This is a genomic window from Bacillus badius NBRC 15713 (assembly GCF_001591605.1).
Lineage (GTDB): Bacteria > Bacillota > Bacilli > Bacillales > Domibacillaceae > Pseudobacillus > Pseudobacillus badius.
Genome location: NZ_BCVF01000003.1, coordinates 1 through 57671, shown reverse-complemented (window position 1 = coordinate 57671; position 57671 = coordinate 1). Strand labels below are relative to the sequence as shown.

The following is a 57671-nucleotide window of genomic DNA, read 5'->3' as shown; positions in this document are numbered from 1 at the left end:
TATGTATAGTCATATGACGATCATTTGGAGGAGACATCTATGATTATACATGTGATTCGAAAAGGAGAGACGCTCAATCAATTAGCCCGTAAGTATGGGGTGGAGGCTGCCCGGATTGAGAGGGTCAATGAGCTTCCTGACCGTGACCGCCTTGTGATTGGCCAGGCTTTGCTGATTCCCCTTCTAGCCCGGCGGCATACTGTGCGGGAAGGAGAAACCCTTCGGAAAATTGCCCAACAGTATGGAGTAACGGTCAGGGAGCTTGCCCGGATCAATGGGATCAGCAATCCTGAACGCATCACCCCGGGAATGGTTTTGTACATTCCAGCAAGGCGGCATGTAGTTGAAGAAGGAGAAACTCTGGCACAGATTGCTCAGCGGTACAGCACAAATCTAAGAGAACTAATGAGGATCAATAACGTTCAAGGTGCAGGTGATATTTATCCGGGGCTCGTATTATTGATCCCATTTGAGCGGCCCGTTATTGATGTGAATGCTTATACAATAGAAATGGGAGAAGAAGGAGCCCGTCAAGTTCGTGAAACAGGAGAGTATCTCACATACGTTTCGCCTTTTGCTTACATTATGAGAGCAGACGGCGGACTGGAATCGATCAATGACACAGCGACAATGGAGGCGGCCCGTGCTGAGCAGGTGGTGCCAATGATGGCCATTACAAATTTTACTGCCAGCAACCCTGGATCACGGCTTGCCAGTACGATTCTAGGAAGCAGGGAACTGCAGGACAAATTGTTAACCAATGCGATCGACATCATGAGAAGAAAAGGATACAGAGGAATAAATATTGATTTTGAAAATGTATTTCCGGCTGACCGCGAACGGTATAATCAATTTTTGCAGCGGGCGGTAGAGCGAATGCACGCAGCAGGCTTCTTTGTTTCGACCGCTGTAGCTCCTAAAGTGAGCGGTGATCAGAAAGGGGTATTATATGAAGCCCATGATTATGAGGCACATGGGCGGATTGTTGATTTTGTCATCCTGATGACTTACGAATGGGGCTACCGTTTTGGACCGCCGCAAGCTATTTCCCCGCTTAATCAAATTAGGCGGGTGCTAGACTATGCTGTTTCTGTTATTCCACGAAATAAATTATTTTTTGGCTTCCAGCTTTATGCGAGAGATTGGCTGCTTCCGCATCGGCAAGGACAGGAGGCTCAGACATTTGATATGCAAGAGGCCATTCGTCGGGCGATTCAGTATGGAGCGGCTATCCAGTATGATTCTGCCACCCAGTCTCCGTTTTTCCAGTACGTTGATGAACAAGGACGCATGCATGAGGTATGGTTTGAAGATGCCCGCAGCGCTCAGGCGAAGTTTGACGTTGTTAAGGAATATGGTCTTCGCGGGATCAGCTACTGGGTGCTCGGCTATCCTTTCCCGCAAAATTGGCAGCTTTTGCAAAGTAATTTTCAGATCAGGAAGGAAAGATAACTTTCATGCAGAAGCAGGTTCTTTTAAAAATGAACCGCTTCTGCAGGATTATTCTATTGTAATTTTTGAAAAAACACTTGCAAATAGTAATGATTACGTTTTATTATAGATTTTAAATCGTAATGATTTTGATTTAAGACGCTGTTTAAGAAAGATGGAAATAAGCAGTAAGCGGTATACAAGAGAGAAATATATTATATAAATCGTAATCATAACGGTTTATCAAAAGCAAGGAGAGGTTGGAATGAAGAGCAAAATTCCTGTAACTGTGTTAAGCGGTTATTTAGGTGCTGGCAAAACAACGTTGCTGAATCATATTTTAAAAAACAGAGAAGGAAAAAGAGTAGCGGTCATTGTGAATGATATGAGCGAGGTTAATATTGATGCTGCGCTCATTAAACAAGGGGGATTTGCACGGACAGAGGAAAAACTTGTAGAAATGCAAAATGGCTGTATTTGCTGCACACTTCGCGAGGATTTAATTAAAGAAGTGGAAAAGCTGGCCAAGGCAGGAGATATAGACTATATCGTGATTGAGTCAACAGGAATTAGCGAGCCCGTGCCGGTCGCTCAGACATTTACATACGTGGATGAATCCTTAGGAATTGATTTGTCGGCTTTTTGCCGGCTGGATACGATGGTTACGGTAGTCGATGCCAACCGTTTTTGGGCTGACTTTTCTTCAGGCGAAAGTTTGCTTGACCGAAAAGAGGCTGCAGATGAAATGGATACGAGAGAAGTGGTGGACTTGTTAATTGACCAAATTGAGTTTGCCAATGTAATCATATTGAACAAGACAGATCTTGTGAAAAGGGAAGAAGCTTTGGAACTCCAAGCGGTTCTGAAAAAGCTAAATCCTCAGGCAGATATCATTTCAACAGCCCATGGCGAGATTTCGCTTGATCAAGTGCTGGATACGAAGCTGTTTGATTTCGAAGAAGCAAGCCAAAGTGCGGGGTGGATCAAGGAATTGAATAATGAACACATCCCGGAAACAGAGGAATATAATCTGTCGTCTTTCGTATACCGGAGGCAGCTTCCGTTTCATCCGGAGCGCTTCATGGACTGGCTTGAGAACTGGCCCGAAGACGTAGTCAGAGCGAAGGGATTTATTTGGCTTGCTTCCCGCAACAATATAGCCTGCATTTTATCACAGGCAGGTCCCTCTATTGTACTTCAAGGAGCGGGTGAGTGGGTTGCAGCTTATCCTGCTGAGGAACAACAGCAAATACTCAGCGAAGAGCCTGAACTGCTGGAGAGATGGCATGAGGAGTATGGCGATCGGCTGACAGAGCTTGTATTTATCGGAATCGGCATGAGCAAAGAGGAGATCGAACAGTCCTTGGATGCCTGTTTATTAACAGAGGAGGAGCAGCAAGAAGAATGGTCCAGGCTCAAAGATCCGCTGCCGCCCTTTGCCGCCGTTCAATAAAAATAAAATCAAAGGAGAATGAAAAGTGAGAGTAACCATTACGTTAGCTTGTACAGAAACAGGAGATAGAAATTATATAACAACCAAAAACAAACGAAACAATCCAGAGCGTTTAGAATTAAAAAAATACTGCCCTCGTTTAAAAAAGCATACGCTGCACAGGGAAACAAAATAACACCAAGAATAAACAAGAAAGCCGGTTTCCAAAAGGAAACCGGCTTGAATTATGTAAGAAAAGGCCGCAGTTGCCGTACGTTTAATGAAGTTTTAAAACCACCACTCCATAAAGTGGGTGTTTGCAGAAACTTTCCTGTCGTCCTCATAGCAATGAGGCGTGACATTTCAGCTTCAATTTAAAACTCCCTATTTCAGCTTAAAGGTTAAAACTTTATTAAGGTTACGCACAACGCAGCTGATACTTACACTATACACGGCTTTTCAGGAAATTGCAACTGCGGCTCTAACCGTGGGTCAGACCGGCGTTTAACTCAGGAGGAGCCGGGAAAAGAAGAACTATACACTAAGGAAAGCGAGGAGAATAACATGAAAATAGTAAATGCAGAGCTTCAGTATGATGAAAGCAAGATGGACGGTGATTTTGCGGAACGGCTGCAAAAAATATTAAGTAAAGAGGGAATTGAAGTGATTTCGGTCGATAAAAATAAAAACACAGAGCCGGAGAGCCCTTATCAAAAAGTAAAGAACACACAAGCGGATGATGACATCAGCTCTGCAGGTGCAGGAGGAATGGTTTCTCCTAATTAATGGGCTGCTGATAAAGCATGCTGCAATGGAAACCGAACATCCAAATTTATAGTGTAAGACCATCCTAGTGACAGTTTTGATTTGTCGATCAAAGGAGGAGTGGAATGATCTCATTCCGCTCCCTTTTCTGTTTTTTTTAGGTGAATGTCGGGCTATCTGTGAGAATAACCGACCTCTCCAAGTTCATTATTCAGACCATTTCCTTAAGGTTCATGGCAGCGAAAGTAAGCATCGCCTGCGTTGTCTGTTTTTTAAACCCCCTTAACATTGTCTGTTTGATCTTCTTGGATGGGGGGTGTTTCGGAATCCTCTTCCTCACCTCAAGCGTTTTGTACAGCTGGCTTTTTTTTATAACCTCTGTTGATTGAAATGGAAGGCGCGAAGACTCCTGTGGAAAGCGAAGCGCCTGGAATGGAAATCAATAGCCCCTATCTGCAAGAAAAGTAAAAAGACTGAGGATAAACTTCCCTTGTCATTCCGTTTGTCTATAGGCTGAGACTGTCCCTGGTGACAGTCTTTTTGTTTGCTATTTTCTCTTTTTGGAGAAAATAGTAGGAAAAAACAGAGGAGAAATACCGCAGCACATTCATCCGGTTAGTTTCGCAAAGGAAAGCAAGCGGCTAATGAGGCACTGCAGGCATAGGAACAGACGTTTCTTTTTGTTTTTTTCACGGGCAAATCATGTTATGATACAATGAGGAGTAATGCGCAGTGTAGGGGAGCGAATTAATTTGTACGAGTATATTAAAGGCAGCGTAGCGTTCGTAGGACCGGAATATATTGTTATTGAAAATGGCGGCATCGGTTTTCAAATATTAACACCTAATCCGTTTGTCTTTGCAAAATACGAACAACAGACAGTTACCGTCTATGTCTACCAACATGTGCGGGAGGACGTACTGGCGCTGTATGGATTTATTTCTATAGAAGAGAAACGGTTGTTTGAAAAGTTAATTTCAGTATCAGGCATCGGACCCAAAGGGGCGCTGGCTGTGCTCGCAAGCGGCGAACCTCAGCAGGTCGTATCGGCCATTGAACAGGAAGACGAGAAGTTTTTGACGAAATTTCCCGGGGTCGGCAAGAAAACCGCCAGGCAAATGATCCTTGACTTAAAGGGGAAATTGGCAGATGTTGTGCCGGAGTTTTTCCCGAACTTGTTTCATCCGGACGGCATGGGGCAAAAGCCGGCCGCTTGTGCCGAGCTGGAAGAGGCGCTCCTTGCTTTGGAGGCTCTTGGATATTCAGCCAAGGAAATTAAAAGGATCAGCAAGAAGCTTCAAGCAGAGCAGTTAACGACCGATCAATATATCCGAAAAGGCTTGCAGCTGTTGCTGAATGGATAAATGAATGAGGGAGTGATCGTGCGATGGAAGAACGCATCGTTTCCGGAGCGGCTGAAGTGGGAGAGTTGTACGAGGAACAGTCACTGCGTCCTCAAACGCTGAAACAATATATTGGCCAAGAACAAGTGAAAAGCAATTTGGCCATCTTTATCGAGGCTGCCCGGCAGCGTCAGGAAACTCTTGATCATGTGTTATTATACGGGCCGCCCGGACTCGGCAAAACAACGCTTGCAGCTGTTATCGCCAATGAAATGGGCGTGCAAATGCGGACAACAGCGGGTCCGGCGATTGAGAGACCTGGGGATTTGGCTGCTGTTTTAACGTCACTTGAACCGGGAGATGTACTGTTTATTGATGAAATTCACCGGCTGCCTCGCGCGATAGAAGAAGTGCTGTATCCGGCAATGGAAGACTTTTGTCTGGATATCGTGATTGGCAAGGGGCCAAGCGCACGCTCTGTCCGCCTAGACTTGCCGCCGTTTACGTTAATTGGAGCGACAACGAGGGCTGGCTCGCTTTCTGCGCCGCTTCGTGATCGTTTCGGTGTGTTGAGCCGCTTGGAATATTACAGTGAGGAGCAGCTGCGCGAAGTGGTGCTAAGAACGGCTGACATTTTTCATACGGACATCGATCCGTCCGGTGCCGCAGAAATTGCCCGCCGGTCAAGAGGCACACCGCGAATCGCCAACCGCCTCTTAAAGCGGGTGCGTGACTATGCGCAAGTAAGAGGCAACGGAATGATTACGTACGAATTGGCAGCAGAAGCACTTGAGCTGCTGCAGGTTGATCGAAGAGGACTTGACCATATTGACCATAAGCTTCTCAAAGCGATTATCGAACGCTTTCGCGGAGGCCCGGTCGGTGTGGAAACGATTGCTGCCAGCATCGGTGAGGAAGCCGGCACGATTGAGGACGTGTATGAGCCGTATTTGCTGCAAATCGGCTTTTTGCAGCGGACGCCGCGCGGGCGAATCGTCAGTGAGCTCGTGTATCATCATTTTCAGATGGAGGTTCCGGTAAATGAGCGGAATCGGTAAGACCTTGATGCTGCTAGGAGTCATCCTATTTGTATTCGGCCTTGTTATGCAGTTCGTTAAAATCGGGCGCTTGCCCGGTGATCTGCTATTTAAAAAAGGAAACACAACATTTTATTTTCCTATTATGACGTCTATTATTGTCAGTGTTGTGCTGTCATTCATTTTTTATGTTATTGGAAAATGGAAATAAAAAGATAGGGATGAAGAAAGTGAAAGTAGAGGAATTTGATTTTAATCTGCCTGAAGAGCTAATTGCACAAACGCCGCTTGCTGAGCGGACAGAGAGCCGGCTGATGGTGCTTGATAAGAAAACAGGCGCAATTACACACGACGTATTTAAAAATATCACTTCGTTTTTGCAGCCTGGGGACTGCCTTGTATTAAATGACACGAAGGTGCTGCCTGCCCGCCTGTATGGAACAAAGGAAGATACCGGCGCGAAAATAGAAGTGCTGCTGCTCAGGCAGGAAGAGGGCGACCGCTGGGAAACACTCGTCAAGCCGGCAAAGCGGATAAAAGCCGGCAGCCAGGTTACATTTGGAGATGGCCGGCTTCAGGCTGTATGTGTAGAGGAAAAGGAACATGGAGGCCGGGTGCTCGAGTTTTCGTACGAAGGCATTTTTTATGAGGTGCTTGACGAGCTCGGCGAAATGCCTCTGCCGCCGTATATTAAAGAGCAGCTGGAGGAAAAGGACCGTTATCAGACCGTTTTTGCTAAGGAACGGGGATCAGCTGCTGCTCCTACAGCCGGACTGCATTTCACTGAAGAGCTGCTCGAGGAAATTAGAGGAATGGGCGTGCATACGGCCTTTTTAACGCTGCATGTAGGGTTAGGCACATTCCGTCCGGTGTCTGTCGATACGATTGAAGAACATGAAATGCATGCGGAGTTCTACCATGTATCGGAAGGAACCGCCCGTCTCATTCAGCAAGTCAAGGAAGCCGGCGGCCGCATTATCAGTGTCGGCACGACATCGACACGGACGCTCGAAACAGTCGCACGGGATCATGACGGCCGCATTGAGGCGGCAAGCGGCTGGACCGACATTTTTATTTATCCGGGCTTTCCGTTTCAAGCCATTGACGGCATGATTACCAACTTTCATTTGCCGAAGTCTACATTAATCATGCTCGTCAGCGCTCTTGCCGGCAAAGAGCATGTAATGAAGGCGTATCATGAAGCGGTGGACGAAAAATATCGCTTTTTCAGCTTCGGGGATGCTATGCTCATTAAATAATCATTCACGAGTGAAAGCCAAGGAGCTTCAATGATTGCAGCTTCTGGTTTTCATGGCGTGAAGAAGCGGATATCAGCGGCTGCTTATAGCCGTTTCCGTCTTTATATTAGAAAGGAGTGGCATTGATTTGCCAGCAATTAAATACGAGTTAATTAAAACATGCAAGCAGACGGGAGCCCGTCTCGGCCGTGTTCATACACCGCACGGAAGCTTTGAAACGCCTGTCTTCATGCCGGTAGGAACATTGGCGACTGTCAAGACGATGTCCCCGGAAGAACTAAAGGAAATGGGTGCCAACATTATTTTAAGTAATACATATCATCTTTGGCTGCGCCCCGGACACGAAATCGTTAAAGAAGCGGGCGGTCTTCATAAATTTATGAACTGGGACCGGTCTATTTTAACGGATTCTGGCGGCTTTCAGGTGTTTTCTTTAAGTGATTTCCGCAAGATTGAAGAAGAAGGCGTTCATTTTCGCAACCATTTAAATGGAGACAAGCTGTTTTTGTCTCCTGAGAAAGCAATGGAGATTCAGAATGCACTTGGTTCTGATATTATGATGGCATTTGACGAGTGTCCGCCGTATCCGGCAGAATATGATTATATGAAGCGTTCAGTTGAAAGAACTTCTCGATGGGCGGAAAGATGTTTGAATGCACACGTGCGTCCGGAGGATCAAGGGCTGTTTGGCATTGTGCAGGGTGGAGAATATGAAGAATTGCGCCGCCAAAGCGCCAATGATTTAGTCTCGCTTGACTTTCCAGGGTATGCCATCGGCGGCTTGTCAGTAGGTGAGCCGAAGGATGTGATGAACCGTGTCCTTGAATTTACAACGCCGCTATTGCCGTCGCATAAGCCGCGCTATTTGATGGGAGTCGGTTCGCCAGATTCTTTAATTGATGGGGCCATTCGCGGGGTTGATATGTTTGACTGTGTACTGCCGACGCGAATTGCCAGAAACGGAACATTGATGACAAGTGAAGGCCGGCTTGTTGTGAAAAATGCCAAATATGCGCGGGATTATGGTCCGCTTGATGAAAATTGCGATTGTTATACATGCCGCAACTATTCACGTGCCTATATCCGCCACCTCATTCGCTGCAATGAAACGTTTGGCATAAGGCTTACAACTTACCATAACTTATATTTTCTGATAAAATTAATGGAACAAGTAAGAGAAGCGATTAAAGAAGACCGCTTGGGTGATTTTAGAGAAGAGTTTTTCGAAGCTTACGGCTTTAATCGTCCTGACGCGAAGAACTTCTAAACATCCTTCTTAGAAAGGGGTGAAATTATGCAGTCAATTATCATGCTCGTGTTGATGTTTGTTTTGTTCTACTTTTTGCTTATCCGCCCGCAGCAAAAGCGTCAAAAGGCAGTAGCAGAAATGCAAAGCAGTTTGCAAAAGGGAGATAAGATTGTCACGATTGGCGGTTTGCACGGATTTATCGATGCAATCGAGGAAGGCACTGTCGTGATCAAATGCGGAGATGGCAGCCGTCTTACATACGATCGTTCAGCTATTCGCGAAGTATCTGAAAAAGCAGCCGTTCCACAATAAAGAAATAAAAAAGCAAATCAACCCAAAGGCTGATTTGCTTTTTTTTATTTTTCCGAAGAAACATTTACGCCAAGCACACCTCCCATCATGGCTGTGAGGATAAAGCAGAGGTGATAAATAGACTGCTCCCAGCTGAACATGGAGTTATGGCCAAGATACTGGTACAGAATCATAATGAGGCTGTACAAAAGTCCTGCTGCTCCGCCAGAGAGCCAGCCTTTTTGTCCGGAAAGTTTCCCGGAAATAACACCTCCAATAAAAAGAGCAAGGAATGAAGCGATCGTAATGGAGAGCTGCAAGGATGCTTCATTTAATGAACTGAACCGTAAAATAAGAGAAAAGACGAGGCTGCACACACCAGCAAAGACAAAAATGACGATGGTTCCATACATAATTCCATAGCTGAAAGTCTTCACGTTAAAGTCCTCCTTACTTTCCATTGTTTGGATTTCATGTTTTCTTCCCGCAGGCTCACACTAAAGATGACATTACTTCATCTAAAGGAGAGTTCCATGGTTTATTGGACAATCATTTTTCGGGCGATATTTTTATATATCGTTATTTTATTTGTATTCCGGCTGATGGGCCGCAGGGAAATAGGCGAACTCAGTATTTTGGATCTGGTTGTGTTTTTAATGATTGGCGAAATGGCGGTTATTGCGATCGAGCAGCCGAATGATCCGTTGATGCATACGCTTGTGCCGATTTTTATTCTCGTCATTATCCAAATCAGCCTGGCCTACATCTCGCTTAAAAGCGTGAGATTCCGTGAGTTTATCGACGGAAAGCCTGAAATTATTATCAAGCATGGGAAAATTGATGAAAAAGCGATGAAAAGGCATCGATATAATTATCACGACCTTCTTCTCCAATTGCGTGAAAAGGATATTCGGCACATTGATGATATTGAATTTGCCATATTAGAAACATCCGGATCTTTATCCGTCCTTCCAAAAGAAAAGACAGGAAAGGCCGGTTCCTTTACTTTGCCTATTGTGCTTGACGGCGATCTTCACCTTGAGCATTTGCAAATGATCGGCAAAACGGAACAATGGCTGAGCCGCGAATTAAAGAAAAGAGGCTATAAAAACATAAAAGATATTTCGTTTTGCAGTTTTCATGATGGCCGCCTGTTTATTGATGAAAAAGAGCGATGAACAGGCGGTTTGTTCTCTGCGCAAGGCAACATCCAAGGAACCTGTTTACTTAATAAACCTTTTAATTAGCGGCATCCGTGACAAGTCTTGTTTAGTAATAAGGCCGAGCAGAAGAGACAAGAGGAAATAGCAAAGGGCGGATGCAGCTGCGCCGGCAGCAAGATAAGTAAAGGAGCCGGCCTTGTCTAACCATAAACCGTTCAGAAAGCGGCTGATAAAAAAAGAAGTTATCATGACAAAGGAAAATTTAGCATACTGGTGAACATTTAATGTCAGGGTAATTTTCTTAAAGACGGTTGCTAAATGCAAAAGAGTAACGAGCAAAATACTGGCGGCCATGCCGAGTGCAGCCCCGTAAATGCCGAATTGCGGCTGAGAAGCGAAGATAAAGATAACGGCAAGCTTTACAGATACCCCGATCAGGCTGTTAATCATAGCGGCATTTGCTAAGTTTAAAGCTTGTAAAACAGCTTGCAGCGGTCCTTGATAGTAATAAAATAAGAAAAAAGGAGCCATCAACACGATAAAACGAGCGCCATTCGTTGAGTGATACATAAATTGCATAAGCGGTTCGGCATACAGAAATAAAAGCAGAACCGAAAGCCCGCCTGTTACAAGGCAAAAACGCAAGGCCTCCTGAACGCGATGTTCAAGGAGCCGGTACTGCTTTTTGGCATAAGCCTCACTGACAGCCGGAACAAGAGAGGTTGATAAAGCTAATGTGACAAATGACGGCAAAAACATTACCGGAAGGGCATAACCGGTTAGCACCCCGTACTGCTTGGTGGCGACCACGGCCGTCACCCCGGCAATAGCCAGGCTTTGGGTGACAACGATGGGCTCAAAGAACCATCCGAGCGAACCGATCAGCCGGCTGCCGGTTGTCGGAAGTGCGACTTCGAATAGTTCTTTAGCTGTTTCTTTCCCAGTGCGGATCGCCCGGAAAAAGCGGCGGCGAAGCAGAAACGTTTTATTAAACCGGAACATCAGCAGCAAATAAAGCAAAGAGATGAGTTCCCCGCAAGTAGCGGCTGCCATAGCTCCAGCTGCTGCGTACTCAATGCCGTGCGGCAGCATTTGCTTGGTAAATAAGGCGATTAAGCCAATGCGAACGACCTGCTCTAGCACCTGGGAATAGGCCGCCGGTTTCATGTTCTGCCGGCCTTGAAAATAACCGCGCAGTACGGATGAAACAGCAATAACCGGAATGGCCGGTGTAATCGCGATTAGCGGATAATAGGTGCGCGGATCGGTAAACAGCGTTTTTGACAGGTAAGGAGCCATCATCAGCAGTGCCGGTGTAAATAGCAAGGACAATGAGAGAGTAATAGAAAGCGATACGGCTAAAATTCGTTTCATTTTGGCAATGTCGCCCCGTGCTTCAGCAGCGGCAACACTTCTTGATATGGCCACAGGGAGCCCCATCTGTGTGAGCGTGACAACTAGGATGAATGACGGGAACACCATCATGTACAAGCCGACACCTTCCTCGCCGATCAGCCGGGCGATTACAATGCGGTTGACAAAGCCGAGTATTTTTACGATAAGTGTAGCTGCCATTAAAACGAGTGTCCCTTTTAAAAACTTTGACATCTGTCTCCCTGCCTTCTCAAAATAGATGAATTGCTTTACAATGATATATATGCTATCTAGTCGGGCAAGCATGACAAGTTCATTTATTCTTCTAAATATAAAACGCTTTGTTGCATCAGCAGCCTAATGTCTATTCTTTCTAGTTTATTCACGTGCAGAAGTGAATGGAAAAAGGGAGAATCATGAGAAAGCCTCGGCGATCCAAATAAAAGGGGGAAGGGAAAATGGGGGAAATACATCCATACAATAAGTATTTTCAAGATTTGCTGCCGGCATTAAAAAGCAAGGTTGAGGAGTTTCGGCTGTTGAATTACGGAACCATTGATATTCCTTCTTTGTGGAAATATTTAACGGCAAAAAAATGGCGCAAGCCGGAAGAAGATATACATGTACATGAACTGGTTGCCGATATTTTGTCGATGATGCCGGGAGAGTACATGAATTATGCAACCATTGAAGCGTACCGATCGACGAACTGGTTTGAGGAAGTGAACGAGGAAGAGCTGAAGGAGTTGCTTGGAACGAAAAAAGGCAAGTAAAATTGACAGCAATTATTTTCTACTTCATAATAGTTTTGTTAAGGAATTCTGGTATCCTTTTACCAGAATTTTTTTCATCATTTTGGAAATCATTGTATTCATTGTTTGCGGATGATTTGGATTAAGGGGGAAGTTGTACAATGGTAAAACGCAGCCGGATCGTAGCCTTTTTTCTTATTGTGCTGCTGCTCGCAAGCGCAATCGGGCTTACGACGAAGGATATTGTCAACAATATAAAACTCGGGCTCGACCTTCAAGGCGGCTTTGAAGTTTTATATGAAGTAAAGCCGGCGAAGGAAGGACAGAAGATTACAGAACAAGTTGTCGCCGACACGGCAAAAGCACTCGACAAACGGGTGAATGCTCTCGGTGTCAGCGAACCGAGCATTCAGATTGAAGAAGGGAATCGCATTCGTGTCCAGCTGGCTGGTGTAGAAGACCAGAATGAAGCGCGAAAGATGCTTTCAACGCAGGCGAATTTATCTTTCCGTGATGCGAATGATAAGCTCATGATGGATGGAAGTGATCTTGCACCAGGAGGGGCAGAGCAGTCTTTCACCCAAGAAGGGGCGCCGAATGTTGCATTGAAGCTGAAAAGCAGCAAGAAATTCAAGGAAGTCACTGAGCATGTACTCAATATGGCGCCAAACAATCAGCTCGTGATCTGGCTGGATTTTGAAGAAGGGAAAGATTCTTTCCAAAAAGAAATACAGCAAAAAGATCCGAAGTTTCTATCCGCTCCGAATGTCAGAGAAGTGTTCAACACTAATGAGGTGACAATCGAAGGGAACTTCACAGTGGAGGAAGCGCAAAACCTTGCTTCCTTGTTAAAAGCCGGCGCGCTTCCGGTTAAATTAAAGGAAGTGTACTCTACCTCTGTCGGTGCACAATTCGGTGAAAAGGCGCTTGATCAGATGATTTTTGCGGGAGTCATCGGAATTTCGATCATCTTTTTGTTCATGATGCTATACTACCGGCTTCCGGGGCTTATTGCGACAGTCACTCTGTCGGTCTACATTTATTTGATTTTGCTAGTGTTTGACTTAATGAATGTGGTCTTGACGCTGCCGGGCATCGCCGCGTTAATTCTCGGGGTCGGCATGGCAGTGGACGCCAACATCATTACGTATGAGAGGATCCGAGAGGAAATTAAAGTCGGCCGTTCAATCAGGGCTGCTTTTAAAGAAGGGAATAAGAACTCTTTCTTGACGATTCTCGATGCGAACTTGACAACCATTTTAGCCGGCGCTGTTCTGTTTTATTTCGGGACAAGCTCGGTCAGAGGCTTTGCAACCACACTAATGATCAGTATCCTCATCAGTTTTATTACCGCTATTTGGGGATCGCGTCTGTTGCTCGGACTGTTTGTTAACAGTAATTGGCTTAAGGATAAGCCAGGCTGGTTTGGAGTCCGCCGCCAAGACATTAAAGATATTAGCGAAAACTATGATACGCTGGACTTGCCAACGCGCTTTGACCGCTTTGATTTTGTGAAGCATCACCGCAAGTTTTTTGCTTTTTCGGCCGTTATCATTATTGCCGGCATGATCGTGCTGGGCATATTCAGATTAAATTTAGGAATTGATTTCTCAAGCGGAACGCGCTTGGAAATCATGGCTAAAGAGCCGCTGACGGAAGCTGTCATCAAAGATGAATTAAAAGAAGTCGGGCTTTCTACTGATGATATCGTTCTTTCGGGCGAGAAAAAAGAAATCGGCGTGGCCCGTTTTAAAGAATCGTTTTCTCAAGATAAGATAGCTGAGGTCAAAGAGCACTTCGCTAAAACATACGGCAGTGAGCCGAATATCAATACCGTTTCACCGGTGATCGGAAAAGAACTGGCTAAAAACGCTATGTACGCTCTGATTATTGCTTCTATCGGGATCGTTTTATACGTAACGATTCGTTTCGAGATTTATATGGCGCTTGGAGCCATTATTTCCTTGCTTCATGATGCTTTCTTAATTGTCGCCTTTTTCAGCTTGACGCGTCTTGAAGTCGATATCACTTTTATTGCGGCTGTACTGACGATCATCGGTTATTCTATTAATGACACGATCGTTACGTTTGACCGTATGCGTGAAAATATGGCGAAAAAGCGCAAAATCAAGACAGAAAAAGAGCTGGAGGACATTGTGAACGGGAGCTTGCGCCAAACGTTAACGCGCTCGGTTAACACCGTTCTAACGGTTGTTATCGCGGTGATTGCTCTGCTCCTATTCGGCAGTGAATCAATCCGCAATTTCTCTATTGCTCTGCTTGTCGGCTTGGTTTCAGGCACGTATTCTTCCCTCTTTATTGCGGCCCAATTATGGCTCGTATGGAAGAAAAAAGAGCTGAAGAAAAAAGGAACAATTATCACCTACAAAGAGAAAAAGCAATGGAGCGACGAACCGCAAGTGTAATTGAAAAAGCGGAAGCATCTCGTCTATTCTGCTGCTTTCCATTGAACTTTCAGGGACTGTCCCAAAAGGTCATAAAACATGACTTTTTGGGCCGGTCCCTTTTCTTCTCTAAAACGTGCTTTATTCGCTTCCGTTCGTGCTGTTCCCGCAGGAGCCTCCGCCTTTCTTCCAATCAGCCGCGAAAAATCAAGCCATTTTCTTCACCAGTTTTTATTTTCGAGCCGTATGGGACAACACTTCTTTTTGATCAAAGGACTTTTTCATGAATTTCCTGCAGATTGTTCATAATAAATAACAGAGAAAATGGAGGAGGCCGTTAGATGGAGACAGAGGAAAGATTTAAAAAAGCAGAGTTTGCAGCTATCATCGGGATTGTCGGGAATATTTTTTTAACGGTATTTAAAGGAATATGCGGCTATATTGGCAACAGCCGGGCGCTGATTGCGGACGCAGCCCATTCTGCTTCTGATATAGCCGGTTCGCTTGCTGTGTGGATTGGTTTACGGGCTGCCAAGCGTCCGCCGGATGAGGATCACCCGTATGGGCACGGCAAAGCAGAGTCGATCGCGGCTATTATTGTAGCAATTTTGCTCGTTATTGTCGGGATAGAAATCGGAATTTCTTCCATTAAAGCTTTTTTTCAAACGATTGAACCGCCGAAAGCGATTGCGGTGTATGCAGTCCTTTTATCTATCGTGATTAAAGAAGGAATGTTTCAATATAAGTATAGATTGGGAAAAAGGTTAAAGAGCGATGCATTAATCGCTAATGCATATGAGCATCGTTCAGATGTCTATTCTTCCGTAGCGGCACTGATTGGAATTGGGGCGGCGCTGCTGGGCGGAAAGCTTGGGATAGAGTGGCTTGTCTATGGAGACCCCGTGGCTGGCCTTCTTGTTTCATTGCTTGTTCTGAAGATTGCCTGGAAAGTTGGGAAAGAATCTATTCACAGCACGATGGACCATGTTCTTCATGATGAGCATACGAAGGAGTTAAGGGAAGCCGTCTTATCTGTTCCGGATGTCAGACAAATTAATTCCCTTTATGCGAGGGAGCACGGCCATTATGTGGTAGTAGATTTGAAAATAGCGGTAGATCCTTTGATAACAGTAGAAGAGGGACACAGTATCGGAAAGAAGGTAAAGAACAAGCTGCTCTCGCTTCCTGATGTCCAAGATGCGTTTATTCATATTAACCCAGACCGGCCAAGTACGGAAGGAAAGAAATAACAGAAAAGGAGGGGGAGAGATGAAAACACAATCTGCTTTGCTGCTTGTTATTCTTTTTGCCCTGATTGTTGCCGTATTTGCCGTGATCAATGTGGACCCGGTGAAGGTAAACTATGTGTTTGGCCAATCAGAATGGCCGCTTATTCTTGTCATCATTGTTTCAGTATTAATGGGAGGTTTGATTTCCGGATTGCTGAGCTTATTTCGCACGATTGGCTTAAAGCGGCAAAACAATGTCCTCATTCATCAAATCGAAAAGCTTAAGGAAGAGCTGCACGATTTAAAGGCAGAAAGAAGGGGAAACACCCCTGCAGATCAGGTAAAGCGAATAGCCCCTGATGGACAATAAATAGACAAAAATGATAAGAATTTGAAAGGATGTCTCCAAAGCCGTTTTTCGGCGCGAAGGCATCCTTTTTTTAAAAAGCAAATCAGTCAAAAAAGCCACACTCTGCTGTTGGTCGGCAAGGAAAATGAACGCTTGCGTTGAATCACGATTTTCACTCTTGTATAATAGTAAGGCTGAGGGGTGAAGGTATGTTAAAATCACGAACCCGCTGGATTGTCCGGGAGACAGACGAGAAAATGCGTGATCAACTAACAGACAGATTGGGAATTAGCCCGCTGTTAGCTTCTTTGTTGATCAATCGCGGCATAACTGAAACGGATGCAGCGCGGAGTTTTTTATTTGATAAAGGAAATGAATTTCATGATCCGTTTTTGCTGGACGGCATGAAAGCGGCAGTTGACCGGATTCATCAGGCAATTGCCGATGAAGAGCCTATTTTAATTTTTGGGGATTACGATGCGGATGGAGTCAGCAGCACGTCTGTGATGATGACCGTCTTAACCGATTTAGGAGCAAAGGCAGACTTTTACATTCCAAATCGTTTTACAGAAGGGTACGGTCCGAATGAAGCGGCTTTCCGCTTGGCCAAAGAACAGGGATATCAGCTAATCGTTACGGTAGACACAGGAATTGCTGCAGTGAAGGAAGCAGCTGTGGCTGCTGAGCTTGGCATAGACTTGATCATCACGGATCACCATGAACCAGAACCGGAGCTGCCGCAGGCATTGGCTATTATCCATCCTAAACTTCCGGAAGGGAACTATCCGTTTCCTTACTTAGCCGGTGTAGGGGTGGCTTTTAAGGTTGCTCACGCTTTGTATGGCTATCTGCCGGAACATCTGCTGGATTTGGCAGCCGTCGGAACTATTGCAGATCTTGTGCCTTTAAAGGGAGAAAATCGAACCATTGCGAAGGCAGGGATAAACAAGCTCCGGCAGGCGGCGCGGCCAGGCATTGAGGCACTGTTGCAGTTAACGTCTACAAAGCCGGAGTCGGTTGATGAGGAAACAGTAGGATTTATGATCGCTCCTCGCATTAATGCAGTAGGCCGTCTCGCTGATGCCGATCCGGCTGTTGATTTGCTGCTTACAAAAGACCGGACGGAAGCAAAAGAGCTGGCTCAGGAAATTGACATGATGAACAAAGAACGGCAAACGATTGTCTCCGAGATTGCCAAAGAGGCAATGGAGATGGTGCAGTCTCATTACCCGCCTGAGAAATATCCGGTTATTGTCATTGGAAAAGAAAACTGGAACGCCGGCGTGATTGGTATTGTTGCATCGAAATTAGTAGAAACGTTTTACCGTCCGGCTATTGTGCTTAGCTTTGACAAGGAAGCGAATAAAGCAAAAGGGTCTGCAAGGAGCATTGCCGGCTTTGATCTATTTAAGAATCTTTCCGCATGCCGGGAGCTGCTCCCCCATTTTGGCGGACACCCAATGGCGGCAGGCATGACGTTGGCGCTGTCTGATGTGGATGAATTAAGAGAGAGGCTTTGTTTACTTGCGGATGAACAGTTATCTGCGGAAGATCTAATTCCTGTGACTGAGCTGGATGCCGTTGTGCCGCTGGAACAGGTGAGCCTGGCGGTTATTGAGGAATTAAACATGCTGGCGCCTTATGGAATGGGCAATCCGAAGCCGCAGGTGCTTATCGAGAAAGCAGATTTCTCAACAATTCGCAAAATTGGTTCGGATAAGACCCATTTAAAGCTTCAGCTGGAAGGAAGCAGCGGATCACTTGATACGATTGGCTTTGGACTTGGGGATTACGCGGATCATGTGGCGCCTTTTTCAAAAGTGTCCGCCATTGGAGAGCTGTCTATCAATGAATGGAACAATATTCGCAAGCCGCAGCTGTTTCTAAGAGATTTGCGGATCGACCAATGGCAGTTGTTTGACGTCAGAGGACATCGGCAGTTTGAAAAGTGGATCAGCCAGGTTCCAAAGGACCGCTTGTTCATTACCTTTAGAGAAGAAACAGCTTCTGACTTGAACTTGGAGAAGTTTCAGTCAGAAACGGTATGGATTCGCAGCCGTGAAGAAGCTTCACAGCTATCCATTGATGACAAGAATATTGTACTTGTCGATCTGCCGGAGGAGGTAGAAGTCATCGAGGCTGTATTGCAACAGGGCTGTCCGGCACGTATCTATGCCCATTTTTATCAAAAGGAAAGCCACTTTTTCAGCACCATGCCGACAAGAGACCATTTTAAATGGTTCTATGCTTTTTTATTAAAACGCAAAAGCTTAGACTTAATCAAAAACGGGGATCAGTTGGCCAAGTATCGAGGATGGTCGCGGGAAACCATTGATTTTATGTCAAAAGTGTTTTTTGAACTTGACTTTGTTACAATAAGTGAGGGAATCATTCACTTAAATACACAAGCCCCTAAACGGGACTTGAATGAATCCCGAACGTATCAAAATAAGAAAATGCAATTTGAACTGGAGAATCAGCTGCTCTATTCCTCATGCCAGGAATTAAAGCTCTGGCTGGATAAGCACGTGAATGCCCCTGTTAAGAATGAGGAGGAAGTTAAATCATGGATTTAAAACCGTATATTAAAATTGTACCGGACTGGCCGAAGCCGGGCATTAAATTTAAAGATATTACTCCATTAATGGATAATGGCGACGCCTTTCGTTATGCGACAGATCAAATCGTGGAATTTGCTAAAGAAAAAGAAATTGATTTAATCGTCGGTCCTGAAGCTCGCGGCTTTATTGTCGGCTGTCCGGTGGCTTATGCGCTTGGGGTTGGATTTGCTCCTGTGCGCAAAGACGGCAAACTCCCGCGTGAAACAGTAAAAGTCGCTTATGGAAAAGAGTACGGCGAAGACTTGCTGACTATTCATAAAGACGCCGTGAAGCCGGGCCAGCGTGTGCTGATTACGGACGATTTATTGGCGACAGGAGGCACGATCGAAGCGACAATCAAGCTTGTAGAGCAGCTTGGCGGCATTGTAGCAGGCATTGCCTTCTTAGTAGAGCTTTCCTACTTGAACGGTCGCAGCAAACTAGATGGCTACGATGTACTAACTCTAATACCTTATGAATAAAACCGAAAACAGGCACTGCCAGCAGTGTCTGTTTTTTATACTTGTTTTGCGAAAAGAGGGGCATTTTAGCAAAAGTCTGAAAATAAAGTGAATATTTTCGACATTCTTTTTGCATTTTCTTTAGAAAATGAACAAGATACCTTTACATCTGCCGACTTTTTTTCGATAATAAGAACTATTAGAATTTTTTTTGAAGAGTGAACAAAAATATTTAATAGATGGCAAAGGTGAGTAAATATATGGCAAAAGATCGGGTGTTGACTGCCGACGAAGTGATTGAGAAGGTGAGTGAATATTTAAACGCAGAACATGTCAAGCTCGTAGAAAAGGCTTATCAATACGCTCAAGAAGCGCATAAGGACCAGTATCGGAAATCAGGGGAGCCTTACATTATTCATCCCATTCAAGTGGCGGGAATACTGGCAGATTTAGAAATGGATCCGGCCACTGTAGCAGCCGGTTTTTTGCATGATGTTGTCGAAGATACGGACATAACACTCGCAGATATGAAAGAAGCTTTTGGAGAAGAAGTAGCCATGCTTGTAGATGGCGTAACAAAGCTCGGAAAAATTAAATATAAATCCAAAGAAGAACAGCAGGCAGAAAATCACCGAAAAATGTTTGTCGCAATGGCACAGGATATTCGCGTCATCTTAATCAAACTGGCAGACCGCCTGCACAATATGCGGACGTTAAAGCATTTGCCGCACGAAAAACAGCGGCGCATTGCCAATGAAACATTGGAGATTTTTGCCCCTCTTGCTCACCGTCTGGGAATTTCAAAGATTAAATGGGAACTGGAAGATATTGCTCTGCGTTATTTAAATCCACAGCAGTATTATCGAATTGTCAATTTAATGAAGAGAAAACGGGCGGAACGCGAGCAATATTTAGAAGAAGTCATTACAGATGTGAAAATGCGCCTCAATGAAATTGCTATTAAGGCCGAGTTATCGGGACGGCCGAAGCATATTTACAGTATTTATCGCAAAATGGCTCTGCAGCATAAGCAATTCAACGAAATTTACGACTTGCTTGCCGTTCGCGTCATTGTGGACAGCATTAAGGACTGTTATGCGGTGCTGGGAGTCATTCATACTTGCTGGAAGCCAATGCCTGGCCGATTTAAAGATTATATCGCCATGCCGAAAACGAATATGTATCAGTCGCTTCACACGACAGTCATCGGTCCAAAAGGAGACCCGCTTGAAGTGCAAATCCGGACAAAGGATATGCATCATATCGCTGAATATGGGGTGGCTGCCCATTGGGCTTACAAGGAAGGCAAAACGGTGGATGAGCAAGCTTCATTCGATAAAAAGATGTCCTGGTTCCGTGAGATTATGGAATACCAGAATGATTCTGCTGACGCAGAAGAGTTTATGGAGTCATTAAAGATCGACTTTTTCTCCGATATGGTATTTATCTTTACGCCAAAAGGAGACGTAATTGAACTCCCAAAAGGCTCAGTGCCGCTTGACTTCGCCTACCGTATCCATTCGGAGATCGGCAATAAAACGATCGGGGCAAAAGTGAACGGAAAAATGGTGACTCTCGATTACAAGCTTCAGACGGGCGATATTGTTGAAATCTTAACGTCCAAGCACTCCTATGGGCCAAGCAAGGATTGGCTGAAAATGGCGCAGACGTCGCAGGCTAAAAATAAAATTAAGCAATTTTTCAAAAAGCAAAATCGGGAAGAAAACGTTATTAAAGGCCGGGAGCAAGTAGAAAGAGAAATTAAAAACATGGATTTTGATGTGAAGGAAGTAATTACGCTTGAGAATGTGAAGCGAGTGGCTGAAAAATTCAATTTTGCCAATGAAGAAGATATGTATGCTGCTGTTGGCTATAATGGGATCACGGCGTTGCAAGTCGTTAACCGTCTGACAGAAAAGCTTCGGAAAATGAGGGATCAGGAAGCTTTCGTTGAAGAATCATTAAAAGACCTGAAGCCTGTTTCTTCACAGTCCCAGTCGAAGAAAAATTCCGGTGTTACTGTTAAGGGAATTGACAATTTGCTCATCCGTTTGTCCCGTTGCTGCAACCCGGTTCCAGGCGATGATATCGTCGGTTATATTACGAAAGGCCGCGGAGTTTCTGTTCACCGCGCCGATTGTCCGAACGTAAACGACGAGGAGTCGACCGACCGCTTAATTGAAGTAGAATGGGAAGGCGGAACAGCTGATCAAAAGGAATATACCGTAGAAATTGAGATTTCAGGCTATGACCGCCAAGGCTTGCTGAATGAAGTGCTGCAAGCAGTCAGCGAAACGAAAACAAATATCTCGACTGTTTCTGGCAGGTCTGACCGCAACAAAGTCGCGAAAATTGATATGGCCATCTATATTCATAATATTAGCCACCTCCATAAAGTGGTGGAACGGATTAAGCAAATTCCAGATATTTATTCTGTGCACAGAATTTTAAATTAAGGGTGTTTTAGAGATGAAGGTTGTTTTGCAAAGAAGCAAAGAAGCGTCTGTTACTGTAGCGGGAAAGGTAGTAGGCCGCATTGATAGCGGGCTTGTTCTTCTTGTCGGTGTTACGCATGAGGACGGAGAAGAGGAAGCCGCCTATTTAGCTGAAAAAATTGTTCATCTGCGGATTTTTGAAGATGAAGAAGGCAAGATGAACCGCTCGCTTCTTGATGTGGGAGGAGCCATTTTATCTGTTTCTCAATTTACTTTGTACGGTGATTGCCGCAAAGGGCGCCGCCCGAATTTTATGGGGGCTGCTAAAGGAGAGCAGGCTGAGCGGATTTATGACCGCTTTAACGAGCTGCTCAAGGAGAAAGGTGTCCATGTGGAAACCGGCGAATTTGGTGCTATGATGGATGTCTCCTTGGTGAATGACGGTCCTGTGACGTTTATACTGGAGAGCAATTGATAGACACACTCAAGCAGACGATGGTTTCATCTGCTTGAGTGTGTCGGCAAAAGGGTTCGGACGGTCTTATTCCGAACCCTTTTTGATTTTTCAGTGATTTAAACATTTGGAAGAAAGATAGACATCTCGGGGGACGCTAGCTAGGTCCATTCGGCATCTCAAGCTTAAAGCGGGCCGCCTTGAACTTTGTCCTCCCTGTTCATTGAAGTGGGAGGAGTGTTTGTGACCAGGAGACGCACCGCCTGTTTTTTAAAAGAAGAAAAAGGGCCAACCCAAAAGTCATGTGTCATGATCCTTTAGGTTGGCCCTGTGGCTGTGCCTTAATTATTAAAATAAGAGCTTAGTCCGTTATAAACGCCGTTAGTGATCAATTCCTGATAAGGACTTGTCACAACCGCCGAGGCTTCTTTCGGATTGCTTAAGTACCCAAGCTCGAGCAAAATGGACGGCCGGCTGTTTTCACGCAAAACATAGTAATCGCCGCGGCGGACACCGCGATTCTTGATTGGCAGATTTTGTTCAAGGTTGCGATTCACATCTTTTGCGAGTTGTTTGTGGCGGCTATGGTAATAATAAGTAGTGAATCCGTTTGCTCCCGAGTGATAAGTGCTATCGTAATGAAGGCTGATAAATGCATCGGCATGATGGTATTTAGCCGTAGCAACTCGGGAAGGAAGCGAAATATATTGGTCGCCGGAACGGGTCAATATCACATTAGCTCCTGCCTGTCGAAGCTTATTGTATAAGCGGTCAGCAGTTTTTAATGTAATGAACTTTTCAAACGTGCCATTCATGCCGGTCGTGCCAGCATCCATCCCCCCGTGTCCCGGGTCTAAAATAATGGTTTTTCCCTGCAGCCCCGGTGTGCGGTCGGCAGCTGGCTCCGAGGAAGAGTTTTCAGAAGGGGATTCTCCGTTTACAGATACTACCCAACTTGCTACAAAAGCTTGCTGGCCGCTTGCAAGACCGATTTTATACCAATCTCCAACCCGGGCTTGAATAGGATAGCGCTCTCCTTGAGAGCCTCTTGCTGCCACAGAAGCCGATGTGCTGGCGCTGGAACGGAGATTTGTTCCATTATATAGAATAACAGCAAAGCCGTCTGCTGCTGTTTCGCTGTGGCTGGTGCTCTGCTCTGATTCGCTTGATAGGCGGACGAACTGCCGGCTCACCCAGGCGTTTTGTCCTTTGTAGCGAATATTCACCCAATCATTTCTTATTTTTTTTACAGGAACTTGGTCGCCAATGTGAAGCTTTCCGATGACACCCGCAGACAAAGACGGTTCATTTCGTACGTTTAGGCCGTCAGCCAAAATAGTGGCTGATTTGCCTGTGCCCGCGCTTTGAGCTTGTTCTTCATTTCCTGCTCGGCTTCTTTCGGAGGAAGCATCTGTTTTGTTAACAATATAACCGGCGACCCAGCCTTTTACACCATTATCAAGCTGGATTTGATACCAGTCATATCGTTCCTTCAACACGATATACCGCTTGCCGCGGTTGGCTTGTCCAACTAAGCTTGCCGACATGTTCGGTTCGCTGCGGACATTTGCCTTGTTTACGGCGATCTCCACCTGCTGCTGGGCTGCATGTGCAGAAGGGATGGCTACCGGTAAAAGACTAAGCAATAAAACAAAGGCTGCTATTAAACTAATTTTTTTCCTATCCATAATTCACCGCCTTCAAGAAGATAAATAAATTCACGTATTATTTTAGCATCTCTTTCACGTTTTGGTGTTTCTTTCCGCTATTTTTCTTAAATTAAGAAAAAGGTCTGTCTTTTTGTAATCATCTGTCTCTGAAAGCGGCATATATGCGGAAAGTTGTGAAAAAGAAGCTTGAATGCACCAAGAAAGTTTTTTATAATAGGAACATTGATAACGAACAGCAGAGCCGCCTTCCTGGCTTTTGCTGACAACCAAATAATTCGACCAATGATGGAGAAAAGTAGTTAAGGATTGCACGTTCAGAGAGGAAGAGCCATGGCTGTAAGCTATTCCCGTCCGCACCGTAATGAAGGAACACTCCGGAGGTTTTTCCTTGAACGAAGCATTCAAGTAGAGGAAAACGCAACCAGGCGTTAATGGAAAAGTGAAAGCGGCTAGTCCGCTTTAACCAGGGTGGTACCACGGGAAATAAACTCTCGTCCCTTATTGGAGGGATGAAGGGTTTTTTTATTTGGAAAAAAACACCTAAAAATCTATTGAAGGAGGAAGAAATATGAGTATCAATATTCCGCGCGGCACGCAGGACATTTTACCGGGAACGGTGGAAAAATGGCAGCACATTGAGAAAATTGCTACAGAGATTTGCCGCAATTATCAATATAAAGAAATTCGGACGCCGATCTTTGAACACACGGAATTGTTCCAGCGTGGAGTCGGCGATACAACAGATATCGTGCAGAAGGAAATGTATACCTTCACAGACCGCGGAGACCGCAGTCTGACACTGCGCCCGGAAGGAACAGCAGCTGTTGTTCGGTCGTTTGTGGAAAATAAAATGTTTGGAGATCCGAACCAGCCGGTCAAATTATATTACAATGGGCCGATGTTTCGCTACGAGCGTCCGCAATCAGGGCGGTACCGCCAGTTTGTCCAATTTGGCGTTGAAGCGATCGGCAGCGAAGATCCGGCTATTGATGCTGAAGTCATGGCGCTCGTTATGGATATTTACAAGACGGCCGGCCTGCAAAAAGTGGAGCTCGTCTTAAATTCTCTCGGTGACAAGGACAGCCGCGTCGCTTATAGAAACGCGCTTATCGAGCACTTTCAGCCGCGAATTGGCGAGTTTTGCGAGGATTGCCAAAGCCGCTTGGAAAAAAATCCAATGCGCATCTTGGACTGCAAAAAAGACCGAGAACACGAATTAATGAAGTCTGCTCCGTCTATTTTAGACTATTTAAATGAGTATTCCCGTACATACTTTGAAAAGGTCCAAAGCTATTTAACTGCACTTGGCATTGACTTTACAATTGACCCGACGCTTGTCCGCGGTCTTGACTACTACAACCACACTGCATTTGAAGTTATGAGCCGGGCCGACGGGTTTGGAGCGATTACGACACTGTGCGGCGGCGGACGCTATAACGGGCTTGTCAGCCAAATGGGCGGCCCGGACGTTCCGGGGATCGGCTTTGCCTTTAGTATGGAACGCTTTCTCGCCGCGATGGAAGCAGAAGGGATCGCGTGGGAAGATGATAACCGGCTCGATTGCTATGTCGTTTCTCTCGGAGAAGAGGCGAAAGATTACACGGTCAAGCTCGTTCATGACTTGCGAACAGCAGGAATGAAAGCGGAGCGCGATTACCAAAACCGCAAGATGAAGGCTCAGTTCAAGGCGGCCGACCGCTTACAAGCACGGTTCGTTGCGATCTTGGGCGAAGATGAGCTAAAGGAAAATAAAATTAATATAAAAGATATGGAAACAGGCGAGCAGCAGGAAATAGCGCTTGATCAATTCGTTGAGACATTAAGAAAGAAGATGGAGGAAAAGTAAATGTTTGGCAGATCTTATGAGTGTGGAAAAATTTCAGAGCAGCAAATTGGCGAAAACGTCACTTTAAAGGGATGGGTGCAGCGCCGCAGAGATTTAGGCGGAGTAATTTTCATCGACCTTCGCGATCGTACAGGCATCGTGCAAATTGTATTTGATTCAGAAACATCTGCAGAGGCATTAGCAATAGCTGAAAAGGTCCGCAATGAGTATGTGCTGGATATTCAAGGAACAGTGATTGCCCGCGACGAAAGCACAATTAATGAGAGTATTGCTACCGGGAAAATCGAAATCAAAGTAAATGAAATCACTATTTTAAGTGAGGCAAAAACTCCTCCATTCCCGATTGAAGATGCAGCAGAAGTATCTGAGGACATTCGCTTGAAATACCGCTACCTGGATTTACGCCGTCCAGTGATGTACGAAACATTTAAAATGCGCAGTGATGTGACAAAAGCAGTGCGCGATTATCTTGATGAAGAAGGCTTTCTTGATGTAGAAACACCGATTTTAACCAAAAGCACGCCAGAAGGAGCCCGTGACTATTTAGTCCCGAGCCGTGTGCATGGAGGCGAATTCTATGCGCTGCCGCAATCGCCTCAGCTTTTCAAGCAGCTGCTCATGGTATCCGGCTTTGATCGCTATTATCAAATTGCCCGTTGTTTCCGTGATGAAGATTTGCGTGCAGACCGTCAGCCGGAATTTACGCAAATCGACATTGAAGCAAGCTTTATGAGCCAGGAAGATATCATGGCTATGGCCGAAGAAATGCTGAAGCGCGTCATGAAACGGGTAAAAGGCATCGAAATCACTGAGGCGTTCCCGCGGATGACATACGATGAGGCGATGAGCCGTTTTGGCTCTGACAAACCAGATACACGCTTTGGCATGGAGTTAGTGGACGTATCTGAACAGGTAAAGGATTCAGGCTTTAAAGTATTTGCTGGTGCTGTTGCCGGCGGTGGACAAGTGAAGCTCATCAACGTCAAAAACGGCGGAACGATTTACTCCCGCAAAGATATTGATGCATTGACAGAGTTTGCTGCTATATACGGAGCCAAAGGGCTTGCTTGGATGAAGGTAGAGGAGGATGGCTTAAAAGGGCCGATCGCTAAATTCTTCTCTGAGGAAGAACAAAATGGTTTAATCTCTTCTGCAGCAGCCGCTGCAGGCGACTTATTGCTATTTGTAGCGGATAAAAAATCCGTTGTAGCTGATGCCCTTGGAGCTCTTCGTCTAAAGCTCGGAAAAGACCTTGGCTTGATTGATGAAAACAAATTTAATTTCCTCTGGGTGACGGATTGGCCGCTTCTTGAATATGATGAGGATGCCAAGCGCTATTTTGCTGCCCATCATCCATTTACAATGCCGGTTCGTGAGGATCTGCCGCTTTTGAACGATGAACCAGGAAAAGTACGGGCGCAGGCTTACGATATTGTCTTAAATGGATATGAGCTTGGCGGCGGTTCTATTCGGATTTTCGAACGCGATATTCAAGAAAAGATGTTTGAGGTGCTAGGCTTTACGAAGGAAGAAGCGAAAGAGCAATTTAGCTTCTTGCTGGATGCGTTTGAATACGGTACACCTCCTCATGGCGGGATTGCACTCGGACTGGACCGGATGGTTATGCTGCTTGCAGGGCGTACAAACCTGCGCGATACGATTGCTTTCCCGAAAACAGCTAGCGCAAGCGATCTTTTAATGGATGCTCCGAGCGAAGTAAGCTCTGGCCAGCTGGAGGAATTGCATTTAGCGATTCGCGCGACAGCGAAAAAGTGATTTTTAAATATTTAGATAATTGAAAGTTGAAATCGTTATACACGTGTGTTATGATTATTTTCAACGAAGGGAAGTCCTGATGTGTCCGTTTATTTTCACTATCTGTTTTGACCGAACAATGTATGTTACGGGAGCTCGGGTATGTAAATGGCGTACACGCCTCTTGGATGGAGGACGTACAAATTTTACTTCAGGGCACCCACCTGCCTAGAGCGGGTTCAAAACATATAGATTCATCGAACGGCACGATCGGGATTTCCCTTTATATCTATTGCCACTCACAGCCTCTTTTTGACAGAGGCTGTTTTTTTGTTGCAGAAATAGGGGAAAACATTGAATGAATCAATGTTTTCAAGTAAGATTAATCCTATCTGAAAAGATAAGAATATATTATTAATGTTATGGAGTGATCCTATTCATGCTGCATCAATTTTCACGCAATGAACTCGCCTTCGGACAAGAAGGGATGGATATTTTACAAAACAGCACCGTTGCTATTCTCGGTATCGGCGGCGTTGGCTCCTTTTCTGTAGAAGCACTCGCTCGTTCAGGTGTGGGGCGCCTGGTGCTTGTAGATAAAGACACCATCGATATTACGAACGTCAATCGCCAGCTTCCTGCATTACTGTCAACGGTTGGCCAGCCAAAAGCAGAGGTAATGAAGGAGCGTATTGCCGATATTAATCCGGAGTGCGAGGTTATCACGCTGAATATGTTTTATACAGAAGAAACATATGAAGAATTTTTTAAGTATGACTTGGATTTCGTCGTCGATGCCTCCGATACGATTTCTTATAAAATCCATCTGATGAAAGAATGCCTGAAACGCAACACTCCGATCATTTCGAGCATGGGAGCGGCCAATAAATTAGATCCGACCCGTTTTCAAATTACCGATATTTCAAAAACTCATACAGATCCGATTGCCAAAGTGATTCGGACCCGCCTGAGAAAAGAAGGAATCCGCAAAGGCATTCCGGTTGTGTTTTCTGATGAAAGCCCGATCGTTATTCGTGAGGACGTTCGCAAAGTAGTCGGCAATGACCAAGCAGAGATTCGCAAGGCGAAGATGCCGCCTGCTTCTAACGCCTTCGTTCCTTCTGTTTGCGGATTGATTATGGCAAGTTATGTCGTAAGAGAATTATTAAAAGACATTAAGATTACTCGCGTAAATGATGAAAAATAAAGGAGAAAAAAGCTGTCCTGTTCAGGGCGGCTTTTTTCTTTTGTCTTCTCCGCTATAGGAGAAGAAAGAAAAGTGAGACGGAAAAAACGTTTTAGTGAAAAAACTGGAAATGAGTGTTGACTGTCATGGTGTTCTAGTGTACTATCTAAATAGAACACTGATACACGGAGGGGACAAAATGTTTCAAGGACTGCTAAAGAAAGATTTTTTACTCATTAAAAATTATTTTTGGTTATGGCTGATTGCTGTATTGGCGATTTATGGGGCAGGGCTGATGTTTGCGACATACTATGATGCATTTGCCCTCGTCTTTCCATTTATTTTTATGATTTATCTTTTTCACCTCGTTCTTTTGCCGATGACAGAAATGGTGCTGCTGAAAGCGGAGGAGAAAGGACAGTACTGGCTGCATAGTACGGCAGGGGGAATGCGGCTGCTGTTGTCCAAACTAGTGGTTGCACTGGCTGTTTTTCTCGCTTCCTTAGTTCTCACGGATGTATTGGCGCTGATTACGCTAAATATCGCTAATGTACAGGAGTATATTCATATACCTGGAAGGAGCGTGCCATACAGGGAAGGATTTTTATTAAATGGGGCACTTACGGCGGGAGCTTTATATTTTACTGTCTGGGGGCTATTTCTGTGGACGGTGTATCATTCGTTAAATGCGTACCCGCTGCTTAAGAAAGTCCGGTGGGGCGTTGTAATTGCCATTTATGTCGCCTTTCAAGGGCTAGCGGCAAAGATGCTGGAAATTCCGCTTATTGAAAAATGGTTTGCCAGCTGGACGGTCCGTGTTAGCGAACCTGGTACGCAAGCATGGGGAATAGGCGCAATGAGTTTTTCTGTTGAAAACGGCGCTATTCAAATATGGCCGATCATTGTCTCCGTTCTTTTTCATGTCGGTTTGTTTTTAGCTGCTGCCTGGCTGCTCAATCGAAAAGTAGAGGTGTAATGAAACATGACTGAAGAATTTAGAACATCCAAACCGATCTACCGGCAAATTGCTGACCGCATTATTCAGCAATTTGTGCGCGGAAAGATCGCCCCCGGCGAAAAATTGCCATCGGTCAGGGAGATGGCCATTCAGTCGGGGGTCAATCCGAATACGATACAGCGAACATATGGAGAACTAGAACGCATGGACGTAGTAGAAACGAGAAGAGGGCAGGGAACGTTTATGACGGAACAAATAGATAGAAAAAAACAGCTTCGCATTGAAATTCAGCGGGAGATGATTGAGACATTTATACAAAATATGCGGGGCATCGGTGTGGAGGACAAAGAAATAACGGAAGCGGTCGAACAATTTTTAGCGGGAAAGGAGCCGTCTGAAAATGATTGAGTTGCGAAACGTTACGAAAGAGTACGGAAAAAGAAAAGCGCTCCAAGATGTCAGTTTGCAATTTGAAAAAGGGAAGATATATGGCATTCTCGGGCCTAACGGGAGCGGAAAATCCACGATGATGAAAATGGCCGCAGGGCTCGTCTTTCCATCCAAAGGTGAAGTGATCGTTAATGGACAGCCGGCAGACCGTTCTATTGCCCGCGATGTTGCTTATCTATCCAGTGAAGGCATGGTTTATCCAGGGCTGACCGTTCAGCAGATGATCGAGTTTTTCGCTGCACAGCACAAAGATTTTTCACTGGAGAAAGCGGAAGAATTAATTCAATTTATGAGTCTGGAGCGTCATAAAAAAGTGGCGAAGATGTCTAAAGGGCAGCAAGGGCGGCTGAAACTCCTGCTGGTTTTGTCCCGCAAGGCTCCAGTGCTCTTGTTGGATGAACCTTTCTTAGGTCTTGATCCGATGGTAAGGGACACGATTGTAAAAGGGCTGGTCTCTTTCATTGATTTCGGTGAACAGACGGTCATTATTACTACCCATGAAATCACGGAGATTGAGCCTGTTTTGGAGGAGGCAGTCATTTTAGACGAGGGCATGGTCCGCGCCCGTTGCCATGTAGAAGCGCTTCGCGAAGAAGAGGGCTTATCTGTGCTGCAATGGCTGAAAAGGAATTATCAATAGGAGGTTAACGAATGACAACATTAGTGGAATTGAAAAATGTTTCAAAGGTAATCAAAGGAAAGCGGATTATTGATTCATTAAGTTTCACGATTCAAGCCGGGGAAGTTTTTGGTTTTCTTGGACCCAATGGAGCAGGTAAAACGACAACGATCCGGATGATCGTCGGACTGATGAAGCTGTCAGAAGGGGACATTGTTATTTGCGGACACAGCATCCAAAAAAACTTTGAGAAAGCCGTCAGCAATATCGGAGCGATTGTAGAAAATCCGGAAATGTATAAATTTTTAACAGGTTATCAAAATTTACAGCAGTATGCCCGTATGCAAAAAGGAATAACAAAAGAACGAATTGCTGAAGTTGTTCAGCTTGTAGGCTTGGGAGACCGAATTCACGATAAGGTGAAGACCTACTCTCTTGGTATGCGCCAACGGCTGGGAATCGCTCAATCGCTTCTGCACAGCCCGAAAGTATTAATTCTTGATGAGCCGACAAATGGGCTGGATCCTGCGGGTATTAAAGAAATCCGCCAATACATCCGTGATTTAGCGGAAAAAGAAAAGATGGCGGTTATTGTATCCAGCCATTTGCTCTCGGAAATGGAAATGATGTGCGACCGGATCGGAATCATTCAAAAAGGCCGGCTGATTCATGTTCAGTCTGTGCGTGATTGGGTAGATGACGGGCGTGAGGTGTATTCCATAGAGGTGGATCACGTGGATACAGCAGCGAAATTAATGACTGCCTCTTTTCCTGATATCCGTGTAAAAATTGCCGGAAGCAGCTTGTCTGTTGAAGCGGGTAAAGAGCAGATTCCGGATATAATCAGTTTGCTTGTGTCCAAGAATATGAGAGTTTATGAAGTGAAGCAGCTATCTAAAACACTCGAAGAAAAGTTTCTGGAAATAACAGAAAAGCAAGAGGCGGTGAGCTAATGGGACGTTTAATTAGAAATGAATGGATCAAAATATTTAAACGGCCGGGTACTTATGTCATGATTGGATTGCTTATCCTGATGACGGGTGTATTTGCCGGGTTTACGAAGTATGATGAAAGCAGACAGAAAGACACGCCAAATTGGCGTCAAGTCGTTCAAGCTGAAAACGCGCAGTATGAAAACACATTAAAAGAAGCGACAGAGATATCGAAAGACCATAAAGCTTATTTAGAAGGACAGATCAAGGTGAACGAATACCGTTTGGCAAACAATGTGCCGATTGATACTAAAACATCTACATTGTCCTTTATCGAGGAAAACAGCTCGCTGCTGAGCTTTGCCGGATTATTTATGATTATTATCGCTGGCGGGATTGTTGCCGGAGAATATTCATGGGGCACGATAAAAATGTTGTTGATTCGTCCGATCAGCCGTCCAAAGATTCTTCTTTCTAAGTATGCAGCCGTCGTACTGTTCGGATTGTTTATGATTGCTATCTTATTTGTAGTATCTGCCTTAATTGGGGCTGTCTTGTTCGGCTCTTCCAGCCATTCTGCCGTTCATCTTGCATATGAAGGCGGAAAAGTTGTAGAACAGAACATGATTGTTTATTTGTCTAAAGTGTATTTGCTAAAATCAATAGACGTATTTATGCTGGCAACGATGGCATTTATGATTTCAGCCGTTTTCCGGAGCAGCTCCCTTGCGATCGGTATTTCATTATTCCTTCTGTTTGTCGGTTCCAATGTCACAATGCTCATTGCCATGAAATATGATTGGGCGAAATATTTGCTGTTCGCAAATACGAATCTAATGCAATACGAAGAAGGGCAAACATTAGTTGATGGGATGACGATTGGATTCTCCATCACTGTTCTTGTTATCTACTATCTCGTGTTTCAACTCCTTGCCTTTTTTACATTTGCCAAAAGGGATGTCGCTGCTTAAAGGCGAGAGGCTGCATGATAAGGCTCCTTTCACTGAATGATTAGAAAAGCGATATGAACGAATAATAGAGACTATAATAAGAAAGCTGCTGAATGAAAAGAACTCAGCAGCTTTCTTATTTTGTTTGCCGATAGAGCCTGCTGCTTTTGTTTCTATCAACAGGTTCTGCAGGATTAGGGCGATCTGACAATTTGCTATTCATCTATTCTCGGCTTTGCCGGGTCGCAGCTTGGCTTTTGAAGCCCGGCGGATTCAGCGAGCTTTATTAAATAGTAGCATTCTTCCCTCATCATATGGTCAGCCATGAGCGGAGCAAATGTTCCGAGCGCCTCCTTGCTGAGCTCTAATTCCTCGATCTCCTGAAGAAAGTTCATAAACAGCTTCATTTCAAGAGAAGTATCTTGATTAAAGCGCTCTAGCGCAGGAAAAGTGGAAAGATTGGCCCGTAAAAATCCGGTCATTTCTACTGCTTTTAAATAAAAAGCTTCAAAATCCTTTGTAAAGCGGTCACTTTTTTGCTTCAGTCTTTTTTCAATCCGGTCCATGCGATCCGATATGGCGCCGGCATGGCCTGCCGCGTCTAAAAGCCAAAGCAGGTGATGATGAAGGGCGTGATAGACAGGAGGAGCCTCCTCTGCCTGTAAATGTTTTAATAGCCGCTTATATTCATCCAGCTCATTCACCATATGACTAATAAAGGTTGGACCAAGCTGAATGGACACTTTCCCAGTAAGATGCCTGCGTATCAAGTCGAGTTTAAACATTCTCAGCTTTTCAGTTTCTTCATTTGCCAGTCTGCTAAGCGCTAGCCAATTGGTTGTTCTTTTTCGTGCCTGTTCCAGCAGCCGGTCAAAGGCTTGGATGAAAAGGCGGGACTGTTCAATATCCTGCTGTTCATTAGGCGCAAGTGCTTCGTAAATAAAGCGGGAGTGATCGCCTAAGATTTGCAGCCAAAATTCATGCTCAAACTTAGCTGTTTCCTCATATGTTTTGATCATACAGTCTCTCCTTTTATCTATATTCCTATCATTTTATCGAAGGAAAGGAGTCTGTATGACAAGTTTTCAGGGAGAGAGAGCATCCGAATCGACAGATCGTTTTTCAGTTTCGCTAACTAGTTATTTTCCTCTTTCAATCTTGTCATAGATTCCGGCCAGGGCTTGTTCAAATTTTCCTGTTTGTTTTGGCTCGTAATAACGTTTGTTTTTTAATTTGTCTGGAAGGTACTGTTGCTTCACCCATCCGCTGTCATAATCATGTGGATATTTGTATTCAAGCCCGCGTCCGAGCTCTTTGGCGCCCGGATAATGGGCGTCCTTTAAGTGGGCAGGCACATCCCCGCTTTTGCCGGCCCGGATGTCTGCTAAAGCCGCATCAATGGCAGAGATAGCTGTATTTGATTTAGGTGAAAGGCATAGCTCGATTACAGCCGCTGCCAGCGGAATGCGGGCCTCTGGAAAGCCGATTTTTTCTGCGGTCTGAATAGCAGCTAGCGTTCGCTGGCCGGCCTGCGGGCTGGCAAGGCCGATATCCTCATACGCGATAACAAGCAGCCTTCTTGCTATGCTCGGCAGGTCGCCGGCCTCAATCAGCCGCGCCAAGTAATGAAGAGCTGCATTAACATCGCTGCCGCGGATCGACTTCTGAAACGCGCTGATTACATCATAGTGGGCATCCCCGTCCCTGTCGTGTGAAAAACTTTTCTTTTGCAGGCATTCTTCGGCGATTGTACGGTTGATAACAATAACGTTCTCTTCATTTGGGGAAGTGGATAGCACAGCGAGTTCTAAAGCGTTTAACGAGCTGCGCACATCGCCCCCGCTTGCCTGGGAAAAATGCTGAAGAGCCTCTTCCGCTACTTCTGTCTGATACCGGCCAAGCCCCCGTTCTTCATCATGAAGAGCCCGTTTCAGCGTTTTCGCAATTTCGTCGGGAGTCAGCGGCTTTAATTCGAAAATTTGACAGCGGCTGCGAATCGCTGGATTGATGGCGTGATAAGGATTGCTTGTTGTGGCTCCGATCAAGGTAATCATCCCGTTCTCTAAAAATGGCAGCAAAAAATCCTGTTTGCCTTTATCCAGTCTGTGGACTTCATCTAAAAGCAAGATAACTTTGCCGGACATCTTAGCCTCAGCGGCGACGATTTCCATATCTTTTTTATTGCTGGTGACCGCATTAAGTGTTCGGAAGGCGTATTTTGTACTGCCGGCGATAGCGCTGGCAATCGATGTTTTGCCAATGCCGGGAGGACCGTATAGGATCATGGAAGACAGTTGTTTTGCTGCCACCATGCGCTCGATAATTTTTCCAGGTCCGACCAAATGCTCTTGACCAACGATTTCATCAATTGTCCGTGGCCGCATTCGAAAAGCTAACGGTTTCATGCCTAATTCCTCATTTCTCATTTCAATTCTTTTCCTTCACTGTATCATAGGAAATGAGGGCGGGGCATGTTTTTTGATCTGTTTTCTGTGATATAATAGCGGGGGCTGACTATACAGGCTCACTTGATAAGGGGTAAGATGGATGAAAAAAGAGAAGATAAGGAAACAGGGGAATATTGTGATTCGGCTGACGATTTTTACGATTGGCCTTTTATTTATGTCTCTTGGCATTGTGCTGCTGATTCGAGCAGACCTTGGGGCCACGCCGTGGGATGCTCTTCATGTAGGGTTATATGAACAATTAGGACTGACGGTCGGTACTTGGTCGGTGCTTATCGGTTTTTTGATTTTAGGTTTGGCCTCTTTTTATTTGCGGGAATGGCCGCAATTTGGAGCCTATTTAAACATGCTGCTTGTGGGTCTCTTTATTGATTTCTTTTTATGGCTGCCGACGATTGCTACGCCGGATCATTTCAGCGGCAAGCTGATCATGTTTATTGCAGGTGTGTTTATTATGGCGTACGGCATGTCATTTTATCTTTCTGCTCAGCTTGGTGCAGGTCCGCGAGATAGCTTTATGCTGGCTGTCATGAAAAAAACCGGCTGGAAAGTGTCAAGTATACGGCGGGGAATGGAATTTATTGTGCTGGCCATTGCCTGGCTCATTGGAGGACCAGTTCATTTAGGCACGTTTCTGTTTAGCTTGCTAATGGGAACGGCTGTCGGTATTTCATTGCCGCAATGTCAACAGTTTTCCGATATACTAATAAACAAAGTAAATGAATGGAAAAAAGACCATAACCAGGGGGTAAATATATGAGAATTTCAACTAAAGGAAGATATGGGTTAACAATTATGATTGAATTAGCTAAAAGGCATGGGGAGGGGCCGACTTCCCTGCGTGTTATTGCCGGCGCTCATAATTTATCAGAGCATTATCTGGAACAATTAATTGCTCCGCTTCGCAATTCTGGGCTTGTTCGCAGTATCCGCGGAGCTTACGGCGGATATGTGCTGGGGAGAGAACCGGAGACGATCACTGCTGGAGATATTATCCGCGTACTCGAAGGGCCCATCAGCCTCGTTGAAGGAATTGAAGACGAAGAGCCGGCAAAGCGCGAGCTGTGGATTAGAATTAGTGACGCGATTAAAGGCGTGCTTGAAAATACAACGCTGGAAGACTTGGCGAACCACACAGACGAGCATGGTCAATCCGATGCTTACATGTTTTATATTTAAGAGGAGATGAGAGAATGGAACGCATTTATTTAGATCATGCGGCAACAACTCCTATGCATCCGGAAGTGATCGAAACAGTGACTGCCCAGATGAATGATACGTTCGGCAATCCGTCCAGCATTCACTCGTTTGGCCGGTCCTCCCGCCAGGCAGTAGACAGAGCGCGAACAGCTGCAGCTGCCAGCATCGGAGCTGACTTCAATGAAATTATTTTTACGAGCGGAGGCACAGAGGCTGATAATCTGGCGATTGTTGGCACAGCCCAGGCGATGAAGCACCGCGGCCGTCATATTATTACATCAGCGGTAGAGCACCACGCTGTCTTGCACACATGCGCTTATCTTGAAAAAGAAGGCTATGAAGTCACTTACTTGCCGGTGAACAAAGAAGGGCTGGTCCGTGTAGCCGATTTAGCTGCTGCTTTGCGGGAGGATACCATTCTGGTAACAATTATGTACGGCAATAATGAAGTCGGCACTATTCAGCCGATTGCGGAAATCGGGGAGCTGTTACAAGAACACCCGGCCGTTTTTCATACCGATGCCGTCCAGGCCTATGGCGCTGTTGCCATTGATGTGAAAGCGGATCATATTGATCTGCTGTCAGTATCGAGCCATAAAATTAACGGACCTAAAGGGGTCGGCTTTTTGTATGCAAGAGAAGGACTGCTGCTTACGCCCGGCCTTTTTGGGGGCGAACAGGAGAGAAAACGGCGGGCTGGAACGGAAAATGTGCCGGCGATTGCCGGATTTGGAAAAGCGATTGAACTTGCTATGGCTTCTATGGCTGAGAAGAGTAAGCGTTATTCGTCATTTAAAGAACGGCTGATGCATTTGCTCACAGAAAAGCAAGTGGCTTTTTCTGTGAACGGATCGCTTGAACGATCATTGCCGCACGTGCTAAACTTAAGCTTCCCTGGAACAGATGTGGAATCGGTGTTAGTGAATTTGGATCTTGCCGGCGTTGCAGCATCTAGCGGTTCAGCCTGCACGGCCGGGTCAATTGAGCCGTCTCATGTGCTTGTAGCGATGTTTGGCAAGGAGTCCGACCGCCTGCGCAACTCCATTCGTTTCAGTTTTGGCATAACAAATACGGAAGAACAAATAGATCAAGCAGGAGAAGCAACGGCGAACATTATCGCTCGTTTAACGAATAAATAAACGCCGGCTCCTGCAGGGAAAGAGAGTGGACAAAATGAAGAAAGCACCGAAAGACACCCGTGTGGTTGTCGGCATGTCCGGCGGCGTGGACTCTTCGGTTGCCGCCCTTTTATTGAAGGAGCAGGGCTACGACGTCATCGGTATTTTTATGAAAAACTGGGATGACACAGATGAATCCGGCGTCTGCACAGCAACAGAGGATTATAATGATGTCATCCGTGTATGCAATCAAATCGGCATCCCCTATTACGCAGTAAATTTTGAGAAGCAATATTGGGATAAAGTCTTTACCTATTTCCTTGAGGAGTATAAAGCCGGGCGCACACCGAACCCGGATGTAATGTGCAACAAGGAAATTAAATTTAAAGCCTTTTTGGAGCATGCCATGAGTCTTGGAGCTGATTACTTGGCAACCGGGCATTATGCACGGGTCGATCATAGCGGCGAAGAAGTAAAAATGCTTCGCGGGCTTGATGAAAATAAGGATCAAACATACTTTTTGAACCAGCTTCAGCAAGAACAACTGGAAAAAGTACTGTTTCCAATCGGCGGCATTGATAAAAAGCAGGTGCGGGCGATTGCTGCAGAAGCGGGGCTCGCTACAGCAGCCAAAAAAGACAGCACAGGCATTTGCTTTATTGGCGAACGCAACTTTAAAGAGTTTTTAAGCGGCTATTTGCCGGCACAGCCTGGTTTGATGACAACAATGGACGGCGAAGTAAAGGGCCATCACGACGGCTTAATGTATTACACGATCGGCCAGCGGCATGGTCTTGGCATCGGCGGATCAGGCGAGCCCTGGTTTGTTGTGGGCAAAGATTTAGAGAAGAACGTTCTTTATGTAGATCAAGGCTTCCATAATGATTTGTTGTACTCTACTTCGTTAATTGCCAATCAAGCAAGCTGGGTATCGAACAAGCCAAAGCCGCAATCTTTTGAGTGCACGGCTAAATTCCGTTACCGTCAGCCAGACAATAAAGTAACGGTTCATTTGCTTGAAGATGGAAAAGTGAAAGTGGACTTCCATGAACCGATTCGAGCGATTACACCAGGACAAGCAGCTGTGTTTTATGACGGAGAAGAATGTCTCGGCGGAGCAACGATCGATCAGGTGTTTAAAGATGAAAAGAGACTGACCTACGTTGGGTAACGAGCGGTTAAGCCAACTGCTTTAAATGAACAGAGAGCTGTGGGCGTAAGTGGTCTGCAAAGATGAGAATCAATCTTTTTAATGAATACTACCGAAATGATAAAGAAAAAGAAGGCATCCTGAAAACCAGACTTTTTAGGATGTCTTCTTTGTTAATTTTCTGCAGGGTCCGCCCGCTGTGGTATAATCTTGATGAAAATAAGTATAGAGGTGGCTCATGGATAAAAATTTACAAGGTATAGAATATTTGCAGCAAGGAAAAGTCGAAGAGGCTTTAAGGTTATTTTCAGAACGGATCGAAGAAGCTCCGGAAGATCCGACCGCCTATATTAACTTTGGCCATGTACTGTCGACCGTCGGTGAGCAGGAACGGGCTGAGCGTTTTTATAAAAAAGCGATCGAGGTAGATCCGGCAGCCGGAGCCGCCCATTATGCGCTTGGCACCTTTTATTATGAGCAAGAGCAGCTAGAAGAAGCCTGCCGTGAATTTGAACAGGCGATCAAGCTGGGGCTTGAGGAGAGCGATGTGTTTTTCATGCTGGGTATGGCACTTAGCCAGCTTGATCAGTCTGTATTGGCATTGCCGTATTTGCAGCGCGCGGTTGAGCTGAACGAAACGGACACAGAAGCACGCTTTCAGCTCGGACTTGCATTGGCAAAGGTGTCGGCATATGATGAAGCCATTCGTCAGCTTGAGCAGGTGGTGGCAACTGATGCCAGCCATGCGGATGCTTATTACAACCTTGGTGTTGCCTATGCCGGTCACTTAGAGGACGCGGAGAAAGCCGCAGCTATGTTTGACCGGGCACTTGCTATTCAGCCGGATCATATGCTCGCCGGCTATGGAAAGAAAATGCTTGAAAAAGCCGAAGAACGATAAGGAGTGCCGCTGATGGAACAAGGGTCAATGGATTTGTTTGCCAATGGGGAAAAGTACGTTAAAGGCCGGCACCTTGTTACGATCTTTCATAATGAAGAGAATTTTTACTCTGTTCTGCGTGTTCGTGTGCTGGAAACAAATGAGGCCTGTGAAGACAAGGAGGTAGTCGTTACCGGTTACTTTCCGCAAATTCATGAACAGGAAGTGTATGTTTTTTATGGCGCTTTCAAAGACCATCCGAAGTTCGGGCGCCAGTTTCAAGCCCGGCATGCCCAAAAAGAAGTGCCGCAGACAAAGCAAGGCATCATTACTTACTTATCCAGTGACTTATTTAAAGGGATTGGAAGAAAAACGGCAGAAACGGTGGTTGAAACGTTAGGAGAAGGAGCGATCTCCAAAATCCTTGATCATCCGTCTGTGCTTGATGAGGTGCCGCGCCTTTCTGCAGATAAAGCGAAAAGCCTGTATGAAACGCTTCTTGAACACCAAGGGCTGGAGCAGGTGATGGTGGCGCTTAATCAATACGGATTCGGCCCGCAGCTCTCAATGAAGATTTACCAGGCTTATCAGCAGCAGGCTATTGAAATCATTCAAAAAAATCCTTATCAGCTTGTTGAAGATATTGAAGGGATTGGCTTTGGACGAGCGGATGAGCTTGGCGCACAGATCGGCATTGATGGAGAACATCCTGATCGTGTGAAGGCCGGGATCTTATTTACCATTGAGCAACAATGCATGCAAGAGGGGCATTGTTATTTAGAATCGGAACAGCTGTTGCAGGAAGTCAAAGCTTTGCTGGACAAGAGCGGCAAAGAGCAAGTGTCTTTTGAAGCGATTGCCGAGCAGCTGATCGTTTTAGAGAAAGAGGGAAAAGTAGTCGGGGAAGAGAGCCGGGTGTTTTTGCCCTCTTTATATTTTTCGGAAAAAGGTCTTGTCGCCAACATTGAACGTTTGCTCAAGCAAACAGAGTATGAAGATCAATTTCCTGAATCAGAGTTTCTGCTGGCGCTCGGCGATTTAGAAGAGCGAACCGGCGTCCACTATGCCCCTTCTCAAAAAGAGGCGATCCAAAAAGCACTTATGTCGCCAATGATGATTCTGACAGGGGGGCCGGGCACAGGAAAGACAACGGTCATTAAAGGCATTGTGGAGCTTTATTCCGAACTGCATGGCTGTTCGCTTGATCCCAAGGCCTATGGAAAAGATGAGCCATTTCCAGTGAAGCTGGCAGCGCCAACCGGACGGGCGGCCAAACGAATGGCAGAGTCGACAGGGCTTCCAGCGGTCACTATCCACCGCTTGCTTGGATTCAGCGGCCAGGAAACACACGAAGATGAAGACAGCCGGGAGGTGCAGGGGCGGCTGCTCATTGTTGATGAAGTATCAATGGTTGACATCTGGCTCGCTTATCAGTTATTTAAAGCATTGCCGGATGATATGCAGGTTGTGCTTGTCGGTGATGAGGATCAGCTTCCATCTGTGGGACCCGGACAGGTGCTGAAGGACTTGCTTGCATCCGGTGTGATTCCGACTGTTAAGCTAACGGATATTTACCGGCAGGAGGAAGGGTCCTCCATTATTGAAATGGCTCATGAAATCAAAAGCGGCCAGATGCCGTCCAACTTAACAAAGCAGCAAAAGGATCGTTCTTTTATCGCTTGCCATGTCCAGCAAATCCCTGAAGCAGTGGAGCAAGTGGTGAAAAGTGCAATTAGAAAGGGATTTACGGCGAAAGACATCCAGGTGCTTGCCCCCATGTATAAAGGGCCTGCGGGAATTGATCGTCTAAATGAAATTTTGCAGGAGATTCTTAATGCCAACCCTGATGGCTCCCGCAAGCAAATTGATTTTGGAGGCGTCCACTACCGTATTGGCGACAAGGTGCTCCAGCTTGTGAACCAGCCGGAGCAAAATATTTTTAACGGTGACATCGGAGAAGTAGTGTCCATCTTTTTTGCAAAAGAAAATACAGAAAAGCAAGATATGGTGATCGTCTCTTACGAAGGAAATGAAGTCACCTATACAAGACAGGACTTAAATCAAATCACTCATGCCTTCTGCTGCTCCATCCATAAATCACAGGGAAGCGAGTTTCCGATTGTCATTCTCCCGGTAGTGAAGAGCTACTACCGGATGCTGCGGCGTAATCTGCTTTACACAGCTATCACGCGGAGCAAGCAGTTTTTGATTTTGTGCGGGGAAGAAGACGCGTTTCGGATCGGCATTGAACGCAATGATGACCTTATGCGTAAAACAGCGTTAAAGGAAAAGTTAATGAAGGCGCTAGCGGAGGAAGCATCAGAAGGGGAGGCGTTTCGCTTCGTGGCATTGACTGAAGAAACAATTACAGCCATCGATCCGATGATTGGGATGGAAGAGATCACACCTTACGACTTTTTATAAGCTTATAGGTATAAAAATGGGGAGCGCCGGGCACGCTGTTTGCAAAAAGCGTGCGAGGTGACGCCCATGATTACATGTCCAAACTGTCAAAGTAAAGAGCTGGGGAAGATCGGAACAAACCAATACTATTGCTGGGGCTGCTTCATCGAACTTTCCATTGAGAAAAATGTGATTTCCGTTCATCAGGTCGAAGAAGATGGCTCTCTAAGCTCTCTTAACGATCTTTTTGAAGAAGAAAAAAGAAGGATGGGCTGATTAAAAAAGCAGGGATGACTGTTTCTCCCAAAGAGAATCGGCTTGCGGAGAACTCATTTCTTTGCACTCTCAGTTAGCCGGCAAAAGGAGGTTCGGAATGGCTTTATTCTGCCCCTCTTTTGCCGGCTTTTATTGTATTTTCCCTCTTATCCTATCCCTCCCAGCCAAACCGGCCGCTGCCGGTTTTTTCATTGTTTTCAGCAGAATGAATAAACCAGCGGCATCTAGCAGCAAACTATATAAAACAGTTTGATTAAAGGGTGTCGGATCCGATGGAAAACAAGTTGAAACTAAAATGGCTGTATTTAGCGTGTGCTGTTCTTCTCACATTGCTGGCAGTGTACGTTCTGTATTTATTAAGCCCGGTGCTCAGTCCAGTGCTTCGGGGAATTGCAGTAAGCCTGATGCCTTTTTTGCTCGGGGGCTTCATTGCTTATTTGCTGCACCCGCTCGTAGAGAAGATGACCGAGCAGGGCGTTTCAAGAACGATGGCGATTCTGCTTATCTATATATTGTTTTTTGGCATCATGGGCATCGGCTTATTTAGAGGCATTCCCCTATTTATTGAGCAGCTGAGAGAATTGTCGCAAAGCGCCCCCGAGCTTTCCAAAATGTATGAAGAAAAGGTTGTTGCCCTTGAGGCAGAAACGCTGACGTGGCCGGACGGCGTACAGGAAAAGATTCATAACCGCATTATCGGCTTTGAGCATTGGCTTTCTGGTCTTGTGGAAGCATTCATGAATATTCTTATGAAAATGGTCAACTTTTTGCTGGTGCTGGCCGTGGTGCCCTTTATCTCTTTTTACCTGCTTAAAGACATTCACCGCGTAAAAAAAGCGGCGTGGACATTTACACCGAGAAAGTGGCGGACAAGAGCGCTTCGATTCGTCAGGGAGCTGGACAGCTCATTGGGGGGCTATATAAGGGGGCAGCTGCTTGTATGTTTAGCTATTGGAACGGCAGCGGCTTTGCTGTTTACGTTTATCGGGCTTAAATATGCGATTCTGCTCGGCTTGATTATCGGCATTACCAACGTGATCCCTTATTTTGGCCCGATTATCGGTGCGGTCCCCGCTGTTTTCGTCGCATTGACGATGTCCGGAAAGATGGCGTTGTACACGGCTATTATTATGCTTGCTTTGCAATTCATCGAAGGCAATGTATTATCGCCGTGGATTGTCGGCAAGAGTGTGCACCTTCACCCGCTTTTTATTATCGGGGCATTGCTGCTAGGCGGGGAAGCAGGGGGCGTGGTCGGCTTAATTGTCGCTGTCCCGGTTCTTATTGTTTTTAAAGCAGCTTTCATGGCAGAGCGGCGGGTAAAAGTCCGTTTACAAAAAGCTCCGCATTGACAAACACATTTAAAGTTTTTTATAATTTCGTTATATCTTAACAAATCTAAATCAATGATGGATCAAGTATGTTATAGTCCACCTAAGTGCAAGGCACATCAGAGAGAAGCTTCCTTGGCTGGAAGAAGCTTCGGGTGAAGGGTAACGGAAAGCTAGTCCGGAGAGCAGCTAATCCCTGCCGTTTGCCGCGTTAAGGCCTTTGAGAGATGAATCGGCAGGTGTCTGTCCGGTTCATAATCAGGGTGGTACCGCGAAAAAGCTTCGTCCCTGTCCGGGGAACGGAGCTTTTTTTGTTGTCTCAAAATAACACTTAATTCATTACTTAACAGGAGGAATCACAGATGAAAACGTTGACTGGTGCTCAAATTCGTCAGATGTTTTTAGAGTTCTTTCAGGAAAAAAACCACCGTGTGGAGCCGAGCGCTCCGCTCGTGCCGCATGATGACCCGAGTCTGCTGTGGATCAACAGCGGCGTGGCGACACTGAAAAAATATTTTGATGGCCGCGTGATCCCTGAAAATCCGCGGATTGTCAATGCGCAAAAGTCCATTCGGACAAATGATATCGAAAACGTAGGAAAAACAGCCCGCCATCATACTTTCTTTGAAATGCTCGGCAATTTTTCAATTGGCGAATATTTTAAGAAAGAAGCGATTCATTGGGCTTGGGAATTTTTAACCGATAAAAAATGGATGGCTTTAGACCCGGAAAAGCTATCCGTCACCATTCATCCTGAGGATGATGAAGCCTTTAAGATTTGGCATGAGGAAATGGGTGTGCCGGAAGAGAGAATTATCCGCCTGGAAGGGAACTTCTGGGATATTGGCGAAGGACCAAGCGGACCAAATACAGAGATTTTCTATGATCGCGGTGAATCCTATGGAAATGACGAAAACGACTCGGAGCTTTATCCTGGCGGTGAGAATGAACGTTATTTAGAAATCTGGAACCTGGTATTTTCTCAATTCAATCACAATCCTGATGGTACATATACGCCGCTGCCAAAGAAAAACATTGATACAGGTATGGGGCTTGAGCGGATGGCATCGGTTATGCAGGAAGTGCCAACTAACTTCGATACAGATTTGTTTATGCCGATCATCGAAGCGACAGAAGCTATTTCTGGGGAGAAGTACCGTGAAACAGTTGAAAAGGATGTAGCCTTTAAGGTAATTGCCGACCATATTCGGACAGTTGCCTTCGCTGTCGGGGACGGAGCTCTTCCATCAAACGAGGGCCGCGGCTATGTTCTTCGCCGCCTGTTGCGCCGTGCTGTCCGCTACGCGAAGCAAATTAACATTCATCGTCCATTCATGTTTGAGCTTGTTCCTGTAGTGGGTGAAATTATGAACGACTTTTACCCGGAAGTGAAAAACAAGCAAGAGTTCATTCAACGAGTGATTAAAAACGAAGAAGAACGTTTCCATGAAACCTTGCATGAAGGCTTAACCATTTTGTCAGCGGTCATTCAGTCAGCGAAGAACAACGGCTCAAATATGATTGCCGGAGCGGACGTATTCCGTTTATATGACACATACGGTTTTCCGGTTGAGTTAACAGAAGAGTATGCCGAAGAAGAAGGCATGGAGATTGATCATGAAGGCTTTGAACAAGAAATGGAGAACCAGCGCGAACGTGCGCGTGCAGCCCGTCAAGATGTCGGGTCCATGCAAGTGCAGGGCGGAGTGCTTGGTGAGATTAAAGTGAAAAGTGAATTTACCGGCTATGATGAGCTGACAGCTGAAGCTACAGTTGAAGTAATCATTGCCAATGGCGAAATTGTGGATAGCGCGCAAGAAGGCGAGGCCGTTCAATTCATACTAAGCCGCACTCCTTTCTATGCTGAAAGCGGCGGTCAAACAGCGGATAAAGGAGTGATTGAAGCGGAAGGTGTGCGCGCTGCTGTTCAAGATGTTCAAAAAGCGCCAAACGGGCAGAACATCCAGCATGCCATTATCGAGAGCGGCGTATTAACAACCGGTCAAACAGTTACTGCTCGTGTTGACGCGGCTTCACGCAACAAAATTATTAAAAATCATACAGCCACTCACTTGCTTCATCAAGCATTGAAGGATACTCTCGGCACACACGTTAATCAGGCCGGCTCGCTTGTTGAACCGGACCGCCTGCGCTTTGACTTCTCTCACTTTGGCCAGGTGACACCTGAGGAACTGGAGCAAATTGAAGAAATCGTCAATGAAAAAATTTGGAACAGTCTGGCTGTAGGAATTGCCCACAAATCAATTGATGAAGCGAAAAAAATGGGGGCAATGGCCTTGTTCGGTGAAAAATATGGAGATGTTGTCCGCGTTGTTTCTGTCGGCGACTACAGCTTAGAGCTTTGCGGCGGCTGCCACGTGCCAAATACTTCCGTCATCGGCCTGTTCAAAATTGTTTCAGAGAGCGGAATCGGTGCCGGAACACGCCGAATTGAAGCGGTGACCGGAGAAGCAGCCTATAAATTCCTGAACAGCCAGACAGCACTTTTGAAAGAGGCGGCAAATAAGCTAAAAGCTAATCCGAAAGATATTTTGGCAAAAGTAGAAAGTTTACAGGCGGAAATGAAAGAATTACAGCGCGAAAATGAATCACTTTCCCAAAAATTGTCCAATATAGAAGCAGGAAGCCTTCTCGACAGGGTACAGGAAGCAAATGAAGTCAAGTTCCTTGCTGCTCGTGTACAAGCAACAGATATGAACAATTTACGCTCAATGACTGATGAGTTAAAGCAAAAGCTTTCATCCGGCATTATCGTGCTCGCTGCTTCTACGGGAGATAAAGTGAATATTGTTGCTGCGGTGACGAAAGATTTAGTTGAGAAAGGATACCATGCCGGCAAGCTGGTCAAAGAGGTAGCTACGCGCTGCGGAGGCGGCGGGGGCGGACGTCCGGATATGGCACAAGCTGGCGGAAAGGACCCGGAAAAAATAGAGGAAGCACTTAATTTTGTGGAAGACTGGATTAAATCCGTTTGATTCCATGAAAATTTATTGTACAATGGAAATAACTTGTACAATAGGGAGTTTTCACTTTCAAGCCTAAAGCGAGGTGCTATTAATGAGCTCTTTTGATCAAACGATGAAATTTAATTTTCCGGAGGAACCGTTTGAACAGAACGTGGAAGAGGTACTTTTTAAGGTGTATAAGGCTCTTCAGGAAAAAGGGTATAATCCGATCAACCAAATTGTCGGGTATTTGCTTTCCGGCGACCCCGCATATATCCCGCGGCACAACGATGCACGTAATTTGATTCGTAAGCTTGAGCGTGATGAAATTATTGAAGAGCTTGTGAAAACATATTTAAAACAGCAGCGAGAGGAATAAATCTTTATGAGGGTTATGGGCTTAGATGTCGGCTCGAAAACAGTCGGTGTCGCCATTAGCGATGAATTAGGCTGGACCGCGCAGGGCGTGGAAACGATTCGGATCAATGAAGAAAAGTATGATTTTGGTTTAGGACGCATTGAAAGCTTGTGCAAAGAATACGGCGTTGAAAAATTTGTCGTCGGGCTGCCTAAAAACATGAATAACACGATTGGCCCGCGCGGAGAGGCCTCAAAAGCCTTCGCTGAAAAGCTGGAAAAGCGCTTTTCGCTGCCTGTTGTTCTCTGGGATGAACGCTTGACGACAATGGCAGCCGAAAGAGTGCTGCTTGAAGCAGATGTAAGCCGCAAGAAACGCAAAAAAGTGATTGATAAGATGGCTGCCGCAATGATTTTGCAAGGGTTTTTGGACAGCCAAAAATAATGAGGTGAAGAGAATGGAACACGGAGAAAGACAAATTACAATTATTGATGAAAACGGCAACGAACAGCTATGTGAAGTGCTTTTTACATTTGATGCTGATGACTTTAACAAGTCTTATGTGCTATATTTCCCAGTTGGGGCGGAAGAAGACGACAATGAAGAAATTGAAATTCACGCGTCTGCTTTTACTCCTGGGGAAGACGGTGAAGACGGCGAGCTTCAACCGATTGAAACCGATGAAGAGTGGGAAATGATTGAAGAAATGCTAAATACATTTCTTGAGGAAGAAGAAGAATAATCCAATCATCAAAAGAGGCCGGGATGCTATTGCTTCCCGGCTTTTTCCTTTCTCCTTTTTCTTAAAAGATGTAGTATAATAAAAAAGAAAAGAGAGGGTCGTTATTTGTTGAAAGGAGTAAGTGTATGTCGAAACAATCCTATATCCAGCCGCCGGGTAAAAAGAGACGGTTGAAAAAAGCTATTTTTTTTGCCGTTCTTTCATTGCTGCTGATTCTGGGCGGACTGACAGCAGGCGGTTACTTTTTCATTCAATCTGCCTTAGAGCCTGTTGACAAAACAGATCATCATCCGATCCAGATAAATGTTCCTATCGGTTCAAGCTTATCTGTGATTGCTGAAAAACTAGAAAGCGAAGGAATCGTAAAGAATGCAGAAATTTTTAAATATTACGTGAAGTATAAAGGGGAAGGCGACTTTCAAGCAGGTGAATATTCATTTACTCCAAGTATGACGATGGATGAATTGATTAAAAGCTTGAAAACGGGAAAGGTGATTGGACAAGGAAAAGTGAAAATCACGATACCGGAAGGATTCCAATTAACACAGATTGCTGCCGCGATCGGGAAAGAGACAGGACGTTCCGCTAACGATGTGCTCAAAGTAATGAACGATCGGGCATTTATTAAAGAAATGATGAGCAAATATCCCGAGCTGCTGACGGAGGAGGTATTTGCTGAAAAAATTCGCTATCCGCTTGAAGGATATCTTTATCCGGCTACTTACCATTATGCAGACAAGAAAAAGCCGGTTAAGGCAATAGTAGAAGATATGCTCAAGAAAACGGACAGCGTGCTTGTCCAGTACCGGACATCGATAGCAGCCAAGCAAATGAGTACGCATAAGCTGCTCACCCTTTCTTCCTTGATAGAAGAGGAAGCAACGGAAAAGGCGGACCGCCATAAGATTTCAAGTGTATTCTACAACCGCTTGGCAGCAGGGATGCCGCTGCAAACAGACCCGACCGTATTATATGCGCTCGGCAAACATAAAAAACGGGTTCTTTATGAGGATCTAGAAGTAAATTCTCCTTATAATACCTACAAGGTAAAGGGACTGACGCCAGGGCCAATCGGCAATAGCGGTGTTTCATCAATGGAAGCTGCTTTAAATCCTGCAGACACTGATTTTCTTTATTTCCTTGCTTCTCCAGCAGGGGATGTATATTACGCGAAAACATTGGAAGAACATAATAAGCTAAAGGAAAAATACATTACTGGTCACTATGAGAAGCAAAACCAATAGGCAGAAGCATCGCTTTTTCTGTGCCTTTGTGGTAAAATAGTTCAAGTATTTTTGGGGAGAAAAGTCGATAACTGATCATAAAGCAGAAAGCTGACGGGCTTTCTTCTTTTTCTTGTCGATGAAAGCAACCTTGCTTCTTCTATTTGAAGACTAAGCTTTCCTGCCGAGACCGTGATAGGCATGCCGTGAGGACAATATATTTGCTTCCTTAGGCAGACCATAGGTAAGTAAGGCGCTTTTGCTTTGACATAAAGCCTTTTCGAAAAGGAGAGTATGATGGAAAACAGGATCGATCATTATATAGAATCGTTAATTAAAACCAGGGAGCCGCTGTTTGCCGAAATGGAAGCTTTTGCCCGAGAACACCGTGTCCCGATTATGGAGCCGGCTGGTATAGAAGCACTGCTCCAAATTATGCGTATTCAGCAGCCCAAGCGGATTCTAGAGATTGGCACAGCTATCGGCTATTCTGCCTTGCGCATGGCTGCTGCTTTGCCGGATGCGGAGGTTGTAAGCATTGAACGGGATGAGCAGCGTTATCGCCAGGCGATGAGTTATATTGGGCGTTCTGAGTATGGAAGCCGGGTGGAGGTTTTATTCGGGGATGCACTTGAACTAGTGGATAAAGCTGGAGAAAAGGGGCCGTATGATGCTATTTTTATTGATGCGGCCAAAGGACAATACACTAAATTTTTTGAACGCTATTCCGCATGTTTAACAGCCGAAGGGACGGCTTATACCGACAATGTCTTATTTAAAGGCTACGTTGCGGGTGTTCCGGCTGAATCTAAACGGATTATTAATTTAGTAAAAAAAATTCAATCTTACAATGAATGGCTGATGAATCATCCGGATTTTGATACGGCATTGTTTCCGGTAGGCGATGGTTTAGCTGTCAGCCGCAAAAGAGGTGGAAAATAACGTGAAAAAACCAGAATTACTTGTTACGCCGCATAGTGTTGCTGCGATTGATCTTCTTGCAGAAGCGGGAGCCGATGCTTTTGTTGTTGGAGAACAGCGCTACGGACTGCGTCTTGCGGGTGAGTTTAGCAGAACAGACATTGCACAAGCGATTGAGACGGCTCATGCTAAAGGAAAAAAAGTGTACGTAGCAGTGAATGCGATTTTTCATAATGACATTGCCAATGAACTAGATGAGTATATCGCATTCGTGAAAGAAGCGGGAGCCGATGCCATTGTTTTTGGAGATCCGGCTGTTCTAATGGCTGTTCGTGCAGCAGCTCCTGATATGCCGCTTCACTGGAATACTGAAACTACAGCAACAAATTACTTTACTTGCAACTACTGGGGAAAACGCGGAGCAGTGCGAGCGGTTCTTGCGAGGGAATTAAGCATGGAAGAGATTATTGAAGTTAAAGAGCATGCTGAAGTAGCGATTGAGGTACAGGTGCATGGCATGACATGCATGTTTCAATCGAAGCGGCCGTTATTAGGACATTATTTCGAATACCAGGGCAAAGCAATGGAAATTGAAAATCGCAAAGATGCGAAAAATATGCTTCTGTACGATAAAGAACGTGAAAACAAATATCCAATTTTCGAAGATGCAAATGGCACACACATCATGAGTCCTAATGATATATGCATCATTGATGAATTGGCCGAACTGCTTGAAGCAGGGATTGACAGCTTTAAAATTGACGGAATCCTTCACTCACCCGAATATTTGCTCGAAGTGACGAAGCTTTACCGCCAGGCGATCGATTTGTGTGCAGAATGTCCGGAAGAGTACGAGGAGATAAAGGACGAGCTGCTAGAGAAGATTGAAGATTTACAGCCGGCACACCGCCCGTTAGATACAGGCTTCTTCTTCAAGGAAACAGTTTATTAAAAAAGGAGGAACACTCGTGAGTGCGGTTATAAACGAGAAAATTTCAACTATTGTCGACGGAAAGCGGGTTATTGCAAAAAAACCGGAATTGCTGGCGCCGGCAGGCACATTGGAAAAATTAAAGATTGCCATTCACTATGGAGCGGATGCCGTATACATCGGCGGCCAGGAATATGGGCTCCGTTCCAATGCGGGAAACTTTACATTGGAACAAATGAAAGAGGGCGTGGAGTTTGCCAAGAAGTATGGGGCAAAAGTCTACGTAACAACAAATATTTATGCGCATAATGAAAATATTGACGGTTTGGAGGATTACTTGCGCGGTTTGCAGAATGCCGGCATTACCGGTATTATTGTAGCCGATCCGCTCATCATTGAGACATGCCGTCGTGTGGCACCAAAAGTAGAAGTGCATTTAAGTACACAACAGTCGTTATCTAACTGGCGCGCTGTGCAATATTGGAAAGAAGAAGGGCTGCATCGTGTCGTCCTTGCGCGGGAAACAACGAGTGAAGAAATGCGCGAAATGAAGGAAAAAGTAGATATCGAAATTGAAACGTTCATCCATGGAGCTATGTGTATCGCTTATTCTGGCCGTTGTGTGCTGAGCAATCATATGACTGCCCGTGATTCGAACAGGGGTGGATGCTGTCAGTCATGCCGCTGGGATTATGACTTGTATTCTTTAGAAGAGAACGGCGAACAGGCTCTATTTTCTGAGGATGATTCTCCTTTTGCAATGAGTCCAAAAGACTTAAAGCTGGTTGAGTCTATTCCCAAGCTTATTGAATTGGGGATCGACAGCTTAAAAGTCGAAGGACGCATGAAGTCTATTCATTACGTAGCAACTGTTGTCAGTGTGTACCGCAAAGTTATCGATACGTATTGTGCAGACCCAGATAATTTCCAAATCCGCCAAGAATGGCTGGATGAGCTTGAAAAGTGTGCGAACCGTCCGGCGGCTCCTGCTTTCTTTGAAGGAACGCCTGGTGTTGAAGAGCAGCTATTCGGTGTTCATGGCAAAAAAGCTTCCCATGATTTTGCCGGTCTTGTTCTTGATTATGAAGAAGAGACAGGAATGGTCACTTTACAGCAGCGCAACTTCTTCCGACCTGGAGATGAAATTGAATTTTTCGGACCGGAAATTGATAACTTCACCCAAAAGGTGGGCACGATTTGGGATGAGCAAGGAAAGGAATTGGACGCTGCCCGTCATCCGCTGCAAGTGATCCGTTTTCAAACAGCCAAACCGGTCTATCCGAATAACATGATGCGAAAGGGGCTTGAATAAACTTCATGGACCAGAAGCCAGTTGTTATCGGTGTTGCCGGCGGCTCCGGCTCCGGCAAAACAAGTGTTACAAAGTCAATAGCCGAGCATTTTCAAGGGCATTCGGTTATGGTTATTGAGCAGGACTACTATTATAAAGATCAAAGCCATTTGCCGTTTGAAGAGCGGCTGAAAACCAACTATGATCACCCGCTTGCATTTGACAATGATTTGCTTATCAGCCATATCGAGAAGCTGATTCGATATGAAGCAGCCGAAAAGCCGATATATGATTATGCCCGTCATACCCGTTCAGCCGAGACAGTCCGGATGGAGCCGAAAGATGTCATTATATTAGAAGGAATTCTTGTGCTCGAAGATGAACGCTTGCGGGATTTAATGGACATTAAGCTCTTTGTCGACACAGATGCGGATTTGCGCATTATTCGCCGCATGATCCGTGATATTAAAGAGCGGGAGCGCTCGTTTGAGTCTGTTGTTGATCAATATTTAAATGTCGTTCGGCCGATGCACAACCAATTTATTGAACCAACGAAGCGCTATGCGGATATTATTATTCCGGAAGGCGGCCAAAACCATGTGGCCATCGATTTGATGGTAACAAAAATTCAAACGGTTCTTGAACAAAAAGCCATTTTATAGTATCTTTTTATGAAACAGACATAATCTTTTAAAAACAAAGGCTGTCTCAATCATTGTAGCGGGCTTAACTGGCGCGCTCATATATAGAGGAAAACGCTTTCTCTATATATGAATGCAGTAAAGCTACTCTAAATGAGACAGCCTGCTCATGTTTATTGTTTTCCTGCACCAAGGAAGGCGTCGAGATGAAAAGGAGTGGAAGGGACTTGTCAACAGAAAAAGTATACCCAATGACTAAAGAGGGGAAAGAAAAGTTAGAGCAGGAACTAGAGTACTTAAAATCCGTTAAGCGCAAGGAAGTTGTGGAGAGAATTAAAATCGCTCGCAGCTTTGGTGATTTATCGGAGAACTCCGAATATGATTCTGCTAAGGAAGAGCAAGCCTTTGTAGAAGGGCGCATTGGTACGATTGAGGCAATGATCCGCAATGCTGAGATTATTGAAGAGGACAACAGCAACGTTGTTTCCTTAGGAAAAACGGTCGTATTCATTGAGCTGCCGGATGGAGAGGAAGAAACTTACACAATTGTCGGCAGCGCCGAAGCTGATCCGTTCGAAGGAAAAATCTCCAATGATTCTCCTATTGCAAAAAGCCTGCTCGGCAAAGAAGTGGGCGATGAAGTCATCGTTCAAACACCTGGCGGCGAGATGAAAGTGAAAATCGTCTCAATTAAATAATAGACGGACCAAAAGCGTTAAAGGCAACTAGGCCTTTAGCGCTTTTTTTCAATCCGATCATTCAATGACCATCTTGTGATACAGAGGGGAAGCTGAGGGCTGAAAAAGGGCCATCCGTTTCTCGCTTCTTTCTTTTAGAGGATTTGCATTTGAATGGCGCTAAAAACAACACTACACTTTCACGGAGCTTTCGGTTAAAATAGCTTCATGTTCCAGTGCAGTCATGATAAAATGTGAATGATGCCGAAGAGAGAGGAGTCGTAATATGGCACAATCATCGCGTACAGAAAGAAAATCTAAGCGAAGAAAAACCAATCGAATTTTAAATACCGCCATTGCTGTCGTTGTTCTTTTAATTGTTGTTGTAGGCTTTACTATTTTTTCTGGCGGTGGAAAAGATGAAGATCCGCAGCCGCCGAAACCGAAAACAGAAACACAGCAGTCTGCAGCCAAGGAAAAAGAGGAGCCATCCTCCGATGTTAAAACCTCTGATGTGAAAGACGAGGATGAAGACAAGGCTGATAAAGAAGATCAAACAGATAAAGAACAAAAGGATAAAGAACAAAAAGACAAGGGCGAAGTCATTGAAAAAGAAAGTGATGAGCCGAATGTTGAAAAAGAAATCATTGATCCAAATTGGACAGGCATCGGCACTTCACAATCAGGACAGCATACTTCTTCCTTTGATACAGGTTCAGTAGACTGGGAAGAGAAAAAAGATGCATTATCTTATGCGACAGGCATTCCTAAAGAAGAGATGGTCGTTTGGTATATTAGCGGAGACGGCCCTAAAGGGGCAATTGGAACAGTCTCCAAGAAAAGCGACCAGGATAATGCTTACCGCGTATACATTAACTGGGTAGAGGGCGAAGGCTGGAAACCTCAAAAGATGTATAAGCTGGAGCATAACGATAAAGGGCGGTAAGATGCAAGAGAGACTATCCAATAAGTCTCTAAAATAAAAACAGATCGAGAAAAAGGGGCCGACCCAAAAAGTCATTTTTCATGACCTTTTGGGACAGCCCGTTTTTTTGTCAGGCCCGTGTTATTTCGCTTTAAAGTGAACGACTGCGGAAAAGTGTTTATGCCCATCTGCATCCATTTGCATTTGATGAGTAACAGAATGGACACTGAGGAGGATCGCTCGGTTTTGTTCAATTTTCTCAGCGATTTTCTTTTCTAGAGCCGCCAAACTGCTGGCTTCAAAAAATTCAACTTTATCTTCAATTAAATCTAGATGGAACTGCATAGTTTTTCTCCTTTCGAGTTGAACTGGCTTCTGTTTTATGTATACAAGATAGGAGGCAGAAGTGGCAAGCGATTTTGGCGAAAAAATGTTAAAATGGGACAGGTAAGTGCAAAAAACGGAGGAATATAAAATGAAAATAGCCATTATCGGAGCAATGGAAGAAGAAGTAGTTATTTTGCGTGAGCAAATGGAAAATCGGAAGGTAGAAACGATTGCCAACAGCGAGTTTACAACGGGCACATTAAACGGGGCTGATGTGGTTTTATTGCGTTCCGGCATTGGGAAAGTAAATGCCGCCATGACGACCGCTATTTTGCTGCAGCACTTTCGTCCAGATGCTGTGATTAATACCGGTTCCGCAGGCGGATTAAATCCTGAACTGAATGTAGGCGATGTCGTGATCTCTGCTGAAGTGCGCCATCATGATGTGGACGTGACGGCATTCGGTTATGAATATGGCCAAGTTCCGCAGCTGCCTGCCGCTTTTGCAGCAGATGAGAAGCTTGTGAATATTGCTGCAGAATGCGCAGCAGAAGACAGAGAGGAACAAGTGGTTAAAGGATTGATTGCAACGGGAGATTCATTTATGAGCGATCCAGAGCGTGTACTGGCGATCGGCGAAAAATTCACCGGCTTACAGGCCGTTGAAATGGAAGCGGCGGCTATCGCCCAGGTTGCTTATCAGTTTGGCACTCCATTTGTAGTCATTCGTTCGATCTCGGATATCGCCGGCAAGGAGTCCGACATTTCGTTTGAACAATTTTTGCCGAAAGCAGCCCGCCATTCCGCCAATCTTGTTGTGAGTATCGTTGACCGGCTCGCCCGGCAGTGAATTGTGAAGAATTTGTGAAAAGCGTGCTACAACTTATTCTTTTTGTGGTACATTAATAACAAATAGCTTTTTTGACTGTGTAAGGAGTGAGGAAGAATGGTCATGATGATTATGGGGTTGCTGCTTGCTACAATTATGGGAATATTAGTATCAGTTACAATCGATTAAACAGAAGAGCAGAAGGCGCCCTAGGCGGCGGGGAAGTGTTCTTCAGCTTTCTGGCTGAATGGAATGTCTCTAAGCCGCCCGGGCGGCAGCAAAAAGATGTAAAGACTTTGACAGAAACTAACAAAAACGGCTTCCGCACTGGAAGCCGTTTTTGTCGTTGTTTAATGCCCTCTCCCTTTTTCTTCCCGATAAAACTCATGAAACATTTTCATTAACGCCCGCTTCTCAATGCGTGATACATAGCTGCGGGAGATGCCGAGCTCTTTAGCAATTTCACGTTGCGTTTTTTCATCATTTTGATTTAAGCCGAAGCGGGCAATAATCACTTCTTGCTCGCGCTCATCCAGAACGCGCAAAAACTTCAGTACTTTTTTCAGTTCGATCGTTAATAAAATGTGCTCCAGCACGTCTTCGTCTTCCGATTTTAAAATATCGAGCAAATTAATTTCGTTTCCTTCCTTGTCATGGCCGATCGGATCTTGGAGCGATACATCTTTTTTTGTTTTCTTTAAGGCACGCAAATGCATTAAAATTTCATTCTTAATGTCAATAGTATCGCTAAGAGGAATTTTGTTGTCCTCTCTTATTATATACGATGGAGACTTCCTAACTTTCCTCTAAAAGTAATCATTGCGTCAATTCTTCGGTTGAATATTAACTTCAACCTGTATTGAGCGAATTCCTCAGGGACAAGAAAGTGATCGGCTATTTCAGAAATAACAACCGGTTGCTCATAGGCTGTATTTATAACCTCTCTCAAAAAGGCGCTTGGCAGCAAGAGATAAGCTGACATTCTCTTCGCTTGATTCTCTGTTTTACAGATAGCGTATGAAGAAATTTTAAGCTGTGGCAGATAATGAGCATAGATGTGGCAAAATTCTTCTGCGAGCAACAACTTCCTTTCGATATAAGGCAGATTCTCTCGCAAAAATATAGTGCCTTTTCTTCCTTTCTCCTTTGGGATAGAAAAAGCTTTCAGATCCTGTACAAGCTCATAGTCTGTATGCAACTCAACGAACTCTCTAGCCAGAGGTTTTATTTTAATTCCATATCTCCAGCAAATCTCATGCATGTCAATTTCGTCTGGATAGGCAAAAGAGAAATTCGATAATACTTTATATGCTCTTTCTTCCCATTGATCTGTAGCAATTCGAAACATTATCCCAATACAATCCCTTCTTTTGTGGCCTTGTTTTCATCAGTCCTCTAATTCACCAAAACCATCCTTTCCTTCATCTTCATCATCGTCTAGTTCCTTTTTAATAAAATCGTACATTTTTATTAATTGTTTAACTTTCTTTTCTGGATTTGTAGAAAGGTCATGAAAAGCCATCGGGTATTTCTTTAACTCGTTGAACACCAACAACTCTTCCATGGTCAGCATAATGTCTTGGCCTGCCACAGTAACTTTGTTGTTAGGCGAATCAGATAAGCCTAAGAGGTAATCCGTTGATACATCATATATATCAGCCATTTTCTTTAGAGTTTCTGTATCTGGATCTCTATAATCCCTCTCATAGTTAGACAAGACGGCATTAGTAATGCCTATTCGTTCTGCCACATACTTTTGTGACCAATTCCTTTTCTCTCTTTCCTTTTTTAATCGCTTTCCCAGAGTCATGATTCTTACCTCGTTTCATCTATTTGTTTACATACTACCCTAAATAAACATAACGTTAAATAAAATCAACAAAAAATTAAACAAAGGGTTGACTTTAAACTTATCGTTGATATAATAAAGTTATAAGTTAAACTTTACGTTGAAAAAGGAGGTGATTGCTATGAAAGTAACGGATAAAATTAAAGCTATCCGGAAGGCTAAAGATATTAATCAAGAAGTGTTGGCTGATCGTCTGGATATTACTGTTCAGTCCTACAGCCTTAAGGAGAGAGGCAAAAGGCCACTCATGGTAACTGAACTAGAAATAATCGCTGATGCGTTGAATGTTCCTGTCGGGATTTTTTTTGAAAAAGAATTAAACGTAAAGTTGAATTTAACTTCATAAAAGCCCCTTTGTTAATTAAATTATCTGATCTCAGCTTTTATTAGTCAACAAAAAAAGGGAGGGTCATCAATGGAAGTCCGATTAATATTAGGACCCAACGCTGAAAAGACCAGAGAAAAGGCGTTTGACGTTCTTATAGACATTCTAAGGGATTTGGACTTGGAAGAAGAAAAAAACGAGCAGGCAAGCTGATAAAGCTGTTTTTTGACTCATTACAACGATTGGAGGAATTGAAATGAGATCCACTATTGAAGCACAAATCAAAGTGCAAAAAATGTTCATCGAATCGGCGCAGGATTTAATCAAGCAAGAAGGTGCTGTATTTGCCTTTGAACATGAAATCAAAATCCGTAAGCAAACCATCAGATTTTTAGAAAGCTTACTGGATGAAATGCAGCCATACATGTTAGTTGATATACCACATTAT

Annotated in this window: 58 protein-coding genes, 2 other RNA genes, 1 pseudogene and 1 other annotated feature; of the genes and pseudogenes, 51 read left to right on the top strand and 10 right to left on the bottom strand. The window is 44.9% G+C overall.

The genetic code is table 11. The annotated features are described in order from the left end of the window. Positions 1-39 precede the first annotated feature (39 nt). From BBA02S_RS02415 to rpmG, 3 genes are all read left to right on the top strand, one after another. Positions 40-1452 carry a LysM peptidoglycan-binding domain-containing protein gene (locus BBA02S_RS02415; protein WP_041113961.1) on the top strand — a complete coding sequence of 471 codons (1413 nt, stop codon included), beginning with the start codon at positions 40-42 and terminating at the stop codon, positions 1450-1452. Between the two features lie 244 nt (positions 1453-1696). Beyond that, entirely contained in the window at positions 1697-2884 is a 1188-nt protein-coding gene (locus tag BBA02S_RS02410; RefSeq protein WP_041097480.1) for a GTP-binding protein, read from the top strand. A gap of 25 nt (positions 2885-2909) precedes the next feature. Then, positions 2910-3059: a 50S ribosomal protein L33 gene (gene rpmG / locus BBA02S_RS02405; RefSeq protein ID WP_041097478.1), complete on the top strand. Its 150-nt coding sequence runs from the start codon at positions 2910-2912 to the stop codon at positions 3057-3059. A 57-nt stretch (positions 3060-3116) separates the two neighbouring features. Here the strand turns inward: rpmG and ssrS (BBA02S_RS02400) are convergent. Beyond that, a non-coding RNA gene (gene ssrS / locus BBA02S_RS02400) (6S RNA) lies at positions 3117-3302 on the bottom strand. Between the two features lie 125 nt (positions 3303-3427). On the opposite strand from ssrS (BBA02S_RS02400), the gene BBA02S_RS20515 reads away from it, so the two are divergent. The 7 genes from BBA02S_RS20515 (at position 3428) to yajC (ending at position 8828) form a co-directional block, all read left to right on the top strand. Next, positions 3428-3649: a hypothetical protein gene (locus tag BBA02S_RS20515; RefSeq protein WP_041097476.1), complete on the top strand. Its 222-nt coding sequence runs from the start codon at positions 3428-3430 to the stop codon at positions 3647-3649. Positions 3650-4380: 731 nt separating this feature from the next. Beyond that, the gene (gene ruvA, locus BBA02S_RS02395; RefSeq protein ID WP_041097474.1) at positions 4381-4992 is read left to right on the top strand and encodes a Holliday junction branch migration protein RuvA; all 612 of its coding nucleotides are present in this window, start codon (positions 4381-4383) and stop codon (positions 4990-4992) included. A 23-nt stretch (positions 4993-5015) separates the two neighbouring features. Further along, positions 5016-6029 carry a Holliday junction branch migration DNA helicase RuvB gene (gene ruvB, locus BBA02S_RS02390; protein WP_041097472.1) on the top strand — a complete coding sequence of 338 codons (1014 nt, stop codon included), beginning with the start codon at positions 5016-5018 and terminating at the stop codon, positions 6027-6029. Then, positions 6013-6219 carry a DUF2905 domain-containing protein gene (locus BBA02S_RS02385; protein WP_082028136.1) on the top strand — a complete coding sequence of 69 codons (207 nt, stop codon included), beginning with the start codon at positions 6013-6015 and terminating at the stop codon, positions 6217-6219. The genes ruvB and BBA02S_RS02385 overlap by 17 nt, the downstream gene beginning before the upstream one ends. Before the next feature lie 19 nt (positions 6220-6238). Next, a complete protein-coding gene (gene queA / locus BBA02S_RS02380; RefSeq protein WP_041098227.1) occupies positions 6239-7267 on the top strand; it encodes a tRNA preQ1(34) S-adenosylmethionine ribosyltransferase-isomerase QueA in 1029 nt (342 codons plus the stop codon). A gap of 127 nt (positions 7268-7394) precedes the next feature. Continuing rightward, positions 7395-8534: a tRNA guanosine(34) transglycosylase Tgt gene (gene tgt, locus BBA02S_RS02375; protein WP_041097470.1), complete on the top strand. Its 1140-nt coding sequence runs from the start codon at positions 7395-7397 to the stop codon at positions 8532-8534. 27 nt (positions 8535-8561) lie between these two features. After that, positions 8562-8828: a preprotein translocase subunit YajC gene (yajC, locus tag BBA02S_RS02370; protein WP_041097468.1), complete on the top strand. Its 267-nt coding sequence runs from the start codon at positions 8562-8564 to the stop codon at positions 8826-8828. A gap of 44 nt (positions 8829-8872) precedes the next feature. On the opposite strand, the gene BBA02S_RS02365 is transcribed toward yajC, so the two are convergent. Next, a complete protein-coding gene (locus tag BBA02S_RS02365) occupies positions 8873-9244 on the bottom strand; it encodes a TIGR04086 family membrane protein (RefSeq protein WP_231557197.1) in 372 nt (123 codons plus the stop codon). 96 nt (positions 9245-9340) lie between these two features. Between BBA02S_RS02365 and BBA02S_RS02360 the strand changes: the two genes are divergently transcribed. Beyond that, entirely contained in the window at positions 9341-9985 is a 645-nt protein-coding gene (locus BBA02S_RS02360) for a DUF421 domain-containing protein (protein WP_041097464.1), read from the top strand. Between the two features lie 45 nt (positions 9986-10030). Here BBA02S_RS02360 and spoVB read toward each other — a convergent pair whose 3' ends face one another. After that, positions 10031-11578: a stage V sporulation protein B gene (gene spoVB / locus BBA02S_RS02355; RefSeq protein ID WP_041113962.1), complete on the bottom strand. Its 1548-nt coding sequence runs from the start codon at positions 11576-11578 to the stop codon at positions 10031-10033. Positions 11579-11802: 224 nt separating this feature from the next. Here spoVB and BBA02S_RS02350 point away from each other — a divergent pair, with 224 nt between their 5' ends. The 8 genes from BBA02S_RS02350 to dtd all read left to right on the top strand — a co-directional run bounded on the left by BBA02S_RS02350 (position 11803) and on the right by dtd (position 22050). After that, positions 11803-12117, top strand: a complete 315-nt coding sequence (locus BBA02S_RS02350; RefSeq protein WP_041097460.1) for a post-transcriptional regulator — start codon at positions 11803-11805, stop codon at positions 12115-12117. A 140-nt stretch (positions 12118-12257) separates the two neighbouring features. After that, entirely contained in the window at positions 12258-14522 is a 2265-nt protein-coding gene (gene secDF, locus BBA02S_RS02345; RefSeq protein WP_041113963.1) for a protein translocase subunit SecDF, read from the top strand. A 320-nt stretch (positions 14523-14842) separates the two neighbouring features. Beyond that, the gene (locus BBA02S_RS02335) at positions 14843-15751 is read left to right on the top strand and encodes a cation diffusion facilitator family transporter (RefSeq protein WP_041097454.1); all 909 of its coding nucleotides are present in this window, start codon (positions 14843-14845) and stop codon (positions 15749-15751) included. A gap of 19 nt (positions 15752-15770) precedes the next feature. Continuing rightward, a complete protein-coding gene (locus tag BBA02S_RS02330) occupies positions 15771-16100 on the top strand; it encodes a LapA family protein (protein WP_041097452.1) in 330 nt (109 codons plus the stop codon). 188 nt (positions 16101-16288) lie between these two features. Beyond that, positions 16289-18655: a single-stranded-DNA-specific exonuclease RecJ gene (recJ, locus tag BBA02S_RS02325; protein ID WP_041113964.1), complete on the top strand. Its 2367-nt coding sequence runs from the start codon at positions 16289-16291 to the stop codon at positions 18653-18655. Beyond that, complete coding sequence (locus tag BBA02S_RS02320; protein WP_041097448.1) at positions 18646-19161, top strand: adenine phosphoribosyltransferase; 516 nt, start codon at positions 18646-18648, stop codon at positions 19159-19161. The genes recJ and BBA02S_RS02320 overlap by 10 nt, the downstream gene beginning before the upstream one ends. 239 nt (positions 19162-19400) lie before the next feature. Then, complete coding sequence (locus BBA02S_RS02315; protein WP_041097446.1) at positions 19401-21596, top strand: RelA/SpoT family protein; 2196 nt, start codon at positions 19401-19403, stop codon at positions 21594-21596. 13 nt (positions 21597-21609) lie between these two features. Continuing rightward, positions 21610-22050, top strand: coding sequence for a D-aminoacyl-tRNA deacylase (gene dtd / locus BBA02S_RS02310; RefSeq protein ID WP_041097445.1), 441 nt, complete (start codon positions 21610-21612; stop codon positions 22048-22050). Positions 22051-22370: 320 nt separating this feature from the next. Here dtd and BBA02S_RS02305 read toward each other — a convergent pair whose 3' ends face one another. Continuing rightward, positions 22371-23717: an N-acetylmuramoyl-L-alanine amidase family protein gene (locus BBA02S_RS02305; RefSeq protein WP_041097443.1), complete on the bottom strand. Its 1347-nt coding sequence runs from the start codon at positions 23715-23717 to the stop codon at positions 22371-22373. A 255-nt stretch (positions 23718-23972) separates the two neighbouring features. After that, positions 23973-24201 (top strand) — a binding site (T-box leader). Positions 24202-24267: 66 nt separating this feature from the next. On the opposite strand from BBA02S_RS02305, the gene hisS reads away from it, so the two are divergent. The 9 genes from hisS to BBA02S_RS02255 all read left to right on the top strand — a co-directional run bounded on the left by hisS (position 24268) and on the right by BBA02S_RS02255 (position 32416). Further along, positions 24268-25545: a histidine--tRNA ligase gene (hisS, locus tag BBA02S_RS02295; protein ID WP_041097439.1), complete on the top strand. Its 1278-nt coding sequence runs from the start codon at positions 24268-24270 to the stop codon at positions 25543-25545. Further along, positions 25546-27321, top strand: coding sequence for an aspartate--tRNA ligase (aspS, locus tag BBA02S_RS02290; RefSeq protein WP_041097437.1), 1776 nt, complete (start codon positions 25546-25548; stop codon positions 27319-27321). Positions 27322-27391: 70 nt separating this feature from the next. Next, positions 27392-27581: non-coding RNA, 6S RNA (gene ssrS / locus BBA02S_RS02285), on the top strand. A 158-nt stretch (positions 27582-27739) separates the two neighbouring features. After that, positions 27740-28507 (top strand): tRNA threonylcarbamoyladenosine dehydratase, encoded by a 768-nt coding sequence (locus tag BBA02S_RS02280; protein WP_041113965.1) that lies wholly within the window; start codon positions 27740-27742, stop codon positions 28505-28507. A gap of 178 nt (positions 28508-28685) precedes the next feature. After that, positions 28686-29462 carry a hypothetical protein gene (locus BBA02S_RS02275; protein ID WP_041097432.1) on the top strand — a complete coding sequence of 259 codons (777 nt, stop codon included), beginning with the start codon at positions 28686-28688 and terminating at the stop codon, positions 29460-29462. 6 nt (positions 29463-29468) lie between these two features. Continuing rightward, positions 29469-29852: a GntR family transcriptional regulator gene (locus tag BBA02S_RS02270; RefSeq protein WP_041097430.1), complete on the top strand. Its 384-nt coding sequence runs from the start codon at positions 29469-29471 to the stop codon at positions 29850-29852. Continuing rightward, entirely contained in the window at positions 29845-30534 is a 690-nt protein-coding gene (locus BBA02S_RS02265) for an ABC transporter ATP-binding protein (RefSeq protein ID WP_041097428.1), read from the top strand. The genes BBA02S_RS02270 and BBA02S_RS02265 overlap by 8 nt, the downstream gene beginning before the upstream one ends. An 11-nt stretch (positions 30535-30545) precedes the next feature. After that, positions 30546-31466 carry an ABC transporter ATP-binding protein gene (locus BBA02S_RS02260; protein WP_041113966.1) on the top strand — a complete coding sequence of 307 codons (921 nt, stop codon included), beginning with the start codon at positions 30546-30548 and terminating at the stop codon, positions 31464-31466. Further along, entirely contained in the window at positions 31466-32416 is a 951-nt protein-coding gene (locus BBA02S_RS02255; RefSeq protein WP_041097424.1) for an ABC transporter permease, read from the top strand. The genes BBA02S_RS02260 and BBA02S_RS02255 overlap by 1 nt, the downstream gene beginning before the upstream one ends. Positions 32417-32610: 194 nt before the next feature. Here the strand turns inward: BBA02S_RS02255 and BBA02S_RS02250 are convergent, their stop codons facing one another. Continuing rightward, positions 32611-33414: a DUF2935 domain-containing protein gene (locus tag BBA02S_RS02250; RefSeq protein ID WP_370670937.1), complete on the bottom strand. Its 804-nt coding sequence runs from the start codon at positions 33412-33414 to the stop codon at positions 32611-32613. 120 nt (positions 33415-33534) lie between these two features. Then, a complete protein-coding gene (locus BBA02S_RS02245) occupies positions 33535-34800 on the bottom strand; it encodes a replication-associated recombination protein A (RefSeq protein WP_041098223.1) in 1266 nt (421 codons plus the stop codon). Between the two features lie 142 nt (positions 34801-34942). Between BBA02S_RS02245 and BBA02S_RS02240 the strand changes: the two genes are divergently transcribed. The 19 genes from BBA02S_RS02240 to BBA02S_RS02150 all read left to right on the top strand — a co-directional run bounded on the left by BBA02S_RS02240 (position 34943) and on the right by BBA02S_RS02150 (position 53914). Next, positions 34943-35620 (top strand): YczE/YyaS/YitT family protein, encoded by a 678-nt coding sequence (locus tag BBA02S_RS02240; protein ID WP_041097422.1) that lies wholly within the window; start codon positions 34943-34945, stop codon positions 35618-35620. After that, a complete protein-coding gene (cymR, locus tag BBA02S_RS02235) occupies positions 35617-36039 on the top strand; it encodes a cysteine metabolism transcriptional regulator CymR (protein ID WP_041097420.1) in 423 nt (140 codons plus the stop codon). Before BBA02S_RS02240 ends, cymR begins: the two co-directional genes overlap by 4 nt. A gap of 14 nt (positions 36040-36053) precedes the next feature. Continuing rightward, positions 36054-37199 carry a cysteine desulfurase family protein gene (locus BBA02S_RS02230; protein ID WP_041113967.1) on the top strand — a complete coding sequence of 382 codons (1146 nt, stop codon included), beginning with the start codon at positions 36054-36056 and terminating at the stop codon, positions 37197-37199. 34 nt (positions 37200-37233) lie between these two features. Further along, complete coding sequence (mnmA, locus tag BBA02S_RS02225) at positions 37234-38349, top strand: tRNA 2-thiouridine(34) synthase MnmA (RefSeq protein WP_041113968.1); 1116 nt, start codon at positions 37234-37236, stop codon at positions 38347-38349. Between the two features lie 217 nt (positions 38350-38566). Then, complete coding sequence (locus BBA02S_RS02220; protein ID WP_041113969.1) at positions 38567-39229, top strand: tetratricopeptide repeat protein; 663 nt, start codon at positions 38567-38569, stop codon at positions 39227-39229. Between the two features lie 12 nt (positions 39230-39241). Then, the gene (recD2, locus tag BBA02S_RS02215) at positions 39242-41632 is read left to right on the top strand and encodes an SF1B family DNA helicase RecD2 (RefSeq protein WP_174521393.1); all 2391 of its coding nucleotides are present in this window, start codon (positions 39242-39244) and stop codon (positions 41630-41632) included. A gap of 66 nt (positions 41633-41698) precedes the next feature. After that, the gene (locus BBA02S_RS02210) at positions 41699-41887 is read left to right on the top strand and encodes a hypothetical protein (RefSeq protein WP_041097411.1); all 189 of its coding nucleotides are present in this window, start codon (positions 41699-41701) and stop codon (positions 41885-41887) included. 272 nt (positions 41888-42159) lie between these two features. Further along, positions 42160-43239 carry an AI-2E family transporter gene (locus BBA02S_RS02205; protein ID WP_041097408.1) on the top strand — a complete coding sequence of 360 codons (1080 nt, stop codon included), beginning with the start codon at positions 42160-42162 and terminating at the stop codon, positions 43237-43239. 341 nt (positions 43240-43580) lie between these two features. Continuing rightward, complete coding sequence (gene alaS, locus BBA02S_RS02200) at positions 43581-46214, top strand: alanine--tRNA ligase (protein WP_041097406.1); 2634 nt, start codon at positions 43581-43583, stop codon at positions 46212-46214. An 82-nt stretch (positions 46215-46296) separates the two neighbouring features. After that, a complete protein-coding gene (locus BBA02S_RS02195; RefSeq protein WP_041097404.1) occupies positions 46297-46563 on the top strand; it encodes an IreB family regulatory phosphoprotein in 267 nt (88 codons plus the stop codon). A gap of 6 nt (positions 46564-46569) precedes the next feature. Further along, positions 46570-46986 carry a Holliday junction resolvase RuvX gene (ruvX, locus tag BBA02S_RS02190; RefSeq protein WP_041097402.1) on the top strand — a complete coding sequence of 139 codons (417 nt, stop codon included), beginning with the start codon at positions 46570-46572 and terminating at the stop codon, positions 46984-46986. Between the two features lie 13 nt (positions 46987-46999). Beyond that, positions 47000-47284 carry a DUF1292 domain-containing protein gene (locus BBA02S_RS02185; protein ID WP_041097400.1) on the top strand — a complete coding sequence of 95 codons (285 nt, stop codon included), beginning with the start codon at positions 47000-47002 and terminating at the stop codon, positions 47282-47284. Between the two features lie 125 nt (positions 47285-47409). After that, positions 47410-48528 (top strand): endolytic transglycosylase MltG, encoded by a 1119-nt coding sequence (gene mltG / locus BBA02S_RS02180; protein ID WP_041097398.1) that lies wholly within the window; start codon positions 47410-47412, stop codon positions 48526-48528. A 273-nt stretch (positions 48529-48801) separates the two neighbouring features. Further along, complete coding sequence (locus BBA02S_RS02175) at positions 48802-49449, top strand: O-methyltransferase (RefSeq protein WP_041097395.1); 648 nt, start codon at positions 48802-48804, stop codon at positions 49447-49449. A gap of 1 nt (position 49450) precedes the next feature. Continuing rightward, on the top strand, positions 49451-50380 hold the full coding sequence (locus BBA02S_RS02170; protein ID WP_041097393.1) for a peptidase U32 family protein: 930 nt from the start codon (positions 49451-49453) through the stop codon (positions 50378-50380). A gap of 16 nt (positions 50381-50396) precedes the next feature. Then, on the top strand, positions 50397-51671 hold the full coding sequence (locus tag BBA02S_RS02165) for a peptidase U32 family protein (RefSeq protein WP_041113970.1): 1275 nt from the start codon (positions 50397-50399) through the stop codon (positions 51669-51671). Positions 51672-51676: 5 nt separating this feature from the next. After that, entirely contained in the window at positions 51677-52312 is a 636-nt protein-coding gene (udk, locus tag BBA02S_RS02160) for a uridine kinase (protein WP_041097389.1), read from the top strand. A gap of 206 nt (positions 52313-52518) precedes the next feature. Beyond that, positions 52519-52989, top strand: coding sequence for a transcription elongation factor GreA (gene greA / locus BBA02S_RS02155; RefSeq protein WP_041098219.1), 471 nt, complete (start codon positions 52519-52521; stop codon positions 52987-52989). Between the two features lie 265 nt (positions 52990-53254). Further along, entirely contained in the window at positions 53255-53914 is a 660-nt protein-coding gene (locus BBA02S_RS02150; RefSeq protein WP_041097387.1) for a YrrS family protein, read from the top strand. A gap of 120 nt (positions 53915-54034) precedes the next feature. Here the strand turns inward: BBA02S_RS02150 and BBA02S_RS02145 are convergent, their stop codons facing one another. Continuing rightward, positions 54035-54238, bottom strand: coding sequence for a DUF2536 family protein (locus BBA02S_RS02145; protein ID WP_041097385.1), 204 nt, complete (start codon positions 54236-54238; stop codon positions 54035-54037). 130 nt (positions 54239-54368) lie between these two features. On the opposite strand from BBA02S_RS02145, the gene mtnN reads away from it, so the two are divergent. Further along, a complete protein-coding gene (mtnN, locus tag BBA02S_RS02140; RefSeq protein ID WP_041097383.1) occupies positions 54369-55070 on the top strand; it encodes a 5'-methylthioadenosine/S-adenosylhomocysteine nucleosidase in 702 nt (233 codons plus the stop codon). A 329-nt stretch (positions 55071-55399) separates the two neighbouring features. Here mtnN and BBA02S_RS02135 read toward each other — a convergent pair. From BBA02S_RS02135 to BBA02S_RS02125, 3 genes and pseudogenes are all read right to left on the bottom strand, one after another. Then, positions 55400-55783 (bottom strand): annotated as a pseudogene (locus tag BBA02S_RS02135) (sigma-70 family RNA polymerase sigma factor); the annotation flags it as partial. 41 nt (positions 55784-55824) lie between these two features. After that, positions 55825-56397: an ImmA/IrrE family metallo-endopeptidase gene (locus tag BBA02S_RS02130; RefSeq protein WP_041113971.1), complete on the bottom strand. Its 573-nt coding sequence runs from the start codon at positions 56395-56397 to the stop codon at positions 55825-55827. A gap of 39 nt (positions 56398-56436) precedes the next feature. Continuing rightward, entirely contained in the window at positions 56437-56859 is a 423-nt protein-coding gene (locus tag BBA02S_RS02125; RefSeq protein WP_052477338.1) for a helix-turn-helix domain-containing protein, read from the bottom strand. 160 nt (positions 56860-57019) lie between these two features. Here BBA02S_RS02125 and BBA02S_RS02120 point away from each other — a divergent pair, with 160 nt between their 5' ends. The 3 genes from BBA02S_RS02120 to BBA02S_RS02115 all read left to right on the top strand — a co-directional run. After that, positions 57020-57244, top strand: coding sequence for a helix-turn-helix domain-containing protein (locus BBA02S_RS02120; RefSeq protein ID WP_041113972.1), 225 nt, complete (start codon positions 57020-57022; stop codon positions 57242-57244). Positions 57245-57313: 69 nt separating this feature from the next. After that, complete coding sequence (locus BBA02S_RS21220) at positions 57314-57436, top strand: hypothetical protein (protein ID WP_255211740.1); 123 nt, start codon at positions 57314-57316, stop codon at positions 57434-57436. 43 nt (positions 57437-57479) lie between these two features. Beyond that, positions 57480-57671: hypothetical protein (locus BBA02S_RS02115; RefSeq protein ID WP_156477586.1), on the top strand; the 192-nt coding region annotated here is incomplete at its 3' end.

Excerpts from the sequence above, each read along its gene's own strand:
- BBA02S_RS02125 (WP_052477338.1), bottom strand. The coding sequence starts at position 56,859 with ATGACTCTGGGAAAGCGATTAAAAAAGGAAAGAGAGAAAAGGAATTGG.
- mltG (WP_041097398.1), top strand. The coding sequence starts at position 47,410 with ATGTCGAAACAATCCTATATCCAGCCGCCGGGTAAAAAGAGACGGTTG.
- BBA02S_RS02230 (WP_041113967.1), top strand. The coding sequence starts at position 36,054 with ATGGAACGCATTTATTTAGATCATGCGGCAACAACTCCTATGCATCCG.
- BBA02S_RS02240 (WP_041097422.1), top strand. The coding sequence starts at position 34,943 with ATGAAAAAAGAGAAGATAAGGAAACAGGGGAATATTGTGATTCGGCTG.
- BBA02S_RS02220 (WP_041113969.1), top strand. The coding sequence starts at position 38,567 with ATGGATAAAAATTTACAAGGTATAGAATATTTGCAGCAAGGAAAAGTC.
- alaS (WP_041097406.1), top strand. The coding sequence starts at position 43,581 with ATGAAAACGTTGACTGGTGCTCAAATTCGTCAGATGTTTTTAGAGTTC.
- ruvX (WP_041097402.1), top strand. The coding sequence starts at position 46,570 with ATGAGGGTTATGGGCTTAGATGTCGGCTCGAAAACAGTCGGTGTCGCC.
- hisS (WP_041097439.1), top strand. The coding sequence starts at position 24,268 with ATGAGTATCAATATTCCGCGCGGCACGCAGGACATTTTACCGGGAACG.
- BBA02S_RS02175 (WP_041097395.1), top strand. The coding sequence starts at position 48,802 with ATGATGGAAAACAGGATCGATCATTATATAGAATCGTTAATTAAAACC.
- BBA02S_RS21220 (WP_255211740.1), top strand. The coding sequence starts at position 57,314 with ATGGAAGTCCGATTAATATTAGGACCCAACGCTGAAAAGACCAGAGAA.
- BBA02S_RS02275 (WP_041097432.1), top strand. The coding sequence starts at position 28,686 with ATGTTTCAAGGACTGCTAAAGAAAGATTTTTTACTCATTAAAAATTAT.
- BBA02S_RS02185 (WP_041097400.1), top strand. The coding sequence starts at position 47,000 with ATGGAACACGGAGAAAGACAAATTACAATTATTGATGAAAACGGCAAC.
- BBA02S_RS02305 (WP_041097443.1), bottom strand. The coding sequence starts at position 23,717 with ATGGATAGGAAAAAAATTAGTTTAATAGCAGCCTTTGTTTTATTGCTT.
- BBA02S_RS02120 (WP_041113972.1), top strand. The coding sequence starts at position 57,020 with ATGAAAGTAACGGATAAAATTAAAGCTATCCGGAAGGCTAAAGATATT.
- cymR (WP_041097420.1), top strand. The coding sequence starts at position 35,617 with ATGAGAATTTCAACTAAAGGAAGATATGGGTTAACAATTATGATTGAA.
- BBA02S_RS02270 (WP_041097430.1), top strand. The coding sequence starts at position 29,469 with ATGACTGAAGAATTTAGAACATCCAAACCGATCTACCGGCAAATTGCT.
- dtd (WP_041097445.1), top strand. The coding sequence starts at position 21,610 with ATGAAGGTTGTTTTGCAAAGAAGCAAAGAAGCGTCTGTTACTGTAGCG.
- BBA02S_RS02210 (WP_041097411.1), top strand. The coding sequence starts at position 41,699 with ATGATTACATGTCCAAACTGTCAAAGTAAAGAGCTGGGGAAGATCGGA.
- mnmA (WP_041113968.1), top strand. The coding sequence starts at position 37,234 with ATGAAGAAAGCACCGAAAGACACCCGTGTGGTTGTCGGCATGTCCGGC.
- BBA02S_RS02335 (WP_041097454.1), top strand. The coding sequence starts at position 14,843 with ATGGAGACAGAGGAAAGATTTAAAAAAGCAGAGTTTGCAGCTATCATC.
- BBA02S_RS02245 (WP_041098223.1), bottom strand. The coding sequence starts at position 34,800 with ATGAAACCGTTAGCTTTTCGAATGCGGCCACGGACAATTGATGAAATC.
- recD2 (WP_174521393.1), top strand. The coding sequence starts at position 39,242 with ATGGAACAAGGGTCAATGGATTTGTTTGCCAATGGGGAAAAGTACGTT.
- BBA02S_RS02280 (WP_041113965.1), top strand. The coding sequence starts at position 27,740 with ATGCTGCATCAATTTTCACGCAATGAACTCGCCTTCGGACAAGAAGGG.
- spoVB (WP_041113962.1), bottom strand. The coding sequence starts at position 11,578 with ATGTCAAAGTTTTTAAAAGGGACACTCGTTTTAATGGCAGCTACACTT.
- BBA02S_RS20515 (WP_041097476.1), top strand. The coding sequence starts at position 3,428 with ATGAAAATAGTAAATGCAGAGCTTCAGTATGATGAAAGCAAGATGGAC.
- BBA02S_RS02195 (WP_041097404.1), top strand. The coding sequence starts at position 46,297 with ATGAGCTCTTTTGATCAAACGATGAAATTTAATTTTCCGGAGGAACCG.
- BBA02S_RS02250 (WP_370670937.1), bottom strand. The coding sequence starts at position 33,414 with ATGATCAAAACATATGAGGAAACAGCTAAGTTTGAGCATGAATTTTGG.
- recJ (WP_041113964.1), top strand. The coding sequence starts at position 16,289 with ATGTTAAAATCACGAACCCGCTGGATTGTCCGGGAGACAGACGAGAAA.
- BBA02S_RS02315 (WP_041097446.1), top strand. The coding sequence starts at position 19,401 with ATGGCAAAAGATCGGGTGTTGACTGCCGACGAAGTGATTGAGAAGGTG.
- BBA02S_RS02255 (WP_041097424.1), top strand. The coding sequence starts at position 31,466 with ATGGGACGTTTAATTAGAAATGAATGGATCAAAATATTTAAACGGCCG.
- BBA02S_RS02350 (WP_041097460.1), top strand. The coding sequence starts at position 11,803 with ATGGGGGAAATACATCCATACAATAAGTATTTTCAAGATTTGCTGCCG.
- BBA02S_RS02145 (WP_041097385.1), bottom strand. The coding sequence starts at position 54,238 with ATGCAGTTCCATCTAGATTTAATTGAAGATAAAGTTGAATTTTTTGAA.
- udk (WP_041097389.1), top strand. The coding sequence starts at position 51,677 with ATGGACCAGAAGCCAGTTGTTATCGGTGTTGCCGGCGGCTCCGGCTCC.
- BBA02S_RS02330 (WP_041097452.1), top strand. The coding sequence starts at position 15,771 with ATGAAAACACAATCTGCTTTGCTGCTTGTTATTCTTTTTGCCCTGATT.
- BBA02S_RS02415 (WP_041113961.1), top strand. The coding sequence starts at position 40 with ATGATTATACATGTGATTCGAAAAGGAGAGACGCTCAATCAATTAGCC.
- BBA02S_RS02205 (WP_041097408.1), top strand. The coding sequence starts at position 42,160 with ATGGAAAACAAGTTGAAACTAAAATGGCTGTATTTAGCGTGTGCTGTT.
- aspS (WP_041097437.1), top strand. The coding sequence starts at position 25,546 with ATGTTTGGCAGATCTTATGAGTGTGGAAAAATTTCAGAGCAGCAAATT.
- ruvB (WP_041097472.1), top strand. The coding sequence starts at position 5,016 with ATGGAAGAACGCATCGTTTCCGGAGCGGCTGAAGTGGGAGAGTTGTAC.
- BBA02S_RS02150 (WP_041097387.1), top strand. The coding sequence starts at position 53,255 with ATGGCACAATCATCGCGTACAGAAAGAAAATCTAAGCGAAGAAAAACC.
- BBA02S_RS02320 (WP_041097448.1), top strand. The coding sequence starts at position 18,646 with ATGGATTTAAAACCGTATATTAAAATTGTACCGGACTGGCCGAAGCCG.
- BBA02S_RS02265 (WP_041097428.1), top strand. The coding sequence starts at position 29,845 with ATGATTGAGTTGCGAAACGTTACGAAAGAGTACGGAAAAAGAAAAGCG.
- BBA02S_RS02260 (WP_041113966.1), top strand. The coding sequence starts at position 30,546 with ATGACAACATTAGTGGAATTGAAAAATGTTTCAAAGGTAATCAAAGGA.
- BBA02S_RS02410 (WP_041097480.1), top strand. The coding sequence starts at position 1,697 with ATGAAGAGCAAAATTCCTGTAACTGTGTTAAGCGGTTATTTAGGTGCT.
- BBA02S_RS02385 (WP_082028136.1), top strand. The coding sequence starts at position 6,013 with ATGAGCGGAATCGGTAAGACCTTGATGCTGCTAGGAGTCATCCTATTT.
- yajC (WP_041097468.1), top strand. The coding sequence starts at position 8,562 with ATGCAGTCAATTATCATGCTCGTGTTGATGTTTGTTTTGTTCTACTTT.
- BBA02S_RS02130 (WP_041113971.1), bottom strand. The coding sequence starts at position 56,397 with ATGTTTCGAATTGCTACAGATCAATGGGAAGAAAGAGCATATAAAGTA.
- BBA02S_RS02360 (WP_041097464.1), top strand. The coding sequence starts at position 9,341 with ATGGTTTATTGGACAATCATTTTTCGGGCGATATTTTTATATATCGTT.
- mtnN (WP_041097383.1), top strand. The coding sequence starts at position 54,369 with ATGAAAATAGCCATTATCGGAGCAATGGAAGAAGAAGTAGTTATTTTG.
- secDF (WP_041113963.1), top strand. The coding sequence starts at position 12,258 with ATGGTAAAACGCAGCCGGATCGTAGCCTTTTTTCTTATTGTGCTGCTG.